Raw genomic sequence first — 49,285 nt, 5'->3', positions numbered from 1 at the left:
TTTAAAAACGATAAAATACTTGACCAGAATACTTCTTTTATATGATAATGCATTTGCTAAACCCTTGATATTTACTGCCTTTCAACTTTTAAATAACAACGGTTTAGTTATTTTCAATCTAATTTAGATTTTTTGTGCACAGAACCTAGTAAGGAATAATTATTGTCTTATATGAAATACACCTGGTTATTGCTAAGCTTTCTAATAGTAAGTTCAGCAACGGCAGCTTATAATCCTAATAAAATATCAGGTTTTGTAATAAATTGGGGTAGTGGAGCATCAATATTAAAACAAAAACCTTATTCTACTTTAACTTCGGTCAATAATATAGCTTTTGTAACAAATAAAGGAACTTCTTTATATTGGGGAGCTCCTGGAGGGTTAGCTTTGAGTACTACTAAAGTCAAAGATTATATATTGCAAAGCGGTAAGCCAGCAAATAAGTTTATGTTATCTTTTGGAGGATCTACAAATAGTAAAGGATGGGTATACTTTAATCAAAAGAATACTAATGTTAAAGTGATTGTTGAGAGATTATTAGATATTGTTAAGCAGGTGGGTATTGCAGGTATAGATATCGATGTTGATATTCCTAATGCCTCTCCAGTTTTTAAATCGAATTTCCATATGTTTGTATCAGATCTAAGTAGTAGTTTAAAAAAGCAAGGTAAGCTTAATATCCATTGATTTACCACATACAGGAGCATGTGGTGCTTCGGCTAATTCTAATAATAGAATGTGTATACGGCTTAGAGGTTTAAGTCGCTCTTGGGGAACAGCAAGATGGTTTTTCTCTGGAAATTATCGTATTTCACAATATATAGATTATTATAATGTTATGTCATATTCATGGCCAAAAGTTGGTAGTAAGAAAGCACTTATTTATACAAAAAACTCTGTATTATCATATAACAAGCTAGGTGTGCCATTTAGTAAACTTAATATAGGTATTGAAGTTGGAGAAGCAAAAGATAAATCAAATATAGATGATAAGTTTATAAGTGGTGTAATAGCATATGCTAATAAGAATAGTTTAAAAGGAATATTCGTATGGAACTATAATGTTGATTATGCTAACTATGGGAGATATTCAAATTTAAAAGAAGGAGGGGATACTACAGTGGTTCAGGCATTATTGGCACCATAGAACTTATGCTTAAGTTAGAATAGAAAAACTTTAGTATATCTTGATGTAGAGTCTTTTTTAAAGAAATTATCTTTTTGCAAAAGATAATATTAAAAACCTTAGTAATATGTGTTTTAATAATAAAACATACAAAAGGCTAACTGATTCTATGAATTTTCACAAACCCTTATCTAGTGGGAATCTTCATCTTCAAGTAATGCATCAAAATGATTTTGATGAACTATTTAATGTCGCGAGAGATCCTGAAATATGGGAACAACATGATGATAAGCTAAGATATAAAAGAGAAATATTTAAGAAATTTTTTGATAGTGGTATAAATAATCCACAAAATTGTTATTTGATTTACTATAAAGACGAGTTGGTTGGTTCTACAAGATATTATGAGTATGATTCTGTTGTATCATCAATAAAAATTGGTTATACATTTTATGCCAAAAAATATTGGGGAACTGAATTAAATAAGGAAGTTAAAAAACTAATGCTTAGTTATGCTTTTAACTTTGTTAATATTGTCTTTTTTGATGTTTGGGTCAAGAATTTTCGCTCACAAAAAGCGGTGGAAAAGCTAGGAGCGAGCTTATATAAAAGAGATGATCAGCGCGAGAGATTAGTTTTTAAACTGACAAAAGAAGACTGTTTATTAGAACTTTATTAAATTATTTGATTCGTAGAATAAAAAATATAAAACTAAAACTTTTATTTTAAAAGATTATTTTTGGTGTAAACTTTTTAGTAACATTATTACTAAGATAATTGTTTATGCGACGTGATTTACAAAATTGGCTATATGAATACTCATTGAGTCACAAAAATGTTATTAATCAAAAAATCCACACTATTTGTGTTCCAGCAATTACTTTTTCAATTATTGGGATATTATATTCTATTAGTTTTTGGTTAGCTTTGATTCTGATAATACTAGCGTTATGTTTTTATTTTTCATTATCTTTTAAATATGCTTGGATCATGTTAGTAGCAAGTTTGATAATGCTTGGAGTAGCTATTTTTATTCCAAATATTTTATTGATTTCGATATTTATATTTATCATTGGTTGGGCTTTACAGTTCTATGGTCATCATTTAGAGGGTAAAAAGCCATCTTTCTTAAAAGATGTTCAATTTCTACTAATAGGACCGTTATGGGTCATACAGAAGTTTGATAAATAAATTATACAAAAGCCATTAGCCTAATATAGGCATTTAGCGTATTTGAAATATAAAATGAATTTTTAAGAAAAAGTCGAATAAGAAATAAAATTAACCGAAAGCTCTTCTTTGAGCAATTCTTGCTCTTTTTACAGCTGCTCTTTTAGCTATTTTTCTTTTTTCAGTTGGCTTAACATAATGCTGTCTATCTCTAAGCTCTTGCTTGATTCCAGCTTTTTCGCAAGCACGTTTGAAGTTTCTTAAACTAATATCAAAAGGTTTACGTTCGTCAACTCTAATACTTGGCATTATAGTACCTCGATATTTATAGCTTCAGGACCTTTTCTACCTTCTTGAGTTTCAAAAGTAACTTGTTGGCCTTCTAGGATTGTTTCGCCATTTAGTTTTGATATATGTACAAATACATCTTTACCACCATTTTCAGGAGTTATAAAACCAAATCCTTTTTGGTCATTGAAAAATTTTACTGTACCTTGTGATTTATTATCCATTTCTAATTCTCTTTATTTTATTTGGTTAGTTCTTTATATAGCTATTTAAAGCTATTAATCTACGTACGGATTATATGAAATGACAATTTATGAGACTAGCAAAAACTGAAATTAATATACTGAAAATTAAACTCTTTGAAAATTTTCTATCCTTACACCTCTAGTGTAGTATAAAAATATGATAAAAGATATAGCTAGAGATAAAATAATAATCTTAAACAGTAATAGAAATACTTAATCTAATTTTTCTCTTTTGGATTTAAGTAGTTTACTAGAGCTTTGCCATTGCTCTACTCGAGGTTTTAGATCTTGAATTTTATTTTCAAATTCTAGCTCAAGATCAATGTTATATAGATTTGCAATTTCAAGTACACATACAAATACATCAGTTAATTCTGACTTGATTTTTTTATCATCTGAAGTCTCTTCATAGATTTCTTTTTGCATAATTTCATTAGCTAGCTCACCAACCTCTTCAGTCAGAGCGATAAAACTAGCTAATCTTGGGTGAGAAATATTTTTAAAAAGCCTTTCTATAGTATCTTGCGCTTCTTTGATTTGCATGAGATTTAAGAATTAATTTTTATATTATTATTTATTCTACAACACTTATGTCCACAGAAGGGCGTAAAGTTGAACAAACTGCTAAAGCATCGTGAACTGGATGGTTAGCAAACTTTTCAAAAGGAGCGTCTGCACCTGCTTTAGTATTAATACATGGGATAGTTTGCTGCATTAAGTTGTAGTCAAATCTAGGTGCCCATTTACGTGAACCAAGTCTAGCTGTAGTTGAACAGTTATCAACCATATGAGCAACACCTTTGAAGTGCATATATGGGTTTAGAGAATCTACAGCTTCGATAATAGACTCATTAACAATTTCAGAGTAAGCATGGCCTTTTTGAACTAGAACATCAGTTTGAGCCATAATACAAGCAATATAAACACCAGCTGTAATAGGATCAATAGGAGTTGTATGTTGATCACGCTCAGCTCTTACTTTTTCACCAACTTTCCAAAGTTCAGTCTTATCAATTTTACCCATAGGTAGACGATCATGACGTGCACCAGCCATTACAACTGAACGAATTTCATTGCCGCTTTCAACATCTTCATAGCACTCAATTAAGATATCAAATAATGGAGTGTAAGCAGCATTATATGCATTCTCAAATTTTTGTTTATCTTCTGCAGTCTCTAGGCTGTCATATACTTTTCTCAGGCCTTGAGTTGAGATGATTTTAGATATTGGGCCAGTGATTGCTTCAGCAGTACGACGGAAAGCCTCCTCTTTGTCCATACCATTGTCAGTAAAGTAACGATAAAGTACTTCGATGATGCCATGAACACCACCAAGTAAAACACCTCTTTCACCAAAGATGTCAGAACGATATTCCATTTCCATAGTTGTTGGGAAAACAAACGGAGCACCACAAGCGATAGCCCAACCTAGAGCTTGCTCAGTTGCTTTACCGTTAACATCTTGATAAACACCTATACTACTATTGATACCAGCACCATTTATTGTTTTACCTTGCTCATATAAGCGACGAACAGAAGGTCCCATACCTTTAGGGCACATTGCGATAATATTTATGTCATCTCTAATTTTATGATTAATACCTTCAACAAAACCAATTAAGAAACCATGTGAAAAAGCTAATGTTGCTCCAGGTTTAACAGCTGCAAAAATTCTATCATGAAGCTTAGCTTGAGCAGCATCAGATATTAAGATAATAGCCATGTCTGATTCTTTAATAACATCAAACATTTCACCTAAAGTACCATTCTCTTTAGTAAAACCAACTGCCTCAGCTTCTTTTTCTGAGCTTGATCCAGCACGTAAACCAACTTTAACTTTTATATCAGTCCCCTCTAAAGAATCGCGTAAATTTTGTGCTTGAGCTGGGCCTTGAGATCCCCAGCCTATCACACCAATTTGCTTGATTCCTTTAAATGCTTGAGGTAACTTCTCAAATAAATGACGACCGCCTGCAACGATAGTCTCATTATGTCCACCTAAGTTGTATTCTTTAACTTCAAAAATATTACTTTGAATTTTCATGGTATTCTCCAGTTATTTAGGTCTTTTATCGTAAATCTAATTATAAATCTACATAAAGTGTTGCTTGAAATAAAGTGAAAAATTTGCAATTATTTATTGCATAAACTGCAATAAATAGTGTGTATGATTGATAAAAAAGAATTGAATGCTTTTAAAATATTGGCTGAAACTTTACATTTTGGTAGGGCGAGTGAGAAATGCTTTCTAACACCATCAGCTTTAACTCGTCTTATTCAACGTATTGAACAAGAAATGGAAGTAATACTTTTTGAAAGAGATAATAGAAATATTAGACTAACTGATGCAGGTAGAGTCTATTATCAATTTGCCAAAGAAATGCTACAGAAGTATGAGGATCTAAATTGTGTTTTGCACCCTAAAGAAGGACAGATAGTAGGCGATATTAGAATATCTTGTACAGTAACAGCATCATATGTGGTTTTACCCGAGATTATTAAGAAACTACATCTAAGTTATCCTGGTATTAAGATACAGCTAACTACAGGATCAATAAAAAACTGTACTAGCCAGCTTGAAGAAGATGCTTCAGATGTAGTCATAGCGATTCTTTCCAAAGATATTCCTAATAATTTTCGTGTTAATGAAGTTTTAACTACACGGATGGTTATGATTGCTCCAGCTATAAAAAAAATTAAAAACTTAAAGCAAGCTATTAAAGAAATACCTTTTATAAGACCTGCTCATTATATCGGAGGCAGTAATTTAGATGAATGGTTTAATAAGCAAAATTTAAAGCCTGAAATATATGGAGATGTTGATGGTAATGAGGCTATTTTATCATTAGTAGCTTCAGGGATTGGTATATCTGTGCTGCCAGAGGTGATATTAAAACATAGCCACTTATCTAAATCTGTAAATATAGTAGAAACTAATGGTTTACCAGAGATTTTTGTAGGTGTAGTAATGAGGAAAGAAGCTTTAATATCACCTGTTAAAAAAATATTTTGGGAGCTTGTTGAGAAATTAGATATTATCAAAGCTTAAAGTTTAAGATTTTTTATAGGCTAAATAATTTTCAAACATCCTTTTTTAGCATCTATATATTCATAATATGATAGTTTATAATAGCCTAATTAGGTTTTTGACAAGTTTAGTTTAAAGTATGAGTGAAATAATTATAAAAACACCTGAAGAGATTGAGAAAATGCGTGTTGCTGGGAAGCTGGCAGCAGAGGTTTTAGAAATGATTACTCCATATGTGAAAGAGGGGATCACAACTGGAGAGTTAGATAAGATATGTCATGAATATATTATCAATGAGCAAGATGCATATCCAGCGCCTCTTAACTATCATGGTTTTCCCAAATCTATATGTACATCAATAAACCATGTTGTTTGTCACGGTATCCCTGCTGATAAAAAGCTAAAAAAAGGTGATATTTTAAACATTGATGTAACAGTCAAAAAAGATGGCTATCATGGTGATACAAGTAAGATGTTTATGATCGGTGAACCATCAGTAATGGCTAAGAAACTTGTTGAAGTAACACATGAATGTTTATGGAAAGGTATAGAAGTAGTTAAGCCAGGTAATCATTTTGGTGATATTGGAACAGTTATAGAAAAACATGCTAAAAAATTTGGCTATTCAATCGTTGATGCTTTTTGTGGTCATGGTATAGGAGCTAATTTTCATGAGCCTCCTCATGTTATGCATCATGGTGAAGCTGGCTCTGGAGAGATGATTAAAGAAGGTATGATTTTCACTATTGAGCCAATGATAAATGTTGGTAAAAGAGCAGTTTCAGTTTTAAAAGATGGCTGGACAGCAGTTACTAAAGATAGATCCCTTTCTGCTCAATGGGAGCATACTATTTTAGTGACAAAAGATGGTTGTGAAGTCTTAACTTTAAGAGAAGAAGAAAAAATATAAAATGTCACAAAAAGTAACTCAAAAACTTGTAAATCAAAAATGTGAATTATTAAAGTCACAGAATGAAGATATTACTGTTAATAAAGTTAGAAAACTTATTGGTGGTAATATTTCAATTATTGATTTAGTAGAGAAGGTTACTTTATATAAACAAGATAAAAAAAAGGCTCTTATTGAAGCTCAAATAGAAAAAGAGCCTATACGAAGCAAGCCTTTTGATGCATTATTAGCAATAATTCAGTCAACATTAAAAGAGCATTCTGTTGAAGAAAGTCAGATAGCTACTAGCTTACGAAGTAATTTAAAAAAATATATAGATCAGCAAATATCTGAAAAAACTAAAAAACTCAAACAAAAGCAAGTTGAAGTATCTAACAAAAATGATAGTTTGGAAATATCAAATCTAACCTTAAATAGACGTTATAACGAGCTTCTTGAAAAATATAACGAGTTAAAAGAAGAATCATATAGTTTAAAACAAAATTATAATTCAAAATCGATGCGCTTTATTGAGAAAGAGACTGTTGAAAAGACTCTTTTAGCATGGGAAGATTTTAAGGATATCAAAGAGCAGATTTCAAGTTTGGGAGCTTATGCAAAAATGGCTGTATACGATAAGAGAGGATTTATCGCTATAAAATTTCCAGCCACAGATTTTTTAACTCAAGAGTGTCGCTCTGGTGTTAGCAGGTATCTAAAAGCAAAAACAACTTTTGATTATACAATTCAAGCTTGGATTCTTTCTGGATTTACAGATATTATAAAGACATTGGGCTTCCTTCGAAGAAATAAATTTGTTTTTTCGAAGGAGTTAGAAACGATAGCATATCATCGTAAAAAAAGTCTTTGAAATTAAATGTCTTAGTTATTGTTTTTTTAATATAGGTGTTAAGAAAATTTAATCGTAGTTATAGAAAATATTTTTACTTATTTTGGGACGAAGTATATGTAGAGATTAAATGATGGTGATTTAAGATGCAGTTAAAGCTGATTAGACATTAGTTTAGAGAAAATTTAAAGTAGAATTGTCTAGGACAGCTAAGGAATAAATATTACATGAGGGTTTTATTACAAAAAAGTTGTCATTCTGCTGAAGAGTTTTAAATGTATATATAGAGCAATAGATAAGGATCTAGAAAGTATTTTTACAGGAAAATTATTGTGTTTATTACTTCACTCCCGATACTATAAAAACAGGGGTTTTAACAATTCGTTGTCCAGAAGCATTTTTTGGATATTTACTTAAGTTATTATTTACTATTTCTATTATTTTTGTATAGTCATGGTGTGATTGTTGTCTTAAAATTTCTCCTATTCTAGCACCTCCATTTTTAAAATTATTAACAAAAGATTCTGCTGTTTCAATATGCCAATCAATTAAAATTTTTTTTGACTTGATTTCACTAAATCCAACCTTAGTTAATGAGTATAATGCTTGTTTATAATTTGCAAATTTAAAAAATGATGGACCCTCGGGTAGTCCATGAGTTTTAATATTAGCTTCTGAAATTGCATTCATAATTAAGCCAATAGCAGAGCCGTTATCTATATTACCCCATACAGAATAAGTAAACTTACCTGATTTTTTTAGGACACGATAAAATTCTTTTAAAGCTTTTTCAGGGCAGCTAAAATGTAGCATTCCGAAGTTTGTACAGACACCGTCAAACGTACCTGTCTCAAATTGTAATTTTTGAGCATCTCCAACATAAAATTTACTTGTAGGATTTAGTTGTTTAGCTAGAGTTATCATTTCTTTAGAAAAATCAACTCCAATTATATTCAGTTGGTTGTCTTTTGCAATTTCTGTAACATAGCCGGGACCACACGCAACATCTAGTAATAGTTCTGAGTCTGAAAGATTTAGCTCATTTAAAACTGGTAATACAATTTGTTTTGTAGCTATTCCAAAGCCTTCAGCATATTTTTTTCCTATTTTACTCCAAAATTTATGTTCAAATTCATGAAAGTTATTTGTCATTACTTAGTTCCTTTAGTATTTTGAAAATATATATTTATTCTATTATTTTCTATACTTCTCTATAACTTTTTCATAGCAGAGTGTCTTAAGTTCTCTATAGGATAGTGAAATTAAAGACCTATTTATGGCGAATCGAGAGTAATAGCATCACTACAATATTTAATATATAATTTGATTAAAATATTAAATCTTAATAAGACAAATATGGATCTATTCTCAAGTTTAGAAAACCAGCAATCTGTAGGTGAGTTTTCAGAACAGGCATATCTAAACTATTCAATGTATGTAATATTAGATAGGGCATTACCTCATATATCAGATGGCCTAAAACCTGTACAAAGGCGTATTATATACGCAATGAGTGAAATTGGATTAAGTCATCTTTCTAAGTATAAAAAGTCAGCACGTACGGTAGGGGATGTATTAGGTAAATATCATCCTCATGGCGATAGTGCTTGTTATGAAGCAATGGTTTTGATGGCACAAGACTTCTCTTATCGTTATCCTTTTATTGATGGTCAGGGTAATTGGGGGTCTGTGGATGATCCAAAATCATTCGCAGCAATGCGTTATACTGAGTCACGTTTATCTAAGTATGCGGTACTTTTATTAGATGAGCTTAAAAAAGGTACTGTTGATTGGGTTAAAAACTTTGATGGTACTATGGATGAACCTAAGCTTTTACCTGCTCAAGTACCAAATATCTTATTAAATGGTGCTATGGGTATTGCAGTAGGTATGTCGACATATATACCACCGCATAATATTACAGAGATTATTAGTGCTTGTTTGCACCTACTATCAAATCATAAATCTTCAATAGAGGATGTCTTAGAGATTGTTGAAGCTCCAGATTATCCAGGCGGAGCAAATATAATTAGTACTAGAGAAGAAATAGCAGATGTCTATAAATCTGGTACAGGCTCAATTAGGCAACAAGCGGTCTATGATTATGATAGTCATGGGAATGTAGTGATTACAAAGCTACCTCATCAAGTATCAAGTGCCTCTGTAATGGAGCAGATAGCGAATCAGCTTAAACAACAAAAAATTACTTGGATTAAAAATATTCAAGATGAATCTGATGATAAAGAGCCTGTTAAGATAGTTTTATACTCTGGAACTACAAAGAAGAATATCAAGAAGATAATGGGGCACTTATTAGCTACAACTGATCTTGAGAAAAGTTTCCGTGTTAATATGAATATGATTGGCTTAGATTATAAGCCTAAGGTTAAAAATCTATTAGATATATTAAATGAGTGGCTTGAATATCGTAGACAAACTTTACGTAGAAGGTTACAAACCAGTTTGGATAAGGTACTTGCACGTTTACATATTTTAGAAGGTTTACTCATAGCATTTTTAAATATCGATGAAGTTATTGATATTATCAGAAACTATGATGATCCAAGTATTGAATTACAAAATAGATTTTCTCTTTCAGAGATTCAAGCTGAAGCAATTTTAAACATTAGGTTGCGTAAGTTAGCAAAAATTGAAGAAATTGAGATTAAAAAAGAGCAGAAAGAACTAGCTAAAGAAAAAGAGCTTTTAGAGGGGTATTTAAATAGCGAAGTTAAGTTTAGAAACTTAATGAAGAAAGAGTTTAAACAAATATTAGAAGACTTTGGCGATGATAGACGCTCTCAAATTATACATGCAGAAAAAGCACAGGCATTAGAAGAAAAAGATTTAATACCTAGTGAAAAAGTTACAGTAATATTATCAAAAGCTGGGTGGGTTAGATGTGCTAAGGGTGATAATATCGATCCTAAGGGCCTAAATTATAAGCCTGAAGATAAACCATTTCTCGCTGTTTCAGGTAATAGCAATATTAAAGTGGTATTTTTCACAAAGCTTGGTAAAGCATATTCAATGTATATTGATAAGTTTCCTTCAGCTAGAGGTTATGGTGAGCATATAACTACATATATTCCATTAGATAAGAAAGATGAGATTATTAATATGGAATTTGTTAATACAGCTTCACACTTTTTGATTGCTAGTGTTAGCGGTAAAGGTTTTGTCATTGCTGCAGAAGATCTTATTACAAATAAGGTTACAGGTAAAAATATCTTTGATGGCGATGATGTATTTAAATTTATACCTTTTGCTGAAGATTTTAAGATGTTAGGTGTAAGCTCTAATGGTAGGACAGTAATTCGCGATTTTGCTAATTTTGCTGTACTTAAAAAAGGTAAGGGTAAGTCTATTATTAGACTTGATAAAAAAGATAAGCTTAAATTTGTAGAACTACTAAGTTCAGAGCAAGAAGCTATCTTAAATGCAGGTAAAAGGTTCATACGCATAGATAATAAAAATATAGATACATATCTAACTGATAAGCCTTCTGGTGGAGGGGTACTCTTACCACAAGGATTTAGAAAAGTAACAAAAATAGAGATAGAGGGTAAATAGAGTGAAAAAAATAGCAATTTTGGGTGCTATGGAAATAGAAATCCAACCAATATTAGAGAAGCTAGATAGCTATGAGACAGTTGAATATGCAAATAATAAATACTATTTAGCGACATACAAAGATAAAGAGCTTATTATTGCTTATAGTAAGATTGGCAAAGTATTTTCAACTTTAACAGCAACGATAATGATAGATCATTTTGGCGCAGAGGCTTTACTATTTACAGGTGTTGCAGGTGGTTTGCAAGAGCTAAAAGTAGGTGATATGATTGCTGCAACAGCAACTGTCCAGCATGATGTGGATATTACAGCATTTGGCTATCCGCATGGTAAGATTCCAATATCAGAAGTACAAATTAAAACTTCAGATATGCTGCTTGATCACGCTAAAAGTGTTGCAAAAGATCTAAGCCTTGAACTTCATACTGGGATAATAGCTACTGGAGATCAGTTTATTAGTTCAGCTGCGAAAAAAGATTTTGTTGTTGGTGAGTTTGATGCAAAGGCAATAGAGATGGAAGGTGGTAGTGTAAATCTTGTATGTAACGAGATGAATGTTCCAAGCTTAATTTTAAGAAGTATCTCAGATACTGCAGATGGTGATGCACCAGAAAATTTTGAAGAGTTTGCAAAAAAAGCGGCGCAGAATTCAGCAGACTTTGTTATAAATTTAGTTGAGAGAATATAAGGCTAGATTAAACCTAACCTGGAATTATCAATTTATAAAATATCTCGTAGAGTCACAAAATATTTACTATAGTTTTAGTAATATCTTATTCTATAGTTATCTTTCTTGTTTTTAGATGAGTGATATATGATTACTGATCTTATTATCTCAATAACACAGATTATTAGTAAAACAGGATCAAGAAAGTAATTCCAAATATTAGCTTGTAATATATGGGTAACAAACATTGCTGATGATAAAACAATTATAGTATTAAATAATACAAATCTTTTAGATATAGATAGTAGTATCAACGCATATATAAATATAAAAGCTGTAACTATATATGGCCAAAAGCCAAAATCATAAAGTTCATACGAAGATATAAAGAACAAACTATAAAAAATAACTAATATCGGTAAAAATGCCAAGCTAGTATATGTGAAAGTGGTAGCTTTATTACTTATAAATATTGAGCTAATAATAGCTACTAAAAATAGCAAAGATGAAAAGCTAAAATAGCTTGTAACACCAGTAATAAAATAATAGATAGTTTCACTATCTGAAGTTACACTTATTAAATTTAGAGCTAATAAAATAATCGTTAGTATTACCAGTACTTTCTTTTGTAAAAATCCTAGTAGTCTAAGAAAGATATATATAGTAAAAAGATTTGCTGCTAGAAGGTTATAATAATTAAGCATTAGTTTTCTCTCCTTTAATCTCAACAACTCTTATAGTTTTCTTTAGCTTATCTGAGAATGATAGAATAATACTATCTTTATAAAAAGTAAAAGCAGGGTAAGATAGCTCACCTTTGGCTTTGTTTGGGAAAGTGTATATATTTTTCCAGTTTTGAGAGTTATCTGATTTATAAGCTAAGCTAAGATTTGATCTACCAGAGCTAGCATCATTATAAGCTAGAAGTATGCCATCTTTAGTTTTTATAGCAGCTATTCCTGAGTCTGGATTATTAAGTTGTGTAGGTTTTACTTTAGTCCATGTTTGTCCACTATTATCTGTTTGGTTCGCGTAGATTTTTTTAATCGAGCTATGCATCTGTCTATAAAAAGCCAAAGCATGTGTTTTTGATATAGCAACTACCGTTGGCTGTAAGTTTACGCCATCATTAGTCATCTCTGATACATTTATAAGATGCCCACTATTGTTAAAGATAAACCATCTCCCATTAAGATTATTAAATTCTTTATATACTGGTACAGCAAAATTGCCATTATCCAATTTAATAGCAGAACCTCTAGTAAGAGTACTGAAATTAAAAACAGGTGAGGCAATAACTAGTTTAGGTTTACTCCAGGTTTTGCCTAGGTCTGTTGAATACATAGTATTTAAAGAAGATGTAACCCAACCACCTGTGGATGAAGTAAATATTAGCCATATTTTCTTGCCATGGGCATATATGATTGGGTTTCCTAAGTGATGAATATGTTTTTTAAATATAGACTGAAATTCTTGAGGGTTCATAACAGATCTTGCTTTAGAAAATTTCCAATGCCCATTTATCTTTTTAGCTGTTGCGAGCATTATATTTGTGTTAGGAGCTGTCTCATGATCACCACTATACCAAGTTACAAAAAGCGTATTGCCTGAGGTCGTTACTGATGATGCGTGGTTATATTTAAAATAGTCTAAATTAGCAATAGTGTTTACATTTATATCTTTTGAAAAAATTTCATTTGATGGAGGTGAGATCGAGAAATCATAACTATGTTGATTATTAAAACTGTAAAAAGTAATCACCAAGATTAAATATATAAAAGCAAATATAATGACTAAACTCAGTTTGTTTTTCATATTTTAGAATAAATTAAATAATATCTATTTTTATAATTGTAATCTAACCTAGGGTAAATTTACTAATTTTTAGTATATTTGATGCTTAAAATCTGAAGTTTTGCTGAAATAATAAATTTTCTAAATATGATTGACTGATTTATTATCTATAACCATTAGTTTTTTGCCTTTAATAATGTTAGTATTTTTAGCAAAATAAATTTCTAATAATTAAGTTATTGTGATTAATAAAAAATTTGTAGCAAGTTGTTTATTATTTTTATCTGTAGGTGTTGGATATAGCCTTACCACTGAGCAAATACAAGTTTCAAAGCAAGCATTGAAAGATTTAGAATCAAAGGATTATAAGTCTTATTATTACCTTAAATCTAAGCTTCAAAATACAAGTATTTATCCTTATTTTCAATATAAAGAAATTAGTAGTGATCCAGAGATTTTTAAGCAATCTACAATTGATGAATACTTTAAACAAAATGATAATAAATATTGGAAAGATAGGCTTTCTGATGATTTAGCAGAATATTACGCACAAAAGCAAGATTGGAAGCTTTTTAAAAAGTATTATAAAGGTGATTTGGGTATCTCGGGTAAATGCTGGAATATGCAAGCAGAATACGCCTCTGGAGATAAAACTCAAGCATTGAAAGAGTTTGCTAACTTATGGCAAAGTCGTGTATATATGCCGTCTGGTTGTTCAGATATGCAAAAGTACTGGAATAAATCAGACTATAAGCCAAAAGCTTACATAGTTAATAAGGCTTATACTCTTGCATTTGCTAATAAGTTTCATGATAGTCTTTGGTTGTTGGATACTTATGTGAAAAATAATCATGATTACGTTAGGTATATAACAGCATGGCAGCAAGCAATAAAAAATCCTGCTAAGTTAGATCAGTTTATTAATAGGTTTCATAATTATAAGCATTTTGATGAAGTATTTTTTGATATATCTAAAAGTATTCTTAATAAGAGCCCAACTAAGTATGCAAGAATTTGGGATAATCTAAAGAATAAAAGGTATTTGAATAAAAAAACTAAACAAGAATGTATTTCAATAATTGCGGTTAGTTTTGCAAGGTCTCAGTCGCCTCAGGCAAAACAGTGGTTAGCAAAAGTTGATAAGAGATACTTAGATACAATAGCATGGGAGTGGTTACTAAGAGTAGAGCTATATAATAATAACTTTGCAGGTTATATAAAAACATATTATCAGCTACCAAAAAAATCTCAGCAAGATCAAGCTTGGAAGTATTGGTTAGCTTATAGTTATGATAAAGAAGGACAATCTGCAAAAGCTAAGAAAATATATGCAGAGCTAATAAAAACACCATTAAATTACTATTCATTCTTAGCATCTGATAAGCTTAGTAAACCGTACAATTTTGGTAACAATATTGCTGATAGACTAACTAATAATGAAATTAAAAAATTACGATCTCAAGATACTACTGAACAGGCGATAGATCTATATCAAATTGGTCAATATAAAGATTCTAAAAGTATATGGCGCTGGAGTATAAGAAATAAACTAAAAGCAAATCAAATCACTGAAATTAAAGAACTTGCACGTTTAGCGGAAGATAAGCATATGTATTATGCAGCTATCTTTAATATGGCTGTGATTGGGAAATATAATAACCTTGATATACTTTTCCCTAAGGCATTTATAGATATTGTTGATAAAAATACTAAAAAATTTGGTATCGATAGAGATTTAGTGCTTTCTATAATGCGCAAAGAGTCTCTATTTGATATTCAAGCAGGATCTTGGGCTGGTGCGAAAGGCTTGATGCAAGTTACTGAGCCTACAGCTAAATTTATTGCTAAGAAATATAAACTTTCTTTAGTTGGAAGTAAGTCTGAAAGTATGAATACCAAAATATTCTATCCTCAGAATAATATTAAATTAGGTACAGCAAATTTATATTTCTTAGAGAAGTTGTTTGATAAAAATACAGTGCTTGGAATAGCAGCTTATAATGCTGGACCAGGTAATGTAGCTAAATGGTTAAATAAAAAAGAAGTCCCAGCATCAATTTGGATAGAAAATGTTCCATTTGGTGAGACAAGACATTATATAAGAAAAGTATTAATGTACATGATAGTTTATAACAACTTCATTTTTAAAGATAAGAAGAATCATATTAGTACATACTTAAATAATAAACTATCTGAGAAACAGAGTTTTAGGAAATAGTTTTTTCTAGAAAGAATACTGTAAACCTGATGTTACAAAGTTTTGTGAGTCTCCCGAAAAAGAAATCGTATATGTATATGTAACTTTAAGACTAAGGTTATCAACATATTTGATCGGAAACATTAGACCTACTGGAAATACAGCAAAACCTCCCCATGTGTCATTTGTTGCTAAATAATCTTTTGGAGCATTTTGTTGGTTTGCTATTCCATTAATACCTGTATGACCAAGACCGACCCCAGCTGCAGCATAGGCTGTTACATAATTATTTATCTTATAGTAATATTTGGCAGCTCCAGCAAAGTAGTTATTATTTTGAGTTGTATTATATTCACTAACTAAGAAGTTCTGGTAAACAAACTCTAAGGCAAAAGACTCTGTAAATCTATAGCCTAAGCTAGCTACTATAGTTGCGCCACCTTTAGCCATGTTTGTTTGTTGTCCCCAACCGCCATTGACACTAATATAGGCCATAGGTTTAAAAGTCTTTTTTGTGATACCATCAAGATCATTAATGTTGTAGTAGTTTTTAGGTAGTTTATAAAGTCCTTTTGCATCCTTTTCAACATGTTTAGTATCACTATCTATTTTTTTAGTATCAGTATCTATATCAGAGTCTATAGTTGCTATAGAATCAGCATTGCTAATTAGTGGCAATGCTAAAAAAGATAATATTACTAAAGGGAGTTTTCTTATATTCATTATTTAAGAGGCTAGCTACTCTAATAGGGAGATTATGTACCAATTATTTAAAATATATTATGATAGCATAAGTTAGAAGTTAAGTAAGAAATAATTATAAATTATTCTATACAATAGTCCTTTTTTAAATTTAATAAACTCCAGCTATTTAGACTCTTTGGCTTATAGAAAATTGGTTTTTAAAGTTATATTATAAAGTGTAATAATCATTAAGAAATGACATTTAAGTAATTAGGACATGAAGATTGCATTAGCCCATTTTCGAGTAGGCGAGACTGACGGTGTTTCGCTTGAAATGGATAAATGGAAAATAGCTTTAGAAAAGCAAGGCCACGAGGTGTTTTATCTAGCGGGAAGCTCTGGGCAGACACAAGCGTATATTGTCGAAGAGTTGCACTATAAAAATAGTCTAAATGATAAAATTGTTAGCAACGCATATCTTAAGTTGGATGATTATACAGCCAAAGAGCTTGAGGAGATTATTGAGATCCAAGCAAGTATCGTTGAGCAGAAGATCGTCGATTTTATCCAAAGTTACAATATTGATTTATTGATACCAAATAATATTTGGTCACTAGGATGGGGCTTATATGCAGGTATTGGATTTTATAAAGCAGCAATTAAAACTGGAATAAAGTGTATTGCGCATCATCATGATTTTTACTGGGAGCGTGAGAAATATTCTCAGCCGACTTGCGACTTTGTTAAGAAATTATTAGAAGAATATTTTCCTCCAGTTGATACAAATATCAAACATGTTGTAATCAATAGTCTAGCTCAGGATGCATTGCTAGAAAAGAAACAAGTCAAGTCTACGGTTGTGCCTAATGTCTTTGATTTTAGAGGACCTCTATGGACTAAAGATGAGTATAATTCTGACTTTAGAAAATCTATAGGTGTTGATAAGAATGATATTCTAATACTACAAGCTACTAGAATTACTGAAAGAAAAGGTATTGAGCTAGCACTAGATGTAATTGGTGAACTAATTTCTAAAGGTCAAATTGATTCACTTTACGATAAAAAGTTATCAACAGGCAGATATTTCTCAAAAAATAATAAAGTTGTTTTTGTAATGGCTGGATTGCTAGAGTCAGAGGATATTTATATAACTAAGTTAAATGCAAAAGCCAAAAAGTATGGTATAGAAATTAAATATATTAATGATGTAATTGATCATTCTCGTTCACAGCGAGATAACAAAAAGATTTATTCGTTATGGGATGCTTATGTCGAGGCAGATTTTGTTACTTATCCAAGTTTATTGGAAGGTTGGGGGAATCAGCTCTTAGAGGCGATGTTTGCCAAAAAACCAGTTTTAGTATATGAGTATCCTGTATACAAAAAAGATCTTTTAGATAAAGGTTTTGATGTGGTGTCGTTAGGGGATCGCCATATTATGGAAGATGGTCTTGCAAAAGTAGATCAAGGCATCATATCCTCAGCAGCGTATAAAATAAAACAATTACTTATTGATAAAAATGCATATGACCAAGCTATAGAGAAAAATTTTAATATATGTTGTAAGTATTTCTCTTACGAGTCTCTAGAAAATTTATTAAAAAATATTGTGGAATAATAATGATAAGTAAAACATACGAAACTAAAATAAAGCAAAAGCTAGAATATATCTTTGGTAATAATAGTCAGAATATCTATAAAAAGTTAGAGTCTGTTTTAGAACAATTTAAATCGCAAAATAACCCAGAGTATAAACTTACACAAAAAGATGTTTTTCTGATAACTTATGGAGATAGTCTACTTAGTGATAATGAGACTCCTTTAAGTAGCCTAGATAAATTTGCTAAGAAGTATTTTAAAGAGATATTTTCTTATATCCATATATTACCTTTTTATCCTTACTCTTCTGATGATGGCTTCTCAGTGATTAATTATTATAAAGTTAATCCAGAGTTAGGTGACTGGAGTGATATACATGTATTATCTAAATCTTTTAAATTGATGTTTGATGGGGTTATTAATCATATATCTGCTAAAAGTGATTGGTTTCAAGCATATCTTAAAGGTGATCCTGATTTTAAAGATTATTTTATTGAGATTGATGAAGAAGATGATGTTTCACAAGTTTTTAGGCCAAGAGCTTTACCATTAGCAACAGCTTTTAAGACAGTAAATGGTGAAAAAAAGATTTGGACAACATTCAGTGAAGATCAGATTGATCTAAACTTTAAAAGTGAAGATGTCTTTATAGAAATTATCAAGGTGTTGTTATTTTATGTGGCTAATGGGGCAAAAGCTATTCGATTAGATGCAATTGGCTTTATGTGGAAAAAACTAGGTACAAACTGTATTCATTTGCCAGAAACACATAAAGTAATTCAACTTTATAAGGATATATTTGAGGCCTTAAAATGTGATACTTTGATTATTACAGAGACAAATGTACCTCATAAAGATAATATCAGCTACTTTGGTAATGGTTATAATGAAGCGCAATTAGTATATAACTTTTCACTACCTCCTCTAACTCTTTATTCAATTATTACAGGAGATGCCAGTATTCTAAGTCAATGGCTGAGCAATCTCTCTACACCTTCTGATGAGACAACATTTTTTAACTTTCTATCTTCGCATGATGGTATTGGAGTTGTACCTACACACGGTATTTTATCTGACCAACAGAGAGATATAATTGAAAAAAGAGTTTTAGAAAATGGTGGCTTTGTTTCTTATAAGAATTTATCTGATGGTTCTAAAATACCTTATGAAATGAATATTAACTATTTAGATGCGGTTTCAGATAGGAGCTTTAATTTAGATGATAATATAAAGAGATTTGTATTAGCAAATTCAGTTTTATTATCAATTATTGGTGTGCCAGCAGTATATATTCATAGTATTTTAGGCTCAGCTAATTATTCAGCAGGTGTTGAGAAAACTGGTATGAATAGAACCATTAATAGAGAAAAATTAGAAACTTCAGAGGTTCAAACACAGTTGCAAGATGTGAACTCAAAAAGACATAAAGTTTTCGCAAGACTATCACAACTTATAAAAGTTAGAAAAGCTTATAAAGCATTTCATCCTAATAGCCCACAAAAAGTACTTAATTTAGATGCTAATGTGCTAGCGATTATTAGAGGTGATGAAAATGATAAAATACTTTATTTAGCAAATTTTTCAAATAAAAAACTAAATATACAAATTGATACGAATATATTAGGTAATATAGAGGTATTGACAGATATTATGCAAGATAAAGTATATAAAGCGAATAATGGTTTATTTGACATCTCTCTTGAGGTTGCTGAATTTGTATGGTTAAAACTATAGAGGAGTTATTATAAATGATTCGTAATATAGCAAGATCGCCTTGGGTAAAGGTTATGCTAATAGTTAATTTTTGCCTATTCTCAATTATTGCAAATACAGAAGGTCCAGCTATTACAGCAGCAATCAAATACTATCATACGAGTTATCAGGCAGCTAGTTATTTACCTGTTGTTAGAGATGGTTTAAATCTGTTAGTTTCTTTAAGTGTTTTTGGCGTACTAATAAAACTAGGTTACAGAAGATCTTTAATTGGGATCTTGGTTATTATTGGTATTGGTTGTTTGATATTTCCTTTTATAAATAGTTTTACTGCATTACTAGTTTTATTTGCAATTATTGGAGCATTATTTGCATTGACTAAGCTATGTATTTACACATTAGTTACAACTGTTACTAATTCTAAACAAGAGTATGCTAGTACGATTAGCTTAGTCGAAGGTTTTTATATGACTGCTCAATGTGCTAGTTTTTGGATATTTGGAACAGCAATTCATTATGAAGGTCAAAATTGGGTAAATTTATACTGGTTATTTACAGGTATAGCTGTTGTAGTGATTATTTTGTGGTTATTTGTCCCTACGGATGAAACCAAAGTTAGAGAAAAACAGATATCTATAAAAAATGAGTACAAGGAGATGTTTAAGTTAATAAAAAAACCTTTAACTTTAATGTTTTTGATCATTACTGCATTTTATCTATTTATTGAAGCGAGTTTATTGACGTGGTTACCAACATTTAATAATCAAGGTTTGCATATTAGCATAGCGTTATCGATATATATTGGTAGTATTATTACGGCATCTATTGCTATAGGCCGTCTTTCAGGAGCTTATATCTTAAAGAGATTTAAATGGAATATATATTTGTTAATCACTATTTCATTAGCGATGATTTATCTAATAATAATGATTTTTTTAATTAAATCAGCATTAGATACAGAGCCTGTAGCAGAGATTAAGACTTGGGGAGATATTCCTTTTGCAGCATATTTATTTCCATTGATTGGTTTATTGCTAGGTCCTGTATATCCTGCATTAGCAGCAGTCACCTTAAAAAGTGTTCCAGATAAGAGAAATGCTGGGATGATGGTGCTACTCATGGTTTTCTTAGGTATAGGAGGAATATCAGGACAAAAGACAATAGGTGTTTTATTTGGAGTTCTTGGGCCATTTTATGCTTTTGTTTCACTGTTAGTACCATTATCTATATTGTGGATAGTAATTGTTATAATTAATATCTTTATTAGAAAAATTGATAGTTCTTTAGAATCTTCTTAAAAATGAGGTTAACTAATAATGTTATTTCGAGTAAAAACATTAAAGAAACTTTAATGTTGTTTCTTACTATTATCTATCTGAATTTTTTGAGAAGGGGCTAGTTTAATTCCTATTTTTTCAGCTATATCTAATAAATCTATTATAAATTGCTCACGTTGTTCTAGCTCTTCTCCCCAGTCTTGTGATACAAAAAATACATATATTAATATCTCAATAGATGATGGTTTTAAATCATTTACTCTTATATAATATCCATCTTTTTTCATGTATGACGTTTTTTGAACTAATTCATCTAAAGCATTTACATATGATTTAAGTTTATTTGTTGGGGTAGATTCATCAACTTCAAGCATAGTTGTATACCTACGATATTTTCTTTCTCCCATATTGTTAATCTGTGATGTAACAAATGCAAAGTTTGGTATTATCAGGGCAGAGTCTTCAAAAGTTCTAATTATAGTGCTTCTTAATCCTATCTTCTCTATTATACCTTCTTGATCCTTTATTATTACCCAGTCCCCAATTTTTATAGGTCTTTCTGCAGCTAAGATGATTGATCCAAAAAGGTTCTCAATAGTATCTTTGCCAGCTAATGCTATAGCAAGTCCACCAATACCAAGCGCAGCTAGGAAGTGGAACATATCAATACCAAGTTGTTCTATTATAGATCCAGTGATAATAAGTATTATGATAAGATTTATGATCTTGTTAGCTATAATTATAGCAAAAGAAAATCTTGCTGATTTATCTGAGTCCTGAGCTTTTTTATATGATGAAATAATAAATGAGCATAAAACATTTGCTATTTCAGTACATAAAAACATTATTATGATGCCATATGAAATCCTAAATATTAAGTCAAAATAGTAACAAGCATTTTCAAAAACTATCATAGAATTAAAAAAGAAGAAATACGCAACGTATATTGATATTATTAGTGATGTTGCAATAGTTAGTTTTTTGATAGTTTTATAATCTTCATTCTCAAAAAGATTTCCTAGAATCCTAAAAATGGGGTTTAAAATCTTAAAAAATAATTTATAAATCAAATATAAAAGAACAAAAGAAATTATAGATATAATTGCGATATATGTGGTTTGACCGTATTTGTTAAGAAGACTTGGGATATTTTCCCACATAGAGTGTTTTATACTGTTGTTAATAGGTGTTCGCGTATTATTGTTTAGATCATTTAAGAAAATTTCTACCCCATTAGTTTGAGCATTCTTTGTAAATATCCAATTATCAAAAATCTTACTTTTCTTAGTATTTTGTATATTTTCTAAATAGATACTTTTTCCAGATAGTGGAGATGTATATATCATTACAAGATTGCTACCAGGTAAGACCTCGCCTGGGATATTTCTAATTGTGACTTTTGCGTTTTCAAATACCTTATTCATACTAAAAGCGATAAATGAAGCATAATCTTTTCGTATATTTTGAGGAATCCATTTAATATCCATAGTATCAAGAGCATCTTGGGTATCAAATTTGTAGGTTTGATTTACACCAAAAACGAATCTCATATACGATAGTATAGGCATAGAGATATTTCTTATGTTGTCTTCAGTAGAGTTTTTTTCATTTTTATAAACAATAAATTTTTTAAGTGTTTCTGGGTTTGTGAAATTTTCTTGAGTAAAATACCAATCACCATTATTTTTTTTAGCTAAGTAGAAGGTTTGTTTATCGTTACCTTTTCCTAGAGTTAGATTAAGCTTGTTTGTAGTTGAGTTGTTTGGTATATCATTAAGTCTAAAGTTAGTTTTTAACAGAGCGACAAGCAGCTTATCAATATTAATATCTTGTTCACTAATTGTGTAATCGTTAATTTTTATAGTTTGAGGTGAAATACAGTTTATTACATCATAGTAGTACTTATATGATCCCATCCATAAGCTTAAAGATTTATAGTAGAAGTTCGTAAATAGATCTCTTGGTGTTTTATTATGAAATCGTGTAACCTGATTTTTATTTAGAAATCCCAATGATTCATATTCAAAAGTTTTAAATTGTTTGCTAGAAAGGTAATTAGCCGTTGTAAAAGGTTTAATGTAAGCAAATAAACATATGATAAAGAGAACAAAAAATATTATTTTGGAAACCTTTAAGGTAAGAGTATATTTTTTATTTGTTGACATCTTTATACCTTATGAATAGCTACACTTAAAAAGTTTAAAGTAATAAATAAAGGTATTCAATCCTTTTAAATTATACTTTTAGATATAAATTCAAATGTTTTAATTTATCCATCTTTTAGAAGCGCTATATTGTAAAATGATATAATATTCTAAATTATTTAGTAATATTGTAGCTAAGTTTATAAATGCTAGTATTATGACTAATCCTATATATCAATCTTTAAAAAAAGAAAGAGATTAAATATGTTTAGAAATATTAAAAAAGAGAATTTGTTAGCATATTTTCTGACATATGTTGGCTATATGACATTGACTATATCAATGCCATTAATATCTACTCTAGCATCTAGTTTAAATATATCTGTAGAGCAGGCTGAGATTGCGATGAGTTTATCGTTTTTTATGTTTAGTCTCTCGGCAATATTCTTTGCAACTCTTTCAGATATTTTTACCGGAAAGAAAGTGCTATTTTTCTCACAGAGTTTATCAATAGCAGGTTTAATAGTTCTAGGTATCTCAAATAGTATCGACATTATATATATAGGGTTTATTTGTTTAGGGCTTGGTACAGGCTGTTACTCATCTATTGCTAGAGCTTTGATATCGCGTAATTCAGATGATGTTATCCAGATGAAAAAAGCATATGCGATCTTATCTGTAATGATAATAGTTGCTCCAATTGTAAGTACTTATTTAGTTTTAAGTATATTGTCTACATCATGGAGGCTAGCTTATTTCATTATGGCCTCAATAGAGATAGCACTATTTGTTTTTTCTATAAATATCTTAAGGATAGATGCTCAGAACCAGGTTTTAATTCCAGCATCAGAAATTTTATCAGGATTTGTTCACGCGTTATCAAAACCTAGATATTTGTTGAATGTTATGGTTGCTGCAATACTCTTTTCATTTTACCTTGGTGTTTTAATGAGTTCATATAAAGGACTATTGATAGATGAGTTAAATATGTCAATCAATACTTTCACAATTATATTTCTATTAGCATCTGTCTTTTATATTTTTGGAATATTCTGCTATCGAATGAAAGCTGATGAAGCATATAAAAAACGTTATAGGCTTGGAGTTTTAGGTTTAGCTTTCATCTTTATAATACTATATACTTTTTTAAAAGTGTCACTATATAGTACGATAATATCATTGCAGCTGATATGCTTCTTTATAGGTTTTTTTATACCTTTAGCAACAGGCGCAGCTATGAGCGATATTACTAAAAATCATGGTACAGCAGCGGCTATGATGACTTTTTCTGTAGGACTTTGTATGTCTATATGGGGATTTATAAAAGCACATATTGATATGTCTAACTATCATTTAATTCTCTTGGCATTGTGGGTATGTTTTAGTCTAGCACTGCTATTTAAGGTTATTGTGGTGTTTATTGTTGATAGCAGGAGAAAGACTTTATAAATGGGCAAAATAAAATTATTGATACTTATAAGAACTATCTATTGATAAATTTTGGATTTTAGAAAATGTTCTATAGTAGTTAAGTAAGTTCTCAATTATCATAATGCATAGTTGACTTTCATAGGGTTGGTAGATACCTCTACTTTGATTAGAGTCATGACGTTTTTGTATTATCTTACTTAATAATCTAATCTTTTTATTGATTATTACTAAGTTTTTATCATTAAGTTTTATTATTTTGACCAGATAGAGTAGTAACTTCCTATCTGCTGAACTAATAATTTTGTCATTTAACTCATGAAACAATAAAAACATAAATATTGCACGATATGTATTTTTCACATATAAAATCATATTCTTATTAAGAGAGTTTAATAGCTTATTAGTGCCTTGAACTTTTCTCAATGAGAATACAACATTTCTAATATTAGAAAAACTATAAACATTCTTAGGGTGGTATAAATCTGATGTGTTATAAACTATTTCGAGAGATTCTGATATGGCTTTATTAGCATTTTTAATGTTTTGTACAATAATTTGTTCTGTAACCTCAATCTTTATAAATAATTCTATAATTATAACAACCAGAACTCCCATAAAAATACCATCTAATCTTTCTAAAGCTGGAATAATAGAATCTAGTGGAGACAATCCTTGTATTAGTCCAATACTAATTACCATTAAAGTCTGGCGTCCAAAATACGTAACATTTCCATTACCTCCATATAGATACTGAAAAATAAACATACTTATAAATAAAATAACTGCCATCTCATATTTATTTTGAACATCTAATGTTAACACTAGCATAGTAACAATAAATCCAGCAAAACAGCCTGATAATCTCTGCACACTTACAGTTCTAAATCTAGCTTTATTAAGAGATGCGCAAACCACAATTGTTACAGCCATCTGATCATAATTAGCAAGTCCCCAAAATGCTAAAACTATGGTTGGGATGACAGTCATTGCACTATATATCAGGGCATTCTTAAGATACATAGTATCAATAAAAGAAATTCCTCGGCTAAATAATAAAGATGAAAAGTGGCTAATTGCAGTTTCATTACTTTCATGATAGTCAATTTTTCTAGTTTCAAGCTTAACTATTAACTTTTCTATTAAAGTCATTATTTCGGATAATAAATTACTATCAGGTGAATTGATATTTAAAAGTCTTTGCTTATTTTGAACTAAAGCTTTCCTTAATATTTGAAAATCTTCATTGTTAATCAAAGAATCATTTCTAAGATGATATGAAAATAGATTGAAAAAGTTATAAATAACAAGCTTTAGCTCCGAGAAGTTATAATACTCATTATTATCATGCAAATGTTCATATGTATGCACAATAATCAAATTAAGTTCTCTAGCAAACTGCTCCAGTAGACTATAGTGATAAATATGATCTTTTAATTTTTTTTCTTGACGAACTCTTTTTAAAAGACTCAACAGCTCATTAATCATTCCAGATTGTTTTTTATGCAGCTTATCAAACTGGAGTTGATTTTCTCCTTTATTATAACGTTCAAATATTAACGTAACTAAATCTGGGAAGTTTTTATACACAAGTATAGTTTTGTTATATGCAGCAGATTCCGAAAGTTTTGGAAAGATAATTTTTGAGCATAAAATACCAACTGAAACCCCTAAGCCAACTTCAAGTGAGCGATAAAAGAATATAGTATAAAAATCTCCTATAATGTTTATACTACTAGGGTTTAAGCTTACTTTCATTCCTCCGAATAAAACTAAGGCGGCAGTTGCTGCTGCCATATCCCAAGAGTATCTATAATCTTCATCTATTTCTCGGAAGTAATATATAACAAAAAATAATAAAAGAGCATATAAAAGGTATATGAACTCATTTTCAAAAAAATAAATATTACATAAAAGCCCTAAAAATCCACCAAAGAATGTACCTAAGAATCGATTGAGTCCTCTATGATAAGACAATCCTATATTCTCCTGTGATGCGACAATGGCTGATATAGCTGCCCACCAACCTTCAGGAATTTGTAGAATCCAAGTTAATATAATCGTTGTAATTAGTGCTATTGATGATCTTATGGCGAACTTAAATTGGGCACCTTTAAAGGAGAAATTTTTTATTTCATCAATAATTGAATCCCATAATTTCTTTCTTTCCATCGCAAGAAATAATTCATCATCTATTTTCATGGTAAAATAAAAACCTTTGCATCAGATCCCATAAATAAAGAAATATTATTATCTTGTGTTTTATTCCAGTGATTAATTTTAATATACACAGGCGTTCTATATGGATAACGAACCCAACTTAATACTGGCTTTACATATGGTAAAGCTCTATCTTGAGGAGAATCATATCTTGCTACAGCTTTACCCACTCCAACGATTTTTCCTTCAAATAATTGCCAAGGGTATGAAGATATATATACCCACACTGTTTTACCAGCTTGAATCATTGGTAAATTATCGGCTCGTATATTTGCAATAACTTGCCAACTATTAGCTTCTACAAAGCCAAATAATACTTCTCCTACTTTCGCATAATCACCTTGGTATACTCTAAGATGATTAATAAAACCATCTTTATCTGCATATATCTTTGAGTGATCTAAATTATACTTTGCTAGTGTAAGTTTACCTTGATAAGACTTAAGTAATGCGGTTAATTCTTGCTTTTCTTTTTCAATATTGATTAAGTCCTCATACGCTTTAGCATACTTATCCTGAGACTCCTGATAATTTGCATTTTTTATATCATATTGCTCGAGTGACACAGCTCCTTCTTTTAGTAGCTTCTTAAATCTTTGCCATTCAACCTTATCTAGTTCCAAATTAGCATGAGTACTATGCAAAATAGCTATTTGAGCCTTAAGTTTAGAGTTCATCTCTTCAGTTTGATATTTATACTTTAGCATCATACCTTGTATATAAGTTAGCCTAGCTTCAAATGGTTTTTGATCTAGGGCTAATAATAGCTGTCCTTGTTTTACAAACTGATTATCATGGATATAAATTTTGTTAATTCTTCCTGATACTACGGGTGCGATCCTAGAAAGTTTAGCAAACACATAAGCATCATTATTAAAAACAAAAAAATAGCCTGAACTATGATAACAAATATAAAATATAAAACTAAAAATAATAAATGACCAAAACTTATGTTTAGCAACCCAACTATATAGATTTCGATATGTAGACTTGATTACATATATTATTGATGCTAATACTTTAGTTATCGAGTTCATTTGTAACACCGAATATTTGAAATTAATTATAGATTAGTATATTTATAATACATGAGGTATTATATAATTAAAGCATGTATAAGAATATACTTAGCTTAGCAGAAATCTATTTAATCATATTTGAAAGCTTTAATAATACAATTAATTATTTTAATTGTAGAGTCATATGATTTTATATGTTATTTATAGTAATATTTGTAGCTAAGTTCATAAAATAAAATAGAATCTATAATGATTTCTCATCTTAGAGTCCATACAGGATTTTCTGTTGTTGATAGTACGGTACGTTTAGGGGATCTTTTTTCTCGCGCAAAAGATAAAAATATTGCTGCAATAGCGCTTACAGACGTTTGTAATTTGTTTGCTGCAGTGAAGTTTTATAAGCAAGCTTTAAATAGTGGTGTTAAACCTATATTTGGTGTTGAGCTAAAAGTTGATACTGAACTAGGTGTTTCTGATTTGATACTTTTAGCTGAAAATAATGAGGGCTATCAAAATATAGTTGATCTAGTCTCTAAAGCTTACCAAGAAGCAGATAGAGTAGGCTCAATACCACTTATCCCAAAAAACTGGCTTAAAGAGTCTAAGTTAGAGAATGTAATATGCCTAAACGGTGGTCAGCATGGTGAGCTTGGTAAAGCAATCTTAGCTAAAAATAATGTTAAGGCTGAAAAGATTATCTCTGAAAATATAGCTATATTTGGTCAAGATAATTATGTTATTGAAATTCATAAGTTAGAGTATGAAAATGAAGGCTTATATAATCAAAAAGCTCTTGAGTTGGCAACTAAGCACAATCTAATTGCAGCTGCGACAAATCTTACAGTATTTATGGAATCTGATGATTATGATATCCATGAAATTAGAGCTTGTATCAATGAAAAAACTACAATTCTTGATGAGTCACGTAAGTCAAGATTTACACGACAACAGTATCTAAAATCAGCTGATGAGATGTATGCTACGTTTAACTCTTTATCAGTCTTGGTTGATAATACATTAGCTATTGCAAAGCGTTGTAATGTGACATTTGATTTAGGTAAACCTTGTCTACCAACTGTAGATATTCCAGATGGTTTAACTGAAAAAGAGTATTTCTCAAAGTTATGCTATCAAGGCTTAGAAAGCCGCTTAGAAAAAGTGTTAGCAAATAAGTCACAAGATAAACATGAGCATATTATAAAAGTCTATAAAGACAGATTACAAAGAGAGATTAATATTATCTGTGATATGGGGTTCCCAGGTTACTTCTTGATAGTAGAGGATTTTATAAGATGGTCAAAGGAAAATGATATCCCAGTAGGTCCAGGGCGTGGTTCTGGTGCTGGTTCATTAGTAGCATACTCATTACTTATTACAGATATTGATCCTTTACCGTATGGATTACTTTTTGAGAGATTTCTTAATCCAGAAAGGGTATCGATGCCAGATTTTGATATTGATTTTTGTATTCAAGGCCGAGATAGAGTTATCAAGTATGTAGAGCAAAAATATGGCAAACAAAGTGTTGGTCAGATTATAACTTATGGTACTATGGCGGCTAAAGGTGTTGTGCGAGATGTAGTGCGTGTAATGGGTCAAAGCTTTGGTTTTGGTGATAGGATCGCTAAACTAATTCCTGAAACTCCAGGGACTACGTTTAAAAAGATTCTCCATGAAGGCGAACCTCTATATGATGAGATGCAGGCAGATGAAGATGTCGCTGAGATTGTTGAGAAAGCTCAAAAACTAGAAGGTTTACCACGAAGCTTAGGTAAGCATGCTGCCGGTATCGTGATATCACCAACTGTAATATCAGATTTTGCTCCAGTATATTGTGAAGATAATGGTGGTGATATTGTAACTCAGTTTGATAAAGGAGATGTTGAAGATGTTGGCCTTGTTAAGTTTGACTTCTTGGGATTGAAAAACTTAACGATTATCAAGAATGCTATTACAAGTATCAATGCTAAAAGACCTAGTGATGAGATTCCTTTAAATATTTCAGATATTCCATTAGATGATGAAAAGACATTTAAATTGTTACAAGCTGGTAATACTACTGGTATATTCCAGCTAGAGTCCCAAGGCATGCGTCAGATTGTCAAAGATCTTGGCACTTCAAATTTTGAGGAAATTATTGCCTTGGTAGCATTATATCGTCCAGGTCCTATGGAGAATATTCCAACATTTATTGATCGTAAGCATGGCCGTAAAAGAACTACATATTTACATCCATTATTAGAGGAAGTTCTAAGAGAGACTTATGGTATTCCAGTTTACCAAGAGCAAGTAATGCAAATGGCACAAAAGCTTGCAGGATATACTCTCGGCGGTGCAGATTTGCTACGTCGTGCAATGGGTAAGAAAAAGCCAGAAGAGATGGAGCAACAGCGTAAAATCTTTAAAGAAGGTGCAGCTAAATATCATAATATAGAAGCTGGACTTGCTGATGAGATATTTGACCAAATGGAAGCTTTTGCAGGTTATGGTTTTAACAAATCCCATGCTGCTGCGTATGCTTTAATTGCTTATCAAACTGCTTGGTTAAAGGCACATTATCCTGATGAGTATATGGCTGCTTTAATGTCAGGGGATATGGGTAATACTGATCAGTTAGTTAAGTTTATTTTAGATTGTAAAAACATGGGTATCACAGTTTTATCACCAAATGTGAATAAGAGTGTTTATGACTGTATAGCTGTCTCAAAAGGTACAATTTTACTTGGCTTAGGTGCTATCAAAGGTCTTGGTGGTGAGGCTATTAAAAGTATCCTTACAGAGCGAGATGCTGAAGGAGAGTTTAGTTCTATATTTGATCTGACGCGTAGAGTGGATTTACGTAAGGTTAATAAAAAAGCTCTTGAAGCACTGTGTTTTGCAGGAGCTATTAAAGATATATCTAGAAATAGAGCTACAGCATTTAACTCTATTGAAAAAGCTATTAAAAATGCTGGTTATGTAAATGAAATGGCAGCTGCTGGACAAAATGATCTATTTGGTTTTACAGAGCAAGAAAGCGATACTGATGCTGAGCTAGAAAGAGAGTGTATATCAGAAGAGTGGAGTCTAAAAAAGTTATTAATCAATGAGAAAAAAGCTTTAGGGATGTATTTTTCTGGGCATATTATTGATGAGGAAAGTCATTGGCGTAATCATGTTAGCTTTAGTGATCTGCAAAAAATCCAGCAGTCTAATATGGATGGTAATTCTGTGAGAATTATTGCTAGTATGATAACTCCAGCTATTCGTAGAAAAACTAAAACTGGGAGAATTCTTTATATTATCAATATTGATGATGAGTTTGATAGAGCAGATTGCCTAGTTGGTGAAGAGGTATTTGCTCTAGTAAAAGATAATATTCAAGTTGATGATATTGTTGTGGTAGAGGGTAAAGTTAGTCGTGATGTTCAACGAGAATGTAATAAGCTAAGTGTTGATAAGGTTCAGCCAATATCACAGTATATTGATGAGAACTTTAGTAAAGTTGAACTAAAACTTAAAAGTAAAAATATAAACCCTACAAATCTTAAAAAAGTTTTAGATAATTTAAAAACAAATATAGCGTCTTCAGATAACCATAAAGAAAATACTTTAGAAATAACAGTTTCTCTAGATGATGTGGATGGTAAGTTTGATTATTTACAAAAGCCTTTTTCTATCTATAAGTTTGTTAATGATGTTAGTAGATTAATAGCTGAGGGAAGTACGGTTAGTTTAAGTGGGGCTTAATAAATATAAAGCAAAAAGGTGAAAAGTCTATGATTGGTATACTTGCAGGCATGGGGCCGATGTCAACAGCACCATTTATAGATGCTCTAATGATCGCGTGGCGCAAAAAGTTTAATGCAATTCACGATATGGATTATCCTCATGTTGTTATATATTCATTACCAACCCCTTTTTATTTAGATCGTGAAATAGACCATAAAGAACTAGAAAACTCAATAACACAAGGTTTGGTCAAATTAGAAAGTTGGGGAGTTAAGTTGATTGCGATGCCATGTAATACTGCTCATAGGTATTTTGATCAACTTCAAGCAGCAATTGATACACCATTACTGAACATGATTGAGGTAACCTTAGCTAAACTATCTGATAATCTAGGAAATATAACTTTGTTTGCAACTCAAAGTACTTTCGAGTCAAATGTTTATCAAGATGGGTTTAAAAAAGTAGGAGTTCCTTTTATTTTTGAAATTGCTTGGCAAGATGATGTAAACGAATTAATCTCTGCGGTAAAAGTGGGAGATGATCGGTTAGCTAATACAAAAGTAGACGATCTTATCAAGAAAGTTAAAGAAAAAGGCATTCAATCTATAATTATAGGTTGTACTGATATAACTACAGTAGTTAATAGTGCTTCTAGTAGAAATGGTATAGTAGCAATAGATTCAGCTGCTTGCTTAATTGACACTATAATATCAAATTGTACAAGTTGAATATAATTATAGAGAATAAATCTTAGATATTCGGAGTGTTATATTTTAAAAATTTGAAATTATAATTTTTAGTTTTTACTTTCTTAGACAGTTTATAATAATTTTTGACTCCTAAAATTGGTACAAATACCTCAACATAGAATGTTAATATTCCAGCCAATGACATTGCAATTAGAAACATGTTTTGTGATAGGCACATTAAAACAAGTGGCGGTAAATAAGTACAAATTAGAACTTTAATATAAGCATTTTGCCCTAAAGCATCTTTTAGTGCATCAATTACACCTATTGATATACAACAAAAAGATCCTATCATTGATATTAACTGGAAAACGCTTAACATATTGCTAATAGTATATGATTGAGTAAAAAAACTAATGCTATTATTAAAAGCTATAAGTTGGTTTTTACTGTTATAAATACTTAACATTCCATGATTACCTTCTGCAGGTATTGTAAGGAATATTGCTAAGATCCATGCTAGATAAATAAAAGCTATTAATGTTGTACTAAAGACAAGTAAAAATACAAATGACTTAAATGAAATACGCTGATTATAAAATTTTACTAAACTTGGAATAATAAAGTGATAACCAAAGGCATTAAATAATACAAATAAAAATGAGAATGCTCCTATAGACTCAATAGGGTAACTATCAACGTTTATAGAGACTTTTTTTGTCGTATAGAAGATCAAAAATATAGCAATTATAATAAGAGATAATTTGGTTATTACAAATATGACATTGCTTTTAATTACAACTCTAGAGTTATATGTTGTAATCCCTCCTAATATAAATATAAGAATCCCTCCTGATAGTAAATAACTTAAATTACTATTTTGAGAGAAGTATAAACTTATAGATGAACTAATTCCTGATATGTAAGTAGTTAGTGTTAAATATAAGATTAATAAATAGCTACCAAAAACGCTAACCTTAGCGCCTTTGAAATTTAAGAATTTAGTAGATAAAGAATAGTATGTGTTATGTTTAACAGGCATGTTATATGATATTTTTAATATACATAATCCTGTAAATGTCATTATTAACCATACTAAACATATTGCTAATAAACTTCCTATAAATCCTAAGTTAACAGCAGCTATAGGTAAGCCAATAATACCCCCACCTATAGTTGAACCAATAATTAAAAAAATACCTATAAACTGTTTCATATTTCATTATTTTGAATAATTATTCTTTTATGGTAATTTAAAAATCATAATTTTTAAATATTTTTATGTCAAATATTTAATAAAAATTAATGTTTATTATGGGTGTTGTAAGAGATGTGTTGTGATTTGGAGTTTTTTTACTGCTGAATAAAAATTCAAATTAATATGTCTAGTGAGTTTTCTCTATGTTTGTTTATTAGCTTGGTGATTATTCTATTTATTAAACTATTAGGAAAGTGATAATATCTTTATGTTAGGTATCTAATTTTGATTTGTTAAAGGATCTTTTATGATCTTTATATCAAGTTGATAGTTCTTAGGGGAGTTATATGGATTTTGATGTTGTAATTATAGGGTTTGGATTAGTTGGTAGTAGTATTGCTTATCACCTAAATAAATCATCTTCACAAAAAATAGCTATAATAGAGCAAGCATTTGATTATATTCCAACTAAATCAAGTATTGGAGGGTCAAGAATAGGAGGACGCTCAATAGGCTCTGAATGTCGCGAGTATTATGAAATGTTACCATTTTCAAATAATGAATATAGAGAGTTAGCTAAGTACAACCCTAAGATTCATAAGCCGAATAACGGCATCGTTGTTGGTCAGGATAGCCAATTGCTAAAAGATATTATATCTTCTTCTATAGAGAATAATGTTGAGGTTGATATTATTGAGGGTAAACAGCAAAAAATCATTGATCCATATTTTAGACAATTCCAATCATTAGAAAAAGCAATTATTGAGAAAAATAATTCTCAAAATATGTTAGGTATATTAAACCCAAGTGAGATAATAAAGACATATTATAATCTCCTTAAAGATGACGTGGAATTCTTTTGGGATCATAAGTTTATAGAATATAAGAGAAATGAAGAATCTATAGAACTTAGTACAATAAATTCAAATGCTAAAAAAACTATTAGAGCAAAGAAACTAATTTATGCAACTAATGCTAATTCAGATATTTTACAACAATATAATTTAACTCTATCTAGACAAAGAATACCAGTTTTCTATTATGAGGTGAAAAATTCAAACCTAAATAATACATATATAGAAGTAGTAAATAACCATTTTGAAATGTATGCGATGCCAGAAGTCATTGAAGGTAAGTATTATATAAAAACTGGTTTACATAATTGTCATTTATATGATGATATGGGTTTAACAGATCAAGAATTTGCAGATAAAATTAGCAGAATCTTAACTGAAAAGATTAAAAAGAACTTTCCTGGTTTAAATAGTGATTTTAACCCTATGCTATCTATGTGCGAATATGGCCTGACTAAAGATGGCTTACCTTTGGTTGGTAAAATTGATGATGATATTTGGGTAGCTGTTGGGTTTAATGGACATGGTTGTAAGCATGCTCCAGCTTTTGGAAAGATGGTGTCAGATTCTGTATTAAATATTGAAGATCGAAAACTTTATAATGTTTTTGATCCATTAAGATTCCATAGTAGTATAAAGTCTTAGAGTTGGTATATATGATTTAGCCAAGGTTTATCTATTAAGTCTTTTAGAGAGTCTATAATATAGTTATATTTATAAGGCTTACAGTAATTCTCGTTTTTAACCCAAACACCGTACATTCCAGCATCAATTGCTGCTTCTATATCATTTGTTGGGTGATCTCCTATATAGACACTTTCCTTTGGCCTTACATTAAGGTCATTACAAGATTTATGAAAGATTTCTATATTAGGCTTTTTAATTCCTTTTTTACCAGAAATAATAATTGAGTCAAAAAAGGAGCCTATATTACTATATTTGATTTTATTTTCTTGCCAACGTCTAGGACCATTTGATATAAGACCTATTTTGTAATCTTTACTTAAGTATTCTAATACTTCTTTAGCTCCTTCCAGTAATATAGGATTTTCACCATATGAGTTTTCCATATCTTTGTATAAATCTAAGGCTAGTGAACAATCAATTTTCATGTTTATACAAGTTTTTTGATATGCAATGAATTTATCAGCATAACCAGATTCTTGGAACTTTATTACTGAGTTTACGAATGAATCTTTATTAACAACATTATTAAGTATTCTATTATGTTGCTCACTTAGAAAATTGATCATAGTTGCATCACGATCAATAAGTGTTTGGTCAAGATCAAATATAATAGCTTTAATCATATAATACACCACAAATTATGAACATTAAATTTACTCATAAATTAATAATAGTTGTTTGAATTATATATTTAATGTTTAATTTAGATAATAGTGTTTATAGTAAAATGTTCATAGAAAATTAAGCTGTAAAATAACTATTTCGCTATTGTGGTTAATGTTAAGCTTTAAAATTATAACTTAAAAAAATTAATATCTTATTAATTTGAACTTAATATAATATGAGTGAGATTGTAGTGCCCAAAAGAATCACTAATACGACTATAACTAAGATAGCATTAATTTTTACAGTATGGGTCTTTAGCCTATTTTGTGGAACTCTTTCAACATTTATTATGCAAGGATCAAACTATTTTCATGCATCATTAACATCTGCTGGAACCTTAGAGAGTTATCAAAACTTTACAGTTATAGGATTTTCTTTTATTGCATTTTCATTCATTTTGCGACTAGGTTATAGAAAGTCAATTATAACTATACTTTCTATAATGGTATTGTTATCAGTGATAACACCAATTATTGACTCATACTGGATAGTTAAGCTTTTCTTAATTGGTACAGGAATTGTTTTAGTTGGTATGAAGGTTTGTATTTACGCATCTGCTGCCATTATTAGTAAAGAAGAGAATGAGCAAGCAGGCTTACTTTCTTTATTGGAAGCTACTTGGATGATTGCGGGTATGGCAGGTATGTGGATAATAGCTTTCTTTATGTCTAGCAGTGCTAACCATTGGTTAGATTTTTTATATTTATATGCAGTTATAGGCGTTGTAAACATAATCGTTTGGATGTTTGTTAGAATAGACGAAAGTGCGTTAGAAAAAGAAAAAGCAGCACCTGTAAAAGAGCAGGTAAAAGATATCCTTAACATATGTAAAAGCAAACTAGTAATTGCTGCGATAGTTATGATTTTTATTGGAAGTGTCTTGGAAATGGGTTTTAGTGCCTGGTTACCTGGATTTTATCAAGATGCGTTGCATCTTTCTCCCGCTCTAAGTTTAAAGATTGCTAGTTTTGGTGGGCTTGCTGCATTTGCTGGTAGGATAGTCGCTTTTGTATTATTAAAATATATGAAATGGCATAAGATGCTACTATGTTATTATGTGGTAGGATTTGTATTTTTAGTTACAGTTTTATTTTCTATACATGCTTCTGGACACCAAATTACAGATCTTAGTGAAGTGTCTATTATGTCAATAATATTACCAGTATTTGGTTTCTTTTATGCTCCAACAACTCCTGTTATTAGCTCATCTATTTTAAGTAGAACATCAAAAGAGAAACAAGCTCTAGTAATGACTGTTGTAACTATAGTGTTTGCATTAGCATCTAGTGCTACAGCTAGAGGTATTGGCTATATGATGGATTCATTAGGTGGGGTTCAAGGGTTTAAAGTTTCGACAATTATTCCATTAATCATATTGATAATTCTTGTGGTTCCATATTATAAATTTTTACATAAAACAAAGGTTGATTAGAATATGAGTGATTCATTGTACAACTATGACAAAGCTAGTGGTAAGGTTACCACAGATATTTATACATCAGATGAAATTGTAAATCAATTGGGTTCATCTCGACCTGAAAAAAGATTATTCACATCAGACGCAGTTGATAATTTAATAGAAGAGGTTAAGACTAAAGCTAACGATAAAGAGTTAGCTAGGCTATTTGAGAACTGTTTTCCAAATACTCTTGATACAACAGTATACTATGATGAAGACTCATCTTCTCCAGATACTTATGTGATTACTGGAGATATTGATGCTATGTGGCTAAGAGATTCTACTGCTCAAGTTACTCCTTATATATCATTTGTTAATAAAGATAATAGGTTAAAGAAAATGATTGAAGGGGTTATAAATAGGCAATCTAAATATATATTAATTGATCCTTATGCAAATGCTTTTAATAAAGCGGATGAAGGATCTCCTTGGCAAGCTGATTTTACTGATATGAAACCTGAGCTACATGAGAGAAAGTGGGAGCTTGATTCTCTTTGTAGTCATATTAGGTTGTCATATATGTATTATCAAAAAGTAGAAGATAGTAATGTTTTCAATACTAGCTGGCTTGAATCGGCAAAGCTAATATATAAGACATTTAAAGATCAGCAGCGTAAAGACTCAGAAAAGGATTATTCTTTTCAGAGAGTTACGCCAGTTGCAACAGATACATTAGCTGATAATGGTTTAGGATACCCAGTTAACCCCGTTGGCTTAATAGCATCATCATTTAGACCTTCTGATGATGCAACAATTTTACCATTTTTGATTCCTGCAAATTTCTATGCAGTCACATCTTTAAAGCAACTTGCAGAGATATCATCTAAAGTGTACAGAGATCTTGAATTTGCAGATCAGTGTAATACTTTAGCAGAGGAGGTTACGGATGCAATATATGATTATGGTGTTGTAGAACACAAGGAGTTTGGTAAGATCTTTGCCTATGAGGTCGATGGCTTTGGAAGTCACATCCTTATGGATGATGCAAATGTCCCTAGCCTGATTTCGCTACCTTACTTGGGATGCTTAGATAAAAGTGATGGGCTATATCAAAACACTAGAAAATTTTTATTATCAAAAAGTAATCCTTGGTATTTTGATGGAAAAGATCTTGCTGGGATTGGTAGTATCCATACAGGAAGAGGTTACGTCTGGCCAATAGCTATAGTTATCCAAGCTCTCACTTCAAAAGATCTATCAGAGATAAAAAAATGTATTGAATATTTGAAGAACTCTCATGCTGGGACATATTTTATGCATGAAGGAATCAATAAAGATAATCAATATGACTATACTAGAAAATGGTTTGCTTGGGCAAATACTCTTTTTGGCGAACTTCTATATAATATTTGGGATGAAGTAGGATTTTAAAAGCTTAAAATATAATAGCCCTTAAAAACTTTATTCTAATAACTATTTAAGTTATACTCTCAGAAAATTTTACTCCTTTTTTAAGATAATCTTGTGACTATTAGAAAAGGCAGTTTATCTTTAGTTTTTGTAATTACTATATTTGCTGCTTTACCACCTTTTGCAATTGATGCATATATGCCAGCTTTTAAAGAAATAGGTAGCTATTTTAGTGTATCAGATCATGATTTAACAAAATCTATATCTACATATTTTTTGGGTTTTGCTATTGGTATGCTAATTTGGGGAGCGATCACAGATAGATTTGGTAGAAGAAAACCCTTGATAGTAGGAATTATCATTTATCTAGCAAGTTCCATTTTATGCTCAACAAGCGTTAATTATAATATGCTACTTATTATGCGATTTATCCAGGGCTTAGGAGATTCATCAGGAGCTATTATTTCTATGGCTATTTTAAGAGATTGTTATAAGGGTAATAGACTCACTAAAATGATGTCAACAGTAACAATGATTTTCATGATAGCTCCTATTGTAGCTCCTATTATTGGCAGTTTCATTATATACCTAACTAACGATTGGAAGAATATATTCCATTTTTTAACTATATATGGCATTGTGTTATTAATTCTTTCATTTTTTATTCCTGAAACTATAAATCAAAAGAAGAAGGAAGTATCAATTTTTTCTAATGTTAGAACATATATAAAGCATTTTCAAAATCTTCCTTTTATACTCTTTACAATAGTTATAGGCTTATTATTCGCTGCAATGTTTAGCTTTATAAGTTCATCATCTATATTGATAATAAACTATTTGAAATTAGGGTATATACAATATTGCTTATTATTCGGCTTTAATATGTTAGGGGTTATATTAAGCAGCTATTATGTAAGAAAGAGAGTAAATAAGAATAATCAATATAAAGTAATACTTACATATTTTTTAGTAGCTATTTTATTTTTAATAATAAATATTATTTTATCTAATTTATATAATAATATTTATGTGTTTATTGTGTTTAATTTATTAGCAACTGGATGTTTTGTATCAACAAGTATACTAATAACATCAATTGCATTAAATACTCTAAATTTTGGATATGGCTCTGGAAATGCAATAGCCAGTTTAATTAAATTTTCTTTTGGAAGTTTAGCTAGTTATTTAATTTCTAGTAATGAGTTAAAAAGCTTACAAGTAGATATTTCAATCCAACAACTATTTTTTATAGTTTTATCTTTTATATTATTTTTATGGGTTACTCGTAATATATATTTTTCTGCTAATAAAAAAAATAAATAAATATGAAATTTTAGAATTAAACGCTTTTAGCTTTAAGAGATTCGAATATCAATACTTTTAGTTTCACAATATATGTCTAGAGGATTTACATGACCACTAGATCTACCTATGCCAGATTCTTTAAAGCCACCAAATGGCCCCCCACTAGAGGCAGTAGTGTTTATACCGACCTTACCAGATTGTATTTTTTTACCAAAATTAATGGCTTTAGATAAATCTTTTGTATAGCAATATGCTGCTAATCCATATTCTGTATCATTAGCAATTTCTACAACATCATCATTATCACTAAACTTATAAAACGCTGCCACTGGCCCAAATATCTCAGTTTTAAATATATCCATATCTTTAGTGGCATTTGCTAAAACTGTTGGAGAAAATAATAGAGAGTTTTCTTTAATTAGTTTACCACCATACACGAGCTTAGCACCTTTAGATAGTGCATCCTTAACCAAACTGTTAACTTTTTCCAATACTTTTTGATTATTCATTGGTCCCATAGTTGTTTTAGGATCTAAACCATTGCCAATGATTTGTTGCTTGGCTAAGTTAGTAAATTTTTCAATAAACTGATCATAGATTTTTTCATGTACTAAAAATCTATTTGCATTTACACATATTTGACCACAGTTAGAAAATTTAATAGATGCGGCATCATTTACAGCTTTTTCAATATCACAATCATCATATACGACAAAAGGTGAATTCCCGCCTAATTCGAGTAATAATTTTTTAACATTACTCGAAGACTTTTCATATAATTTTTTACCAGTTTGGGTAGATCCTGTAAAACATAACATTTTAACTCTATCATCACTGCATATAGTATCACCAATTTCTTGAGGATTTTTAGAAGTTAAATACTGAATAACATCTTTAGAAATACCCGCTTTATAAGCTAGACTAATAGCAGCTGCTACAGTTAGAGGAGTCTCTTCAGAAGTCTTACATAGTGCAACATTACCTACTGCTATGGCGCCTGAGATTGTACTTAAACTAATAGCTAATGGGAAATTCCATGGTGTTATTATTGCAACTATACCTAGAGATTGCTTAGTAACTATAGTTTGTAGAGATGGGTCATTTTGAATAGGAGTATATCCATGAGTATTTCTTGCTATGTTTGCATGGTTTTTCATATCAGATATTGCCCATAATAATTCACCAGTAGCCATATCTATTGGTTTACCTTGCTCAGCTGTTAGTAGTGAGGCTAGTTCATGTATATTTTCTTCCAAAAGATTTGCCCACTTACATAATAGCTCAGACCTATAAGAAATATTTTGATTATCCCATTTTTTATATCCTTTTTCTAAAGTACTTATAGCTTCTAATGCTTCTGTTTTACCCATTTCAGGTAACTGATTTATAACCTCCAGAGAGTACGGGTTAATTACGTCAAATGTATCATTTGTTTTAAATGTATTTGATATCCAGTCTGCAATATACTTGTTCATAGTTTTAAACTCCTTAATAACTTATATGATAAATCATTTTATATGTATTGAGTCAATTTAAATTATTTTTATAGGAAATAAAATAGAAGTTTAAAATTAATTGATAAGTTAAAGTGAAGTTCTCGTGAACAATCATATTTTTCTAAAAAAGTAAAAAAATTGCTATCAAAAGTATTGATTCCAAAGTAGCCATAAAAATATGATCTAATTAATTAAGTAGGAGGAACTAAGAAATGCTTGAATTTAGAGTAAAAGCATCTGAAAATCAAAAACTAAGAATGATGTTGGAAAATATAGAGATAAATCCATATTCTCATTTTATAGATTTTAAAAATGAAATTGCCAATATAGTAAATAGAGAAGAGATAGCTGATAATCTTTTCAATTTTATTGAAGAGACTAAATCTGTAGAACCAATAGAACAACCTTTGATATTTATTGAAAACTTACCAATAGATAATGATTTACCAATATTCTCTAATACAAATCCTGTAGAAGAAAAAAGATATCTTAAGAAAAATTTTGTAGCTGAAGGCGTATTAACACTTTATGCCCTACTCAGAGATGAAAAACCTATAGGGTATATGAATGTAAATGATGGAGATGTTTTTCAAGATATCTACCCTAAAGAGGATTTATTTAGCAGTCAATCACAAAAAGCTTTGAACGATATATATTTCCATAAAGATCTTGCGAATCACTATGTTAGGCCTGATACAGTTAATATACTTTGCCTTAGAAATAGTGTACAAAATCATACGGTAACTTCATTTTCAAGAAATGTAGATGTATTAAATGAGCTATCTGAATATGACAAAGATATTTTATCTAAAAAAATATTTAATACTCCATTTGATGATTTATCAACATACAAGAGTAATGTTCCATTGGGAAAGTCAGATATTCATAATATTTTAGACAAAGAGTCTTTGGATATTAAATTTTTTGAAAATAGAACTACATCAGATGATAAAGATGGACGTGAAGTTATAAGAAAATTAATCAAGGCACTGCATAAGGTAAAAATAAATATTCATCTTCGTCCTGGAGATTTAATAGGTTCAGCTAATAATTTTTCAGTTCATTGTAAGTCTATATTATCTATAAGTAATCCAGATATGTTAAAACAGAGATGGCTTATGAAAACGGTAAATGTTGATGATTATGATAAACATAAAAAATACCATTATAATAACATACAGCATCTAATTGCTGGATAGATAAGGATTAAAATGTTTCAAAATAAAATTTTAATATATGTTTTTTTAGCAGCTATTTTTTTTGTTAATTTAGAAATAAATGCTGTTGCAGTATTACTTAATAATATATCCAAATATTTAGATATATCTATAAGTAGTGCTCAGTGGATTGGCAGTATATATATGGTATTTTTTTCATCAACAGTAATTATTGCCGGTAGACTTGGAGATATATATAATAATAACAATATATATCTTATAGGCATATATGTTTTTTTACTTTCTACACTTGGTTGTGCTCTTTCAAATGGACTCACTATGTTAATAATAATGAGAGTGTTTCAGGGTGTTGGAGGAGCTCTTGTTTGGCCTAATGCAGCAGCATTAATTTTAAAACGAACAGATGTATATCCTAAAGGTAAGTTAATAGGACTGTTTACAGCATCTGTAGGATTAGCAATAGCTGCAGGTCCTGTAGTAAGCGGTTATTTTACTGATTTATTTGGTTGGAGAGGAATCTTTATACTAACTGTTGTAGCTATGTTAATAATATGTAGTTTTCATTTTTTCTATAAATCAAATCTTATTTCAAATAATAACTCAAAAAAGAAAGTGGATTATGTGGGAGTATTGATTACTTGTCTACTACTGTTAACAATATCTTTCTATTTAAGCTCATTTAATTCAATAAGTTTATATATTCATTTTTCATATCTAATAATAATCGCTGTACTAGGAACTGTATTAGGAGCTTATCTAAAGTATAAAAATGATCCAATTATTAAGATCAATTTATTCAATGATCATAATGTACTATTAGGTTGTATCTGCAGGTTATTATTCCAAACTGTTTTTATGGGCTTTACGTACTCATTTATAATCTATGTGTCAAATTATTTTCATTTGTCTCCATTTAAGGCAGGACTTTCATTTCTTTCTTGTACTATTTGTTTATTTATCTTGGCTTTTGTCAGTGGGAGGTTAATAGACTTAAAAATATCTATCTATAGTATTACTTTGGGTGGACTTATATTAATGTTAATAGCGTATATTATTTTAAGTCTTGGGTATGGAGCAGACTCAATTGTATTCTTAGAGTTTCTAATTATTATATTAGGGGCTGGATATGCAATAGCATCACCATCATTACTAGCTATAACGACAAGATCTACAGATAATAATAATTATGGTTCAGTTACAGGGATGTATTTTATGTTTAGTACATTTGGGAATGCTATAGGTATAATTGTCGCTGGGTTATATTCTCAATATACAGTACAAAGTGATATTGTATTAGCAAAATTTTGTAGCGTTAATATTCTGTATGGTATAGTTACCATATTCATTTTATTGACTATTTTATGGTTAAGAACCTGTAATGGTTTGCTGAAGACTTAATTATTAATCAAGAGAATGTTTATAAGCATCCTAATTAACTTATGTTAAGAAAGTTTTATACATAACTTCAAATATTTGCAACGCTAATTATAGATGAGCTATCATGTACATATGGTAGTTATTTAACTTGAGTGATTGTTAATATGACTTTGTTAAGAAAAAACATAAAAATATTGTTGTTATTTCTCCCAGCATTAACTTTATTTGCAAATGAGCAACCACGTGTTACAAATAATGCTTTAGAAAAGCCAAAAATGATTTCTGCACCAATTAAAAAGTTTCATAAAGCTCGTATTGGTACTGATATTTTTGTAGGAAAAGGTAATACGTCAAATAAAAAAGCATTTGTTGAGATAGACACAGGGTCTTCACGTTTAGTTCTTGAGAAAAAGTATTTGTCAAATTATCAAGCGACTGATAAAAAAGTAACTATTAATTATGGTTATGCTAATCTAAAATCAAAAGTCGTAGGTGAACTTGTTTATTCAGATATTACATTTGATACAAAACCAAAGATTACAGCTAAACATGTGCCAATTATTATGGTTCCAAATGGAACTTTTAAAGGCTATGCTGGAATATTAGGCTTAAAACTGGCTACACAAAACTCTCCTTGGAACTACTTACCAAGCCCTTATAACCAGTTAATGATAATAAATGGCCCTAAACAAACTATATCTTTTGGTGCTTCATCAAAAGAAATTCTAGATAAATATACAACTTATAAAATAGAGTCTACTGTAAAATGTCATAATACAGTTATTCCAAGAGATCCTATAAATAAGACGAAATGTTGGGACCCATATGTTCCAGTTAAATATACTCTGGTAAACAATAATGGTAAAGTAATCTTTGATAAAACTATTAATACCTTGTTTGATTCAGGAGGATATTATACCCATATCCTTTTACATAAATTACCTGAAAATTTAAAACAACATATTAAAAAAGGACTGTTAACTAATAGTAATATAAAATCAGCACTCTTTACCTCAAGTGGATTCAATATTCCAATAACAACTCATATTAGGGCATCTAAACACAGAAAAGATGAAGTGAATTCAGGACATGCATTATTTTATGATAAAAGTGTTTTATTTGATTCTGCTAATGGTATTATTGGAGTCAAATAATAACTTAGTATAAAGTTATTTATAAAAATATATCCTAATGAGGTATAAAATGAATTCACAATTTATACAATATAACGATCCAAATAACGAAGTTTTATATCGCAAGTGTAGACCTGTGATAGATATCAAAAGCCAGGAGATACAAAATATTATCTCTGAGATGCATCAAAAGATGAGTGGTAATGGTATTGGTTTAGCAGCTAATCAGATTGGCTACCCTTATCAAATATTTATGCTAGAGTTTGATGGTTCTAACTCTAGATATCCTATAAATTTTGAAAAAGTTCCATACCAAGTATTTATAAATCCAAAGATAATAAAAGCTTCTAAGCAAAGAGTTAGTTTTTGGCATGGTTGCTTAAGTGCTTTGGGTGAAAAAAAAGGTAAGCTTGCTACATACAAAGAAATTGAATATGAAGCATATAATCAAAATGGTGAGAAAATCACTGGTAAATTAGATTCAATTGCTGCAGTAATATTTCAGCACGAATTTAACCATCTGCTTGGTTCTGTATATGTTGATTTTGATACTGAATATATGGATGCTGAAGAGCTTCAAATAAAGTTTACAAATGGTGAGCTTAGTCCATACGAGGAATGTGATGAAAGTGTCCCATTATTATTAGAAGGGTATGAAATAGGAACTAATGTATATTAGTTTTAGAATAAGAGTTTTATTATTTGGTCTTTAAATAGAGAAAAAAGTATAAAAAGTATTTAGAATTGTTCTATTATGAATAATTAATTTATATTTAATGAATAAGTCAGTAATCAAGTTTTTTGCATTATCTATAGGCATATTACTTTCATTTAATTATAGTTTTTCTGATGAAATTGATAATAAATCTCCAATATCTCTAGAGAACCTTCAAGATGTAATACAACAGAATATACTTCAGCACCAAGGCCAATATACGCTAGGATCTGGAGCTGTAAATGATTTAATAGGAGGTATTACAATACCTAACTATACAAAAGTAACTAGTATTGGTTATATAAACTTTGAGACCAAAAATATTAATATTGAACTTACTCCAATTATTAAACAAGGTAAAGTGGCTAGTTGGAAGTGTGTTGATCTAAAGACACAAGATAAATGTAGTAAGAATACTGTGAATAATGAGGTGGAGTATGTTTAGAAAAACTAAAAAAAGAAAGAAAAAAATAAGTTTATCTATAGCCTTGCTATTTCCTTTTTTAGGCTATAGTCATGATTTAAATCAAAATATTCAACCAACAAATGATATTCTTAGAGTTGCTGTAACACCTAAAGCTAGCCATAAAAAAGATAAGGTTTTATCGTCTGAACCTAGTTTGAATGTTCCTAATGAAAAACCTTGTGTAGTTAACTTATATAATAATCTAGAGTTTAACAATACTCAGCAAAAAGGTTTTAGCTATACTCCTCCTAAAAACTGTCCTGGTCCATGGTCAAAAGTCGTTTTAGAAAATACTTTTGCAACAAAAAAAGGTGTACAGTATGATCGTACAGCATCTTTATGGTTGGATGGAGTAAATCTTTTCTTTGGAACTACGGCAGAAGTAAAAGGATCAAAATGGCAAACTCAAAGTGATATTACTGAGTATCAAAATCTTTTGACGAAAAGTGGCAAAGGCTTTGTATTTTTACCAAATGTACTTACCCCTAAGCGTCCTGGATATCCTGTAGGGTCATCAAGATTATTATTCTATCCAGAAACTAAGCAAGCAAAACTTAGTACTCCTGTTGCAGATAAAGTTATAGGTTTGGGAGGAGCTGATAATTTTAAACCTGGTTATTTAGTAAATTCTAACTCTAGCTATAGTATTAAAGAAACTTTCCCAAGCAATATTACTAAAGCTTATTTAGATGTTACACTACAAAGTCAAAAGATCGATGAGCAATGGTTTCAGTGTGTACCAAGCAGTTTAGCTAAGAAGCTAGGTACCTGTGGTAATGGAGCCTTTCGTGAAGGGCAAGTCTATATTGATGGACGATTAGTTGGAATTGTACCAATATTTCCGAAAATATATACTGGTGGTGTTGATCCTTATTTATGGCGTCCAACTCCTGCAATAGAGACATTAAACTTTGATCCATATAGAGTTAATCTAACTCCTTTTGCAAGTTTACTTTCTAATGGTAAAAGTCATACTATAAGTATAAAAGTTTATAATGCTCATGATGGTTTTTCAGTCGCGGGAAATTTACTTTTGTATTTAGATAAGGATCAAAATGTGGTTAAAGGCGCTGTAACTAAAAATACTTTAGTAGACTCACCAAATGTAATCTCAAATGAGAATTTTGACAAAAATGGTGGTCGTTTTGTAACTGCATCAACTAGATCCTTTACAACATCAGGTTATATCCTAGATCGTAATGGTAAAAAAATAACTACGACGGTTAAGACTTCTATAAACTTTAGTAATTTACAGAACTGGATAGTTTCTCCTAAAAAGTCAGAGCAGTTTATGGACCAATATACTAATATTGAAAACCTATATATACAGAAAAAAGGACATAACACCATTATTAAGAAAGAATATATAAATTGGCCATTAAGTATTACTTTTGATAACAATTTGAATTCTAAAGAGAAAAACACATGGTTTAACAATATCCATCAAGGATATAACAAAACAGAATCAATTAATGAATCGAAGAATCCAATAATATATACTAGTAATATTGCTAGATATATTACAGGTATGAGTAAAACTGAGATCAATCCTGTTAAAAATATGGTTATTGGCAATGTTAGTCAAAATGTGACACAAAAGTTTGATTATTCTAATTCAGATGGTGAGCATATTCATCATACTATTGATGTTGTTAATGGGAGAGTTAGGCAAGATAGTTAAAGTTTCATTGTTTTAAGAGTTGGGAACAAAGTAATGAATTTAAATGGAGTTCCAGAAACTATGCTATTAACGCTCTATCATAGAGCATATGAAGCAGCAAAGAAAAATGGTGTTATTAAAGATGAATTATGTCTTAAGATCTTTAATAAAATCAACTATGATTATTATAAAAGTTTTGGCAAACCTTCCTCAGCCCTAGCTATTAGAGCAAAAACTTTTGATGATTATATCGAGCTTTGGATAGCTCAAAACCCTAATTGTCCAATAGTTGAAGTTGGTGTGGGACTTGAGACATCATATTTTCGTATAAACAATCCATCTGTTAAATGGTATGTAGTAGATTTACCAGAGGCTATAAAATTTAGAGAGCGTTATATCCCTAAAAAAGATAATTTATTTAATATAGCAAAGAGTGCTTTAGATTATTCATGGTTAGAAGTTCTTGAAGATACAGATAAGCGGATTTGTTTTAGTTTTCAAGGGCTTTTGATGTATTTTGAAGAAAGTCAGGTTATTGAGTTACTACAGTGCATAACAACTAAGTTTCCCAATGCAACTTTAATATTTGATACGGCACCTGTTTGGATTTCAAAAAAGACAATTAAAGGCTGGAAGAAAACAGAGAGCTATACTTTTCCAAAAATGCCATGGGGAATTAATATAAATGATATAACAAAAGAAGTTCCTCAATGGTTACCAGGTTTTAAGATAAGTTTTCTTAAATATAAAATGAGAGGGTTTAAAGGTATTATATATACAGTCTTGTCAAACTTTCCATTTTTGAAAAATCTTTTTCCAGCAATAGTTTGTGTAAGTAAAAGCACTAATTAAATTTTTAGTAGCTTACTAGGATTCATAATCTATATTTCTGGGTCTTTACAGATAATTGTGTAAATTTTAATTAGGTTATATATTTTAAATATAACAATAAGGGATTTACAGAATGTCAGAATTAAAGAAATCAGTAATAACAGAAGCAGTTAATATAATAGCAAATAGTGATATAGATTTATCTACTATGTTTAATCAAGATGGACTTCTTAAACAATTAACCAAAGAATTAGTTGAGAAGGCTTTAGAGGGAGAGCTTAAAAACCACCTTGGTTATGAGAAATATAAGCACAATGATACATCAGATAACTATCGTAATGGACATAGTACAAAAAATCTAATAACAGACCAGGGAACTTTAGATATAAAAGTACCTAGAGATCGACAAGGCAGTTTTGATCCTCAGATTGTATCCAAACATCAAAGTCGTATTAAAGGCTTAGATGAGAAGATAGTCTCACTATATGCCAAAGGTATTAGTGTTAATGATATTCATATACAGCTAAAAGAATTATATGGAGCAGAAATTAGCCCATCATTGATTAGTGACATAACAAGTGAGGTTATTGGTTTAGTAT

At 30.2% G+C, this 49,285-nt stretch carries 42 protein-coding genes; 28 read left to right on the top strand and 14 right to left on the bottom strand.

The genetic code is table 11. From position 1 onward, the window contains the following. Nucleotides 1-171 precede the first annotated feature (171 nt). The 4 genes from AB8E56_RS02390 (at nucleotide 172) to AB8E56_RS02375 (ending at nucleotide 2,317) form a co-directional block, all read left to right on the top strand. Nucleotides 172-687, top strand: a complete 516-nt coding sequence (locus tag AB8E56_RS02390; RefSeq protein ID WP_329477586.1) for a glycoside hydrolase family 18 protein — start codon at nucleotides 172-174, stop codon at nucleotides 685-687. A gap of 49 nt (nucleotides 688-736) precedes the next feature. Then, a complete protein-coding gene (locus AB8E56_RS02385; protein ID WP_329477584.1) occupies nucleotides 737-1,147 on the top strand; it encodes a hypothetical protein in 411 nt (136 codons plus the stop codon). Between the two features lie 148 nt (nucleotides 1,148-1,295). Beyond that, entirely contained in the window at nucleotides 1,296-1,805 is a 510-nt protein-coding gene (locus AB8E56_RS02380) for a GNAT family N-acetyltransferase (RefSeq protein WP_329477582.1), read from the top strand. A gap of 104 nt (nucleotides 1,806-1,909) precedes the next feature. Continuing rightward, nucleotides 1,910-2,317, top strand: a complete 408-nt coding sequence (locus AB8E56_RS02375; protein WP_329477580.1) for an Mpo1-like protein — start codon at nucleotides 1,910-1,912, stop codon at nucleotides 2,315-2,317. Nucleotides 2,318-2,407: 90 nt separating this feature from the next. On the opposite strand, the gene rpsU is transcribed toward AB8E56_RS02375, so the two are convergent. The 4 genes from rpsU to AB8E56_RS02355 form a co-directional block, all read right to left on the bottom strand. Next, nucleotides 2,408-2,605 carry a 30S ribosomal protein S21 gene (gene rpsU, locus AB8E56_RS02370; protein WP_072713135.1) on the bottom strand — a complete coding sequence of 66 codons (198 nt, stop codon included), beginning with the start codon at nucleotides 2,603-2,605 and terminating at the stop codon, nucleotides 2,408-2,410. Continuing rightward, nucleotides 2,605-2,808 (bottom strand): cold-shock protein, encoded by a 204-nt coding sequence (locus AB8E56_RS02365; RefSeq protein ID WP_072713134.1) that lies wholly within the window; start codon nucleotides 2,806-2,808, stop codon nucleotides 2,605-2,607. The genes rpsU and AB8E56_RS02365 overlap by 1 nt, the downstream gene beginning before the upstream one ends. Before the next feature lie 234 nt (nucleotides 2,809-3,042). Then, nucleotides 3,043-3,372, bottom strand: a complete 330-nt coding sequence (locus AB8E56_RS02360) for a MazG nucleotide pyrophosphohydrolase domain-containing protein (RefSeq protein WP_329477572.1) — start codon at nucleotides 3,370-3,372, stop codon at nucleotides 3,043-3,045. Nucleotides 3,373-3,403: 31 nt separating this feature from the next. Continuing rightward, the gene (locus AB8E56_RS02355) at nucleotides 3,404-4,873 is read right to left on the bottom strand and encodes a ketol-acid reductoisomerase (protein ID WP_329477570.1); all 1,470 of its coding nucleotides are present in this window, start codon (nucleotides 4,871-4,873) and stop codon (nucleotides 3,404-3,406) included. Nucleotides 4,874-4,996: 123 nt separating this feature from the next. Between AB8E56_RS02355 and ilvY the strand changes: the two genes are divergently transcribed. The 3 genes from ilvY (at nucleotide 4,997) to AB8E56_RS02340 (ending at nucleotide 7,617) form a co-directional block, all read left to right on the top strand. Then, complete coding sequence (gene ilvY, locus AB8E56_RS02350) at nucleotides 4,997-5,878, top strand: HTH-type transcriptional activator IlvY (RefSeq protein WP_329477568.1); 882 nt, start codon at nucleotides 4,997-4,999, stop codon at nucleotides 5,876-5,878. A 118-nt stretch (nucleotides 5,879-5,996) separates the two neighbouring features. Further along, entirely contained in the window at nucleotides 5,997-6,767 is a 771-nt protein-coding gene (map, locus tag AB8E56_RS02345; RefSeq protein WP_329477566.1) for a type I methionyl aminopeptidase, read from the top strand. A gap of 1 nt (nucleotide 6,768) precedes the next feature. Further along, nucleotides 6,769-7,617, top strand: coding sequence for a hypothetical protein (locus AB8E56_RS02340; protein WP_329477565.1), 849 nt, complete (start codon nucleotides 6,769-6,771; stop codon nucleotides 7,615-7,617). Nucleotides 7,618-7,935: 318 nt separating this feature from the next. Here AB8E56_RS02340 and AB8E56_RS02335 read toward each other — a convergent pair whose 3' ends face one another. Then, the gene (locus AB8E56_RS02335) at nucleotides 7,936-8,748 is read right to left on the bottom strand and encodes a class I SAM-dependent methyltransferase (protein WP_329477563.1); all 813 of its coding nucleotides are present in this window, start codon (nucleotides 8,746-8,748) and stop codon (nucleotides 7,936-7,938) included. Between the two features lie 204 nt (nucleotides 8,749-8,952). Between AB8E56_RS02335 and parC the strand changes: the two genes are divergently transcribed. After that, complete coding sequence (parC, locus tag AB8E56_RS02330) at nucleotides 8,953-11,169, top strand: DNA topoisomerase IV subunit A (protein ID WP_329477561.1); 2,217 nt, start codon at nucleotides 8,953-8,955, stop codon at nucleotides 11,167-11,169. A 1-nt stretch (nucleotide 11,170) separates the two neighbouring features. Then, nucleotides 11,171-11,857, top strand: a complete 687-nt coding sequence (locus AB8E56_RS02325; protein WP_329477559.1) for a 5'-methylthioadenosine/adenosylhomocysteine nucleosidase — start codon at nucleotides 11,171-11,173, stop codon at nucleotides 11,855-11,857. Nucleotides 11,858-11,931: 74 nt separating this feature from the next. On the opposite strand, the gene AB8E56_RS02320 is transcribed toward AB8E56_RS02325, so the two are convergent. Both AB8E56_RS02320 and AB8E56_RS02315 read right to left on the bottom strand, forming a co-directional pair. Then, on the bottom strand, nucleotides 11,932-12,540 hold the full coding sequence (locus AB8E56_RS02320; RefSeq protein WP_329477557.1) for a hypothetical protein: 609 nt from the start codon (nucleotides 12,538-12,540) through the stop codon (nucleotides 11,932-11,934). Beyond that, complete coding sequence (locus AB8E56_RS02315) at nucleotides 12,533-13,651, bottom strand: sialidase family protein (protein ID WP_329477555.1); 1,119 nt, start codon at nucleotides 13,649-13,651, stop codon at nucleotides 12,533-12,535. The genes AB8E56_RS02320 and AB8E56_RS02315 overlap by 8 nt, the downstream gene beginning before the upstream one ends. A 220-nt stretch (nucleotides 13,652-13,871) precedes the next feature. Here AB8E56_RS02315 and AB8E56_RS02310 point away from each other — a divergent pair, with 220 nt between their 5' ends. Beyond that, entirely contained in the window at nucleotides 13,872-15,848 is a 1,977-nt protein-coding gene (locus AB8E56_RS02310; protein ID WP_329477553.1) for a transglycosylase SLT domain-containing protein, read from the top strand. A 6-nt stretch (nucleotides 15,849-15,854) separates the two neighbouring features. Here the strand turns inward: AB8E56_RS02310 and AB8E56_RS02305 are convergent, their stop codons facing one another. Then, nucleotides 15,855-16,550: an outer membrane beta-barrel protein gene (locus tag AB8E56_RS02305; protein ID WP_329477551.1), complete on the bottom strand. Its 696-nt coding sequence runs from the start codon at nucleotides 16,548-16,550 to the stop codon at nucleotides 15,855-15,857. A gap of 238 nt (nucleotides 16,551-16,788) precedes the next feature. On the opposite strand from AB8E56_RS02305, the gene AB8E56_RS02300 reads away from it, so the two are divergent. Genes AB8E56_RS02300 through AB8E56_RS02290 form a run of 3 tightly spaced genes read left to right on the top strand, consistent with a single transcriptional unit; the run spans nucleotide 16,789 to nucleotide 21,121 of the window. Then, nucleotides 16,789-18,129 carry a glycosyltransferase family 4 protein gene (locus AB8E56_RS02300; RefSeq protein ID WP_329477549.1) on the top strand — a complete coding sequence of 447 codons (1,341 nt, stop codon included), beginning with the start codon at nucleotides 16,789-16,791 and terminating at the stop codon, nucleotides 18,127-18,129. 2 nt (nucleotides 18,130-18,131) lie between these two features. Then, on the top strand, nucleotides 18,132-19,844 hold the full coding sequence (locus AB8E56_RS02295; protein WP_329477547.1) for a sugar phosphorylase: 1,713 nt from the start codon (nucleotides 18,132-18,134) through the stop codon (nucleotides 19,842-19,844). Nucleotides 19,845-19,858: 14 nt separating this feature from the next. Beyond that, nucleotides 19,859-21,121: an MFS transporter gene (locus AB8E56_RS02290; RefSeq protein ID WP_329477545.1), complete on the top strand. Its 1,263-nt coding sequence runs from the start codon at nucleotides 19,859-19,861 to the stop codon at nucleotides 21,119-21,121. Between the two features lie 50 nt (nucleotides 21,122-21,171). On the opposite strand, the gene AB8E56_RS02285 is transcribed toward AB8E56_RS02290, so the two are convergent. Next, nucleotides 21,172-23,265 carry a mechanosensitive ion channel domain-containing protein gene (locus tag AB8E56_RS02285; protein WP_329477543.1) on the bottom strand — a complete coding sequence of 698 codons (2,094 nt, stop codon included), beginning with the start codon at nucleotides 23,263-23,265 and terminating at the stop codon, nucleotides 21,172-21,174. Nucleotides 23,266-23,508: 243 nt separating this feature from the next. On the opposite strand from AB8E56_RS02285, the gene AB8E56_RS02280 reads away from it, so the two are divergent. Further along, on the top strand, nucleotides 23,509-24,693 hold the full coding sequence (locus tag AB8E56_RS02280; RefSeq protein WP_329477541.1) for an MFS transporter: 1,185 nt from the start codon (nucleotides 23,509-23,511) through the stop codon (nucleotides 24,691-24,693). 15 nt (nucleotides 24,694-24,708) lie between these two features. Here the strand turns inward: AB8E56_RS02280 and AB8E56_RS02275 are convergent, their stop codons facing one another. Together AB8E56_RS02275 and AB8E56_RS02270 are read right to left on the bottom strand one after the other, a co-directional pair. Then, nucleotides 24,709-26,874 carry an FUSC family protein gene (locus AB8E56_RS02275; RefSeq protein ID WP_329477538.1) on the bottom strand — a complete coding sequence of 722 codons (2,166 nt, stop codon included), beginning with the start codon at nucleotides 26,872-26,874 and terminating at the stop codon, nucleotides 24,709-24,711. Continuing rightward, entirely contained in the window at nucleotides 26,871-27,929 is a 1,059-nt protein-coding gene (locus AB8E56_RS02270; protein ID WP_329477536.1) for an HlyD family secretion protein, read from the bottom strand. The genes AB8E56_RS02275 and AB8E56_RS02270 overlap by 4 nt, the downstream gene beginning before the upstream one ends. A gap of 231 nt (nucleotides 27,930-28,160) precedes the next feature. Here AB8E56_RS02270 and dnaE point away from each other — a divergent pair, with 231 nt between their 5' ends. Together dnaE and AB8E56_RS02260 are read left to right on the top strand one after the other, a co-directional pair. Then, on the top strand, nucleotides 28,161-31,640 hold the full coding sequence (gene dnaE, locus AB8E56_RS02265) for a DNA polymerase III subunit alpha (RefSeq protein WP_329477534.1): 3,480 nt from the start codon (nucleotides 28,161-28,163) through the stop codon (nucleotides 31,638-31,640). Between the two features lie 29 nt (nucleotides 31,641-31,669). After that, nucleotides 31,670-32,350: an amino acid racemase gene (locus AB8E56_RS02260; RefSeq protein ID WP_329477532.1), complete on the top strand. Its 681-nt coding sequence runs from the start codon at nucleotides 31,670-31,672 to the stop codon at nucleotides 32,348-32,350. Between the two features lie 22 nt (nucleotides 32,351-32,372). Here the strand turns inward: AB8E56_RS02260 and AB8E56_RS02255 are convergent, their stop codons facing one another. Beyond that, nucleotides 32,373-33,527, bottom strand: coding sequence for an aromatic amino acid transport family protein (locus AB8E56_RS02255; protein WP_329477530.1), 1,155 nt, complete (start codon nucleotides 33,525-33,527; stop codon nucleotides 32,373-32,375). A 329-nt stretch (nucleotides 33,528-33,856) separates the two neighbouring features. Between AB8E56_RS02255 and AB8E56_RS02250 the strand changes: the two genes are divergently transcribed. Beyond that, a complete protein-coding gene (locus AB8E56_RS02250) occupies nucleotides 33,857-35,008 on the top strand; it encodes an FAD-dependent oxidoreductase (RefSeq protein WP_329477528.1) in 1,152 nt (383 codons plus the stop codon). Here AB8E56_RS02250 and AB8E56_RS02245 read toward each other — a convergent pair. After that, nucleotides 35,005-35,673 (bottom strand): HAD family hydrolase, encoded by a 669-nt coding sequence (locus AB8E56_RS02245; RefSeq protein WP_329477526.1) that lies wholly within the window; start codon nucleotides 35,671-35,673, stop codon nucleotides 35,005-35,007. The genes AB8E56_RS02250 and AB8E56_RS02245 overlap by 4 nt on opposite strands. Nucleotides 35,674-35,891: 218 nt before the next feature. Here AB8E56_RS02245 and AB8E56_RS02240 point away from each other — a divergent pair, with 218 nt between their 5' ends. The 3 genes from AB8E56_RS02240 to AB8E56_RS02230 all read left to right on the top strand — a co-directional run bounded on the left by AB8E56_RS02240 (nucleotide 35,892) and on the right by AB8E56_RS02230 (nucleotide 39,848). After that, nucleotides 35,892-37,148, top strand: a complete 1,257-nt coding sequence (locus AB8E56_RS02240; protein ID WP_329477524.1) for an MFS transporter — start codon at nucleotides 35,892-35,894, stop codon at nucleotides 37,146-37,148. A gap of 3 nt (nucleotides 37,149-37,151) precedes the next feature. Continuing rightward, complete coding sequence (locus AB8E56_RS02235; protein WP_329477522.1) at nucleotides 37,152-38,546, top strand: glycoside hydrolase family 125 protein; 1,395 nt, start codon at nucleotides 37,152-37,154, stop codon at nucleotides 38,544-38,546. 93 nt (nucleotides 38,547-38,639) lie between these two features. Next, nucleotides 38,640-39,848: a multidrug effflux MFS transporter gene (locus AB8E56_RS02230; protein WP_329477520.1), complete on the top strand. Its 1,209-nt coding sequence runs from the start codon at nucleotides 38,640-38,642 to the stop codon at nucleotides 39,846-39,848. A gap of 32 nt (nucleotides 39,849-39,880) precedes the next feature. Here AB8E56_RS02230 and AB8E56_RS02225 read toward each other — a convergent pair whose 3' ends face one another. Then, nucleotides 39,881-41,305 carry an aldehyde dehydrogenase family protein gene (locus tag AB8E56_RS02225; RefSeq protein ID WP_329477518.1) on the bottom strand — a complete coding sequence of 475 codons (1,425 nt, stop codon included), beginning with the start codon at nucleotides 41,303-41,305 and terminating at the stop codon, nucleotides 39,881-39,883. A gap of 233 nt (nucleotides 41,306-41,538) precedes the next feature. Between AB8E56_RS02225 and AB8E56_RS02220 the strand changes: the two genes are divergently transcribed. From AB8E56_RS02220 to AB8E56_RS02185, 8 genes are all read left to right on the top strand, one after another. After that, a complete protein-coding gene (locus AB8E56_RS02220) occupies nucleotides 41,539-42,525 on the top strand; it encodes a hypothetical protein (protein WP_329477516.1) in 987 nt (328 codons plus the stop codon). 12 nt (nucleotides 42,526-42,537) lie between these two features. Beyond that, nucleotides 42,538-43,902: an MFS transporter gene (locus tag AB8E56_RS02215; protein ID WP_329477514.1), complete on the top strand. Its 1,365-nt coding sequence runs from the start codon at nucleotides 42,538-42,540 to the stop codon at nucleotides 43,900-43,902. 143 nt (nucleotides 43,903-44,045) lie between these two features. After that, nucleotides 44,046-45,035: a hypothetical protein gene (locus AB8E56_RS02210; protein ID WP_329477512.1), complete on the top strand. Its 990-nt coding sequence runs from the start codon at nucleotides 44,046-44,048 to the stop codon at nucleotides 45,033-45,035. Between the two features lie 49 nt (nucleotides 45,036-45,084). Continuing rightward, entirely contained in the window at nucleotides 45,085-45,693 is a 609-nt protein-coding gene (locus tag AB8E56_RS02205) for a peptide deformylase (RefSeq protein ID WP_329477510.1), read from the top strand. A 97-nt stretch (nucleotides 45,694-45,790) separates the two neighbouring features. Further along, nucleotides 45,791-46,174: a hypothetical protein gene (locus AB8E56_RS02200; protein WP_329477508.1), complete on the top strand. Its 384-nt coding sequence runs from the start codon at nucleotides 45,791-45,793 to the stop codon at nucleotides 46,172-46,174. Beyond that, nucleotides 46,167-47,876: a peptide-N4-asparagine amidase gene (locus tag AB8E56_RS02195; protein ID WP_329477506.1), complete on the top strand. Its 1,710-nt coding sequence runs from the start codon at nucleotides 46,167-46,169 to the stop codon at nucleotides 47,874-47,876. Before AB8E56_RS02200 ends, AB8E56_RS02195 begins: the two co-directional genes overlap by 8 nt. 33 nt (nucleotides 47,877-47,909) lie before the next feature. Next, nucleotides 47,910-48,707 (top strand): class I SAM-dependent methyltransferase, encoded by a 798-nt coding sequence (locus tag AB8E56_RS02190; RefSeq protein WP_329477504.1) that lies wholly within the window; start codon nucleotides 47,910-47,912, stop codon nucleotides 48,705-48,707. A 112-nt stretch (nucleotides 48,708-48,819) separates the two neighbouring features. Further along, nucleotides 48,820-49,285 (top strand): transposase (locus AB8E56_RS02185; RefSeq protein WP_329477502.1); only part of this gene is annotated, 466 nt, incomplete at its 3' end.

This window comes from Francisella sp. 19X1-34 (assembly GCF_041102755.1).
GTDB lineage: Bacteria > Pseudomonadota > Gammaproteobacteria > Francisellales > Francisellaceae > Francisella.
This window is presented reverse-complemented; position numbering and strand designations above follow the sequence as displayed.

Coding starts and splice junctions, on each gene's coding strand:
- AB8E56_RS02385 (WP_329477584.1), top strand. CDS start 737: ATGTGTATACGGCTTAGAGGTTTAAGTCGCTCTTGGGGAACAGCAAGA.
- AB8E56_RS02335 (WP_329477563.1), bottom strand. CDS start 8,748: ATGACAAATAACTTTCATGAATTTGAACATAAATTTTGGAGTAAAATA.
- AB8E56_RS02360 (WP_329477572.1), bottom strand. CDS start 3,372: ATGCAAATCAAAGAAGCGCAAGATACTATAGAAAGGCTTTTTAAAAAT.
- AB8E56_RS02205 (WP_329477510.1), top strand. CDS start 45,085: ATGAATTCACAATTTATACAATATAACGATCCAAATAACGAAGTTTTA.
- parC (WP_329477561.1), top strand. CDS start 8,953: ATGGATCTATTCTCAAGTTTAGAAAACCAGCAATCTGTAGGTGAGTTT.
- AB8E56_RS02220 (WP_329477516.1), top strand. CDS start 41,539: ATGCTTGAATTTAGAGTAAAAGCATCTGAAAATCAAAAACTAAGAATG.
- rpsU (WP_072713135.1), bottom strand. CDS start 2,605: ATGCCAAGTATTAGAGTTGACGAACGTAAACCTTTTGATATTAGTTTA.
- AB8E56_RS02235 (WP_329477522.1), top strand. CDS start 37,152: ATGAGTGATTCATTGTACAACTATGACAAAGCTAGTGGTAAGGTTACC.
- AB8E56_RS02280 (WP_329477541.1), top strand. CDS start 23,509: ATGTTTAGAAATATTAAAAAAGAGAATTTGTTAGCATATTTTCTGACA.
- AB8E56_RS02285 (WP_329477543.1), bottom strand. CDS start 23,265: ATGTCAACAAATAAAAAATATACTCTTACCTTAAAGGTTTCCAAAATA.
- AB8E56_RS02210 (WP_329477512.1), top strand. CDS start 44,046: ATGACTTTGTTAAGAAAAAACATAAAAATATTGTTGTTATTTCTCCCA.
- AB8E56_RS02355 (WP_329477570.1), bottom strand. CDS start 4,873: ATGAAAATTCAAAGTAATATTTTTGAAGTTAAAGAATACAACTTAGGT.
- AB8E56_RS02340 (WP_329477565.1), top strand. CDS start 6,769: ATGTCACAAAAAGTAACTCAAAAACTTGTAAATCAAAAATGTGAATTA.
- AB8E56_RS02200 (WP_329477508.1), top strand. CDS start 45,791: ATGAATAAGTCAGTAATCAAGTTTTTTGCATTATCTATAGGCATATTA.
- map (WP_329477566.1), top strand. CDS start 5,997: ATGAGTGAAATAATTATAAAAACACCTGAAGAGATTGAGAAAATGCGT.
- dnaE (WP_329477534.1), top strand. CDS start 28,161: ATGATTTCTCATCTTAGAGTCCATACAGGATTTTCTGTTGTTGATAGT.
- AB8E56_RS02380 (WP_329477582.1), top strand. CDS start 1,296: ATGAATTTTCACAAACCCTTATCTAGTGGGAATCTTCATCTTCAAGTA.
- AB8E56_RS02300 (WP_329477549.1), top strand. CDS start 16,789: ATGAAGATTGCATTAGCCCATTTTCGAGTAGGCGAGACTGACGGTGTT.
- AB8E56_RS02225 (WP_329477518.1), bottom strand. CDS start 41,305: ATGAACAAGTATATTGCAGACTGGATATCAAATACATTTAAAACAAAT.
- AB8E56_RS02260 (WP_329477532.1), top strand. CDS start 31,670: ATGATTGGTATACTTGCAGGCATGGGGCCGATGTCAACAGCACCATTT.
- AB8E56_RS02240 (WP_329477524.1), top strand. CDS start 35,892: ATGAGTGAGATTGTAGTGCCCAAAAGAATCACTAATACGACTATAACT.
- AB8E56_RS02295 (WP_329477547.1), top strand. CDS start 18,132: ATGATAAGTAAAACATACGAAACTAAAATAAAGCAAAAGCTAGAATAT.
- AB8E56_RS02390 (WP_329477586.1), top strand. CDS start 172: ATGAAATACACCTGGTTATTGCTAAGCTTTCTAATAGTAAGTTCAGCA.
- AB8E56_RS02215 (WP_329477514.1), top strand. CDS start 42,538: ATGTTTCAAAATAAAATTTTAATATATGTTTTTTTAGCAGCTATTTTT.
- AB8E56_RS02250 (WP_329477528.1), top strand. CDS start 33,857: ATGGATTTTGATGTTGTAATTATAGGGTTTGGATTAGTTGGTAGTAGT.
- AB8E56_RS02270 (WP_329477536.1), bottom strand. CDS start 27,929: ATGAACTCGATAACTAAAGTATTAGCATCAATAATATATGTAATCAAG.
- AB8E56_RS02365 (WP_072713134.1), bottom strand. CDS start 2,808: ATGGATAATAAATCACAAGGTACAGTAAAATTTTTCAATGACCAAAAA.
- AB8E56_RS02195 (WP_329477506.1), top strand. CDS start 46,167: ATGTTTAGAAAAACTAAAAAAAGAAAGAAAAAAATAAGTTTATCTATA.
- AB8E56_RS02255 (WP_329477530.1), bottom strand. CDS start 33,527: ATGAAACAGTTTATAGGTATTTTTTTAATTATTGGTTCAACTATAGGT.
- AB8E56_RS02315 (WP_329477555.1), bottom strand. CDS start 13,651: ATGAAAAACAAACTGAGTTTAGTCATTATATTTGCTTTTATATATTTA.
- AB8E56_RS02305 (WP_329477551.1), bottom strand. CDS start 16,550: ATGAATATAAGAAAACTCCCTTTAGTAATATTATCTTTTTTAGCATTG.
- ilvY (WP_329477568.1), top strand. CDS start 4,997: ATGATTGATAAAAAAGAATTGAATGCTTTTAAAATATTGGCTGAAACT.
- AB8E56_RS02275 (WP_329477538.1), bottom strand. CDS start 26,874: ATGAAAATAGATGATGAATTATTTCTTGCGATGGAAAGAAAGAAATTA.
- AB8E56_RS02290 (WP_329477545.1), top strand. CDS start 19,859: ATGATTCGTAATATAGCAAGATCGCCTTGGGTAAAGGTTATGCTAATA.
- AB8E56_RS02320 (WP_329477557.1), bottom strand. CDS start 12,540: ATGCTTAATTATTATAACCTTCTAGCAGCAAATCTTTTTACTATATAT.
- AB8E56_RS02245 (WP_329477526.1), bottom strand. CDS start 35,673: ATGATTAAAGCTATTATATTTGATCTTGACCAAACACTTATTGATCGT.
- AB8E56_RS02190 (WP_329477504.1), top strand. CDS start 47,910: ATGAATTTAAATGGAGTTCCAGAAACTATGCTATTAACGCTCTATCAT.
- AB8E56_RS02375 (WP_329477580.1), top strand. CDS start 1,910: ATGCGACGTGATTTACAAAATTGGCTATATGAATACTCATTGAGTCAC.